This window comes from Rhizobium sp. UBA1881 (assembly GCF_002338015.1).
Classification (GTDB): Bacteria; Pseudomonadota; Alphaproteobacteria; order Rhizobiales; family Rhizobiaceae; genus Rhizobium.
On the sequence record NZ_DDHH01000167.1, the window covers coordinates 1 to 45,224 of the forward strand.

The 45,224-nt window shown below is 58.5% G+C and carries 41 protein-coding genes and 1 pseudogene; 21 read left to right on the top strand and 21 right to left on the bottom strand.

What is annotated here, in order from left to right:
* The coding region (locus tag B3605_RS20225; protein WP_414706997.1) for a PAS domain-containing protein at positions 1-974 on the bottom strand (974 nt) is incomplete at its 3' end.
* A gap of 428 nt (positions 975-1,402) precedes the next feature.
* Between B3605_RS20225 and B3605_RS20230 the strand changes: the two genes are divergently transcribed.
* From B3605_RS20230 to B3605_RS20255, 6 genes are all read left to right on the top strand, one after another.
* The gene (locus B3605_RS20230; protein ID WP_289730149.1) at positions 1,403-2,380 is read left to right on the top strand and encodes an alpha/beta fold hydrolase; all 978 of its coding nucleotides are present in this window, start codon (positions 1,403-1,405) and stop codon (positions 2,378-2,380) included.
* A gap of 98 nt (positions 2,381-2,478) precedes the next feature.
* Positions 2,479-3,102 (top strand): pyridoxamine 5'-phosphate oxidase family protein, encoded by a 624-nt coding sequence (locus B3605_RS20235; RefSeq protein WP_296435763.1) that lies wholly within the window; start codon positions 2,479-2,481, stop codon positions 3,100-3,102.
* 2 nt (positions 3,103-3,104) lie between these two features.
* The gene (locus B3605_RS20240) at positions 3,105-3,575 is read left to right on the top strand and encodes a nuclear transport factor 2 family protein (RefSeq protein ID WP_296435765.1); all 471 of its coding nucleotides are present in this window, start codon (positions 3,105-3,107) and stop codon (positions 3,573-3,575) included.
* Positions 3,576-3,587: 12 nt separating this feature from the next.
* Positions 3,588-4,439 (top strand): alpha/beta fold hydrolase, encoded by an 852-nt coding sequence (locus B3605_RS20245; RefSeq protein ID WP_296435767.1) that lies wholly within the window; start codon positions 3,588-3,590, stop codon positions 4,437-4,439.
* Positions 4,440-4,664: 225 nt separating this feature from the next.
* Positions 4,665-5,066 carry a GFA family protein gene (locus B3605_RS20250; protein ID WP_296435769.1) on the top strand — a complete coding sequence of 134 codons (402 nt, stop codon included), beginning with the start codon at positions 4,665-4,667 and terminating at the stop codon, positions 5,064-5,066.
* A gap of 263 nt (positions 5,067-5,329) precedes the next feature.
* Positions 5,330-5,716 (top strand): GNAT family N-acetyltransferase, encoded by a 387-nt coding sequence (locus B3605_RS20255; RefSeq protein WP_349677265.1) that lies wholly within the window; start codon positions 5,330-5,332, stop codon positions 5,714-5,716.
* A 203-nt stretch (positions 5,717-5,919) separates the two neighbouring features.
* Here the strand turns inward: B3605_RS20255 and B3605_RS20260 are convergent, their stop codons facing one another.
* From B3605_RS20260 to B3605_RS20295, 8 genes are all read right to left on the bottom strand, one after another.
* A complete protein-coding gene (locus B3605_RS20260; protein ID WP_112943139.1) occupies positions 5,920-6,666 on the bottom strand; it encodes an SDR family NAD(P)-dependent oxidoreductase in 747 nt (248 codons plus the stop codon).
* A gap of 17 nt (positions 6,667-6,683) precedes the next feature.
* On the bottom strand, positions 6,684-7,769 hold the full coding sequence (locus B3605_RS20265; protein ID WP_296435771.1) for a glycerol dehydrogenase: 1,086 nt from the start codon (positions 7,767-7,769) through the stop codon (positions 6,684-6,686).
* Positions 7,760-8,533, bottom strand: a complete 774-nt coding sequence (locus B3605_RS20270; RefSeq protein WP_113197057.1) for an SDR family NAD(P)-dependent oxidoreductase — start codon at positions 8,531-8,533, stop codon at positions 7,760-7,762. Before B3605_RS20270 ends, B3605_RS20265 begins: the two co-directional genes overlap by 10 nt.
* The gene (locus B3605_RS20275; protein WP_296435775.1) at positions 8,533-9,216 is read right to left on the bottom strand and encodes an HAD family hydrolase; all 684 of its coding nucleotides are present in this window, start codon (positions 9,214-9,216) and stop codon (positions 8,533-8,535) included. The genes B3605_RS20270 and B3605_RS20275 overlap by 1 nt, the downstream gene beginning before the upstream one ends.
* On the bottom strand, positions 9,213-10,715 hold the full coding sequence (locus tag B3605_RS20280) for a xylulokinase (RefSeq protein WP_296435777.1): 1,503 nt from the start codon (positions 10,713-10,715) through the stop codon (positions 9,213-9,215). Before B3605_RS20280 ends, B3605_RS20275 begins: the two co-directional genes overlap by 4 nt.
* Positions 10,716-10,742: 27 nt before the next feature.
* Positions 10,743-11,720: an ABC transporter permease gene (locus tag B3605_RS20285; protein ID WP_289730138.1), complete on the bottom strand. Its 978-nt coding sequence runs from the start codon at positions 11,718-11,720 to the stop codon at positions 10,743-10,745.
* A 13-nt stretch (positions 11,721-11,733) separates the two neighbouring features.
* A complete protein-coding gene (locus B3605_RS20290) occupies positions 11,734-13,248 on the bottom strand; it encodes a sugar ABC transporter ATP-binding protein (protein ID WP_289730137.1) in 1,515 nt (504 codons plus the stop codon).
* Between the two features lie 128 nt (positions 13,249-13,376).
* Positions 13,377-14,348 (bottom strand): substrate-binding domain-containing protein, encoded by a 972-nt coding sequence (locus tag B3605_RS20295; protein ID WP_037179307.1) that lies wholly within the window; start codon positions 14,346-14,348, stop codon positions 13,377-13,379.
* Between the two features lie 200 nt (positions 14,349-14,548).
* On the opposite strand from B3605_RS20295, the gene B3605_RS20300 reads away from it, so the two are divergent.
* From B3605_RS20300 to B3605_RS20325, 6 genes are all read left to right on the top strand, one after another.
* Complete coding sequence (locus tag B3605_RS20300) at positions 14,549-15,172, top strand: glucose-6-phosphate isomerase (RefSeq protein WP_113197053.1); 624 nt, start codon at positions 14,549-14,551, stop codon at positions 15,170-15,172.
* Between the two features lie 25 nt (positions 15,173-15,197).
* Positions 15,198-15,851, top strand: a complete 654-nt coding sequence (gene eda, locus B3605_RS20305; RefSeq protein ID WP_113197052.1) for a bifunctional 4-hydroxy-2-oxoglutarate aldolase/2-dehydro-3-deoxy-phosphogluconate aldolase — start codon at positions 15,198-15,200, stop codon at positions 15,849-15,851.
* Positions 15,848-16,801 carry a shikimate dehydrogenase family protein gene (locus B3605_RS20310; RefSeq protein ID WP_296435782.1) on the top strand — a complete coding sequence of 318 codons (954 nt, stop codon included), beginning with the start codon at positions 15,848-15,850 and terminating at the stop codon, positions 16,799-16,801. The genes eda and B3605_RS20310 overlap by 4 nt, the downstream gene beginning before the upstream one ends.
* Before the next feature lie 2 nt (positions 16,802-16,803).
* Positions 16,804-17,733 carry a phosphoglycerate dehydrogenase gene (locus tag B3605_RS20315; protein WP_113197050.1) on the top strand — a complete coding sequence of 310 codons (930 nt, stop codon included), beginning with the start codon at positions 16,804-16,806 and terminating at the stop codon, positions 17,731-17,733.
* 9 nt (positions 17,734-17,742) lie between these two features.
* Positions 17,743-18,606, top strand: coding sequence for an MBL fold metallo-hydrolase (locus B3605_RS20320; RefSeq protein WP_296435784.1), 864 nt, complete (start codon positions 17,743-17,745; stop codon positions 18,604-18,606).
* A gap of 87 nt (positions 18,607-18,693) precedes the next feature.
* Complete coding sequence (locus B3605_RS20325) at positions 18,694-19,572, top strand: SIS domain-containing protein (RefSeq protein ID WP_112943149.1); 879 nt, start codon at positions 18,694-18,696, stop codon at positions 19,570-19,572.
* Between the two features lie 10 nt (positions 19,573-19,582).
* Here B3605_RS20325 and B3605_RS20330 read toward each other — a convergent pair whose 3' ends face one another.
* A complete protein-coding gene (locus B3605_RS20330; RefSeq protein ID WP_112943150.1) occupies positions 19,583-20,986 on the bottom strand; it encodes an FAD-binding oxidoreductase in 1,404 nt (467 codons plus the stop codon).
* 286 nt (positions 20,987-21,272) lie between these two features.
* Between B3605_RS20330 and B3605_RS20335 the strand changes: the two genes are divergently transcribed.
* Positions 21,273-21,563, top strand: coding sequence for a hypothetical protein (locus B3605_RS20335; RefSeq protein WP_210297348.1), 291 nt, complete (start codon positions 21,273-21,275; stop codon positions 21,561-21,563).
* 244 nt (positions 21,564-21,807) lie between these two features.
* Here the strand turns inward: B3605_RS20335 and B3605_RS20340 are convergent, their stop codons facing one another.
* The 4 genes from B3605_RS20340 to B3605_RS20355 form a co-directional block, all read right to left on the bottom strand.
* On the bottom strand, positions 21,808-22,785 hold the full coding sequence (locus tag B3605_RS20340; RefSeq protein WP_296435788.1) for a magnesium transporter CorA family protein: 978 nt from the start codon (positions 22,783-22,785) through the stop codon (positions 21,808-21,810).
* A gap of 770 nt (positions 22,786-23,555) precedes the next feature.
* A complete protein-coding gene (locus B3605_RS20345) occupies positions 23,556-24,083 on the bottom strand; it encodes a flavin reductase family protein (protein WP_112943152.1) in 528 nt (175 codons plus the stop codon).
* On the bottom strand, positions 24,083-24,973 hold the full coding sequence (locus B3605_RS20350; RefSeq protein ID WP_112943153.1) for an aldo/keto reductase: 891 nt from the start codon (positions 24,971-24,973) through the stop codon (positions 24,083-24,085). The genes B3605_RS20345 and B3605_RS20350 overlap by 1 nt, the downstream gene beginning before the upstream one ends.
* A complete protein-coding gene (locus B3605_RS20355) occupies positions 24,973-26,130 on the bottom strand; it encodes an LLM class flavin-dependent oxidoreductase (protein WP_112943154.1) in 1,158 nt (385 codons plus the stop codon). The genes B3605_RS20350 and B3605_RS20355 overlap by 1 nt, the downstream gene beginning before the upstream one ends.
* Positions 26,131-26,232: 102 nt before the next feature.
* Between B3605_RS20355 and B3605_RS20360 the strand changes: the two genes are divergently transcribed.
* The 6 genes from B3605_RS20360 to B3605_RS20385 all read left to right on the top strand — a co-directional run bounded on the left by B3605_RS20360 (position 26,233) and on the right by B3605_RS20385 (position 33,540).
* Complete coding sequence (locus tag B3605_RS20360) at positions 26,233-26,937, top strand: GntR family transcriptional regulator (RefSeq protein WP_112943155.1); 705 nt, start codon at positions 26,233-26,235, stop codon at positions 26,935-26,937.
* A 216-nt stretch (positions 26,938-27,153) separates the two neighbouring features.
* The gene (locus tag B3605_RS20365) at positions 27,154-28,230 is read left to right on the top strand and encodes an ABC transporter ATP-binding protein (RefSeq protein ID WP_112973345.1); all 1,077 of its coding nucleotides are present in this window, start codon (positions 27,154-27,156) and stop codon (positions 28,228-28,230) included.
* Between the two features lie 56 nt (positions 28,231-28,286).
* Positions 28,287-29,522: an ABC transporter substrate-binding protein gene (locus tag B3605_RS20370; RefSeq protein WP_112943157.1), complete on the top strand. Its 1,236-nt coding sequence runs from the start codon at positions 28,287-28,289 to the stop codon at positions 29,520-29,522.
* A gap of 149 nt (positions 29,523-29,671) precedes the next feature.
* A complete protein-coding gene (locus B3605_RS20375) occupies positions 29,672-30,589 on the top strand; it encodes a carbohydrate ABC transporter permease (protein ID WP_113009612.1) in 918 nt (305 codons plus the stop codon).
* Between the two features lie 3 nt (positions 30,590-30,592).
* A complete protein-coding gene (locus B3605_RS20380) occupies positions 30,593-31,447 on the top strand; it encodes a carbohydrate ABC transporter permease (protein ID WP_112943159.1) in 855 nt (284 codons plus the stop codon).
* An 89-nt stretch (positions 31,448-31,536) separates the two neighbouring features.
* Complete coding sequence (locus B3605_RS20385; RefSeq protein ID WP_113009665.1) at positions 31,537-33,540, top strand: alpha-glucosidase; 2,004 nt, start codon at positions 31,537-31,539, stop codon at positions 33,538-33,540.
* A 7-nt stretch (positions 33,541-33,547) separates the two neighbouring features.
* Here the strand turns inward: B3605_RS20385 and B3605_RS20390 are convergent, their stop codons facing one another.
* Positions 33,548-34,435, bottom strand: a complete 888-nt coding sequence (locus tag B3605_RS20390) for a LysR substrate-binding domain-containing protein (protein WP_112943160.1) — start codon at positions 34,433-34,435, stop codon at positions 33,548-33,550.
* A 106-nt stretch (positions 34,436-34,541) separates the two neighbouring features.
* Here B3605_RS20390 and B3605_RS20395 point away from each other — a divergent pair, with 106 nt between their 5' ends.
* Together B3605_RS20395 and B3605_RS20400 are read left to right on the top strand one after the other, a co-directional pair.
* Positions 34,542-35,561: a YeiH family protein gene (locus tag B3605_RS20395; protein ID WP_112973347.1), complete on the top strand. Its 1,020-nt coding sequence runs from the start codon at positions 34,542-34,544 to the stop codon at positions 35,559-35,561.
* Positions 35,562-35,875: 314 nt separating this feature from the next.
* Positions 35,876-37,105 carry a sensor histidine kinase gene (locus B3605_RS20400; protein WP_113168572.1) on the top strand — a complete coding sequence of 410 codons (1,230 nt, stop codon included), beginning with the start codon at positions 35,876-35,878 and terminating at the stop codon, positions 37,103-37,105.
* 624 nt (positions 37,106-37,729) lie between these two features.
* On the opposite strand, the gene B3605_RS20405 is transcribed toward B3605_RS20400, so the two are convergent.
* The 6 genes and pseudogenes from B3605_RS20405 to B3605_RS20430 form a co-directional block, all read right to left on the bottom strand.
* Positions 37,730-39,577, bottom strand: a complete 1,848-nt coding sequence (locus B3605_RS20405) for a methyl-accepting chemotaxis protein (RefSeq protein ID WP_112943162.1) — start codon at positions 39,575-39,577, stop codon at positions 37,730-37,732.
* Between the two features lie 391 nt (positions 39,578-39,968).
* Complete coding sequence (locus tag B3605_RS20410; RefSeq protein WP_112943163.1) at positions 39,969-40,556, bottom strand: TetR/AcrR family transcriptional regulator; 588 nt, start codon at positions 40,554-40,556, stop codon at positions 39,969-39,971.
* A 413-nt stretch (positions 40,557-40,969) separates the two neighbouring features.
* Positions 40,970-42,589: a GMC family oxidoreductase gene (locus B3605_RS20415; protein ID WP_113009613.1), complete on the bottom strand. Its 1,620-nt coding sequence runs from the start codon at positions 42,587-42,589 to the stop codon at positions 40,970-40,972.
* Between the two features lie 2 nt (positions 42,590-42,591).
* On the bottom strand, positions 42,592-44,121 hold the full coding sequence (locus B3605_RS20420) for an FGGY-family carbohydrate kinase (protein WP_113009614.1): 1,530 nt from the start codon (positions 44,119-44,121) through the stop codon (positions 42,592-42,594).
* A 93-nt stretch (positions 44,122-44,214) separates the two neighbouring features.
* Positions 44,215-45,057 carry a class I fructose-bisphosphate aldolase gene (locus B3605_RS20425; RefSeq protein ID WP_112943166.1) on the bottom strand — a complete coding sequence of 281 codons (843 nt, stop codon included), beginning with the start codon at positions 45,055-45,057 and terminating at the stop codon, positions 44,215-44,217.
* Positions 45,030-45,224: pseudogene (locus tag B3605_RS20430) on the bottom strand (glycerol-3-phosphate dehydrogenase); the annotation flags it as partial. The pseudogene B3605_RS20430 and the gene B3605_RS20425, both read right to left, overlap by 28 nt.

Below are 45,224 nucleotides of genomic sequence, written 5' to 3' on the forward strand. Positions count from 1 at the left end.
CAACCGCGTTTCGATCGGAGGAACTCTTCCCAGGACGTCCGCATCAGCTCGACGTCGTCAGGATGGAACATTCGATAAAAGCCAAACCCGACGATCTCTTCGAAGGGCAACCCCACGAAATCGATGAGGTTCTGGTTCCAATATTCCAAGGCGCCATCGGGCGTGCAAGACCAGGCCATCGCTGGTATCGTATTAACAATGAGATTAAGCTTGCGCTCGCTTTCCCGCAGAGCCGCCTCGCCCTCTCGCAGTGCGTCTTCGGCGGTTTGGAGTTTGTCGATGTCGATGTTGACGCCGAACCAGCGCTCAGTTCCATTGGCGTCGATCAGCTTGCGACCCGAAAAGTAAAACCACCGGTATTTTCCGTCCGCCCCGCGAATACGCCCCTTTAGGACCGTGTGGTCAGAATGAGCGAGATCTCGTTTCCAGATGTCGACCATGCCTGGAACATCGTCGGGGTGGTAGAGATCGAGAAAGCCCCAGCCGAGAACCTTCTCCGCCGGGAGACCGGCATAGTCCAACCAACTCTGATTGACGAAGTCGGCACTACCGTCAGGACGCGCTGACCAGACGAGTACTGGCAGCGAGTTGATGATCCGGCGGAGATTTTCCTCGCTTGCGGCAAGTGCTGTCTTTGTCGTTTGCAGGGCATCTTCTGCCTGCTTGCGGTCCTCGATATCCAGAACCACGCCATACCATCTCTCGACATCGCCTTCGGCATCGAGACGGGGCTTTTGTCGAAGCGTGCACCAGCGATATTGGCCATCCTTACGTCGGATCCTGCCGACAACTTCTCGCGCGCGGCGAGACGCCATGATTACGTGCCACTCCGAAGCAAGACGCGCGGTGTCGTCGGGATGGAAGATCTGATAAAAGCCGACACCCGATATTGCCTCGAGCGGCGCACCGATAAATTCCAGAAAGTGCTGGTTGGCGAAATCCAGCATACCGTCCGACGTCGCGGACCAAACCATCGCGGGTATCAGATCGATAATGGGTTCGGCTTGCGATTTTCTATCCACAACATGCTCCGCGGAGTTTTTCGACACCAAACTGCCAATGCCTAAATTGAAATTCTTACGGGTTTTCTGTGAGTTACGTAAGAACTAATCGATATACGAAGGTCTATGGCGACCATGCCATGGTCTAGTTGCATCGGACGTAGATCGCAATTGAGAGTGATCCCAATCCCGCATAATCGTTGGCTATCGCAGCTTTGACGAAGCCCGATCGAGTGAGGGGCTACATCGTTTGAGCCGCACCGAATCCGCATCAAACGTTCGGCGTCCGCGGTTGCCAACGCCGTGGGTGCGTTTGTCGCAATGGCGGCAGTCCCGCTGGTATGAGCAAGCGGTCCGTTTGAATGAAACTTTCGTTCCATCTTTATTACTGGGAGACTATCATGCGTAGCTTGGTTTTATGTCTGATGCTTGCGACTGCCACAATGACGACCGCGGCAGCAGCAGCAGATGCCGTTCCCGCAACAATTTCGGCAGACGTTCGCAAGGCCCCGTTTCCGGTCCATTACAGAACCGCGACTATCGAAGGTATCGACATTTTCTACCGCGAGGCCGGCCCCGCCAACGCTCCCGTCGTGCTGCTTCTGCACGGCTTTCCAACGTCTTCACACATGTTCCGCAACTTGATACCGCTGCTTGCAGATCGCTACCATGTCATCGCGCCGGACTATCCCGGTTACGGCCAAAGCGCTGCTCCCGATCATGACAAATTCGCATACACGTTTGCCGGTGCCGCCAACGTCGTCGACAAGCTGATGGATCACTTGGCGGTCAAAAGCTACGCGATGTATGTCATGGATTATGGTGCGCCAGTTGGTTACCGCCTGGCGCTGAAACACCCAGAACGCGTCAGCGGACTAATCATCCAGAACGGCAACGCCTATGACGAAGGGTTGAAGGCATTTTGGGATCCGATCAAGACCTACTGGTCCGATGGTTCGTCCAAGAGCCGCGAGGCACTCAATGGCCTCGTCACGCTGGAAACGACGAAGTTCCAATACACCGACGGCATGGAAGACGTTTCGCGCATAAGTCCTGACAATTGGGTTCACGATCAAGCGTTGCTGGATCGGCCGGGCAACCGCGACATTCAGCTCGATATGCTGTACGACTACCGCACGAACCTGCCGCTTTATCCCGACTTTCAGAACTTCTTCCGCGAGCGTAGGCCACCCACGCTGATCATCTGGGGCAAGAACGATTACATCTTCCCCGAGGCGGGGGCTCATCCCTATCTCAGGGACCTTCCGGACGCCGAGGTTCATATCCTGAATTCGGGCCATTTCCTACTCGAGGAGAAGCTGGACGTTGCGGCTCCGCTTATAAACGACTTCCTGGATCGCAATATTGCAAGCAAGTGAGCGATGAGATGCTGGTTAAAGGTGCGGCCAAGGCTCTGGTGAGCTAAGGTCGCACTGTCGCTGCAGTTAAGTGGGTAACCGAAATACGGAGATCATCTATGCCGTATCATTTCCTGGACGTTGCCATCACTGCGAATGTGCGGCAGGCGCAGGCCGAAATGGGGGCGGATCAAATCTGGCTGGGCGATCACCACCGCCAATCCGACAGTTTCACCGAAAGTGAGCTTGCCTTCATCGCGTCACGCGACAGTTTCTACATGGCCTCCGTCTCCGAAACGGGGTGGCCTTACGTGCAGCATCGCGGTGGCCCACCGGGCTTCCTCAAGGTGATCGACAAAAAGACGCTGGCATTCGCGGACTACAGGGGCAACCGCCAATATATCAGCACCGGAAACTTCACGGCGAACGACCGAGCCTGCCTCTTCCTGGTGGATTACCCACGGCGGGCACGTCTCAAGATTTACATGCATGTCGAGAAACTGACACTCGACGTTAATACCGCGCTGACCAGCCTCGTTACCGACGCCGGATACCGAGCCAAGGCGGAACGGATTTTCAAGCTCCGGCTGGAGGCCTTCGATTGGAACTGTCCTCAACATATAACCCCGCGATACACCGAGCGTGAGATCGAGCACGCCGTCACACCGCTGCGTGAGCGCCTGGCCCAACTGGAAGCCGAGAATCTGGCGTTGCGAACTCGCCTCGAAGCGATTGGAGAATAGACATGGAAACCACAAGACCGCCCCTTCCCCCTTTTTCTCTGGCATCGGCAACGGAAAAAGTCCGGTTAGCCGAAAATGGCTGGAACAGTCGCATCCCGGAAAAGGTGGCACTCGCCTACACTCCCGATAGCGAATGGCGCAATCGGTCAGAGTTCGTGAACGGGCGCGATGCTATTGTCGGTTTTCTCACCCGTAAATGGCAGCGCGAGATCGAGTATCGCCTCATCAAGGAGCTTTGGGCCTTCACCGAAAATCGTATCGCGGTTCGCTTCGCTTACGAATGGCACGACGACAGCGGCAACTGGTTCCGCTCATACGGGAACGAGAACTGGGAATTCGAGGCCAACGGCTTGATGCAAAGGCGTTTCGCGTCCATCAACGACGTTCCGATACGCCAACAGGACCGCCAGTTTCACTGGCCGCAAGGCCCTCGTCCGGACGACCATCCCGGTCTCAGCGATTTTGGTTTCTAGGGCGGACTGGAGATGAACCATCCGACCTATCACCGTGTTGACGTCGACGACATCAGCGTCTTCTATCGAAAGGCGGGAGACCCGACGAAGCCGACCCTGCTGCTGCTTCACGGCTTCCCGTCTTCGAGCCACATGTTTCGCGATCTGATCCCTATGCTTGCCGACCGGTTTCATTTGATCGCGCCCGACATACCCGGCTTTGGGCAATCCGAGTCACCGTCTCGATCTAAGTTCTCCTATACATTCGACAATCTTGCCAAAGTCATCGCAAGCTTCATCGAGATCCTGGGCATTGAACGGTTCGCTCTTTACGCCTTTGACATTGGCGCACCGATCGGGTTCCGGGTCGCAATGGGGCACCCAGAGCGTGTGACGGCGATCATTTCTCAGAATGGCAATGCTTATGAAGACGCTTTGGGAGAAGTCTGGGAGCCGATCAGGCGTTACTGGGTCGACCCGACGAAGCCCAACCGAGAAGCGCTACGCGAGATCATGAAACCGGCGGCCATTCGCTGGCAATACGAGCACGGCGTTTCGCGTTTGCCGCTCATTTCACCGGACGGCTATTCGCTGGACGCATTCTACATGGCGCGCCCTGATGCCGAGGAAATCCAGCTCGACATTGCGCTCGATTACGCGAGCAACGTGGCCATGTACCCTGCCTTCCAGGCCTATTTTCGCGAACATCAGCCACGGCTCCTGGCGATCTGGGGTGACAGGGATCCATTCTTTCTGGCGGTAGGTGCCGAAGCGTTCCGACGGGATCTGCCAAATGCCGAGGTTCGTCTACTCGATGCTGGCCACTTCGCAGTGGAGACGCACACCTCAGAAATCGCCAATTCGATTGTTGCCTTCCTGAGGTAAAGGGACCGTGTGACGCCCCGTCTTTGCCGCGCGAGCCCGGCGCCGCTCGTTTGTTGCCGATTGATCGTTTGCCCAATGAATTGCTATGACGTCTCAGTTTCAATCCGACCGCGAGCGGACCGGTAAGACGCTCACGTCTCGCTCATTTTGCCAGGTCATAGCAATTGCGGTGGAGGGTTCAATCCGGCAACATAGCGCGTCGACGGCACAAGAGGAGCTCATTTCATGATGATCGGCTCATGTCATTGCGGAAAGGCGCAATGGAGGCTGGAGGGTGATCCGGGATCCATAACTTCATGCAATTGCACAATGTGTCGCCGGTACGGCACGCTTTGGGCCTATGACTACGAAGATTACCGAGTTGCGGTCACCGGACCGACCGCCTCCTACACGCGCTCGGGAAGGGACAAGTCGCCGCTTGAGATCCTGTTCTGCCCTACCTGCGCCTGCGTACTCGCTTGGCGTGGCCTGGTGCTGGAGCCGGATGGGCGACGGCGGATGGCGGTCAATGTCAGGCTCGCGGCACCCGAGGCGGTAGCAGACCTAGCGATCGATCATTTCGACGGATTGGTGACGTTTACCGATCTGCCATCGAAGGGGCGATGCGTGCGCGATCTCTGGTTCTAAAGTGTTTCGCCATTCGACGGAAAATGAGATTGTCAGCATCGAAGCCGCCAAACGGATCGTATTTCAGCCGTCGAACTCGTTCCAGTGCCACTGACATGTCTTGCGGCCCGGCCGATCCGCAACAAGACAGGCCCCGATATGAAAGGGATTGCGCCTTGGCAGACAATCACTCCTTCCGCAGACCGACACCTAGCGACGCGGCCAGATGCTTCGAGATTTAGACATCAGCCTACGAAGGCGACAAGGCGGCCACCCTCGAAAGGATCGAAAATCGGATCACTCAGTTCCCGGAGGGCTTCCTGATACTCGAGGCAGAGGGAAAGATCGTAGGATTTATCAACAGCGGCTGCGCATACGAGGTCGTCATGTCCGATGAGGCGTTTAAGGAACTCGTCGGGCACGATCCGGCTGCACCCAACGCTGTCATCATGTCGGTCGTGGTCGCCCCTGCTGAACAGGGAAAGGGCTATTCGAAGCTTCTGATGCAACGATTCATTGACGAGATGAGAGCGGCACGAAAAGAGACGATCCATCTCATGTGCAAGGATCGGCGCGTGCCCCTCTACGAGAAGATGGGTTACAGATATGTCCGGCCGTCAGAATCGGACCACGGCGGCATCGCCTGGCATGAGATGGTAATGGATCTCTGAAAGAGTCGGGCTAGCACTCTGCTGGATCTCCGGCTGGGCCGACGATGCCGGAGGTGTCGCATCCCCCTCGAACGGCACGACAGCCCAGCTTATCGAGGAATTGAACCGCCGACTTCGGCAGATCGTCGGAAAGCCCGTAGATGTCGCAGCGCCGGGTCCGGGAATTGGCACTGTCAGTCGACCCTAATCAGCAGGCTATGTCTTTACCCGACACTGTAACCACCGTCGACCGGCAGCGTGACGCCAGTCACGAACGCGGCGGCTGGCGAACACAAAAACAGGATCGGGCCAACGAGGTCCTCGGTCGTTCCCCAGCGCTTCAGTGCCGATCGCTCGGCGATTTTCGCTTCGCTATCCGGCTGCGACCAGAGCGGCTTCGTCATCTCCGTGCGGTGATAGCCCGGCGCAACCGCGTTCACACGGACGCCGTCGCGACCATACTTATGCGCCATGGCGCGTGTCAACCCGACGATGCCCGTCTTACTTGCTGTATAGGCAGGGACGCTTTCATCGGCCAGATAGCTCAGCATCGACGCGAAATTGACAATGCTTCCCCCATTCTTCCTGAGCAACGGAAAGGCAGCGCGGGAGAGACGCATAGCGCTGCTCAGATTGACGTCCATGACATCGAGAAAGACATCCTCGTCCCACTCACTGTCTGGGCGCGCGATGCCCTGGCAATTGACCAGCACATCAAGCGTCGGCAGATCGGCAAAATATCGATCGACTGCGGCGCCGTCCCGCACATCAAGTTTTGAGAACGTGATCGTACCGGATGAGCTCGATCGGGCATCGTCAAGCCGGCGTTCGGAGCTGCCTGTGGCGAGCACGCGGGCTCCCTCCCCGGCGAAGCCTTGCGCAACGGCCAGACCGATGCCGCTCGTGCCGCCCGAGACCACCACCGTCTTACCATCAAGGAAGTTCGGCGCGAACGCCTCGTTTTTACCCATAGTTCTTACTCCATCGATTAGATCAACGCCGCCAGCGCTTCGATCACCATTCCTTCGGTGACCGGCATCGGCTCGTTGTGGATGATTTCGCCGGCGCGGCAGGCACGTCGCGCGACAATTTCCAGCTTCTCCCGCGAAGCCTCGGCAATCCCGATATCCGTCAGCCGCGTCGGAAGCCGCACCGATCGGCAAAAGTCGCGAACCCGCGTGAATTCGTCATGCCGGCCCTGGATCTTCAACCCGGCCAGCACGCCGATGGCCACCTTTTCGCCGTGCAGGTGATGATGCACATCTTCCAGCTCACAGAGGCCGTGATGTATCGCGTGCGCAGCGGCCACGCCGCCGGATTCAAAGCCTATCCCCGACAGGAGAATGTTGGCCTCCACGACCCGCTCGATTGCCGGTCCCGCCGTCTTCGCATCGCATTCCGTGAGCGCCGCTGCGCCGAACTCCAGGATTGTTTCCCGGCAAAACCGCGCAACCTCGAATGCAAGCGGCAGGCCGGGCATTTTCATGCAGTTCAACGCACCGCTTTGTCGGCACGCATCCGCCTCGTACCATGTTGCCAGCGCATCACCGATCCCGGCCGACAGGAAGCGCGCGGGCGCGGCAGCGATCAGGGCCGTATCGACAAGAACCAGGTCGGGATTGGCGGGCAAGAAGCTGTCATACGCGACCGTGCCGTCCTCGTTGTAGACGACCGCGAGCGCGCTGCACGGCGCATCCGAAGCGGCTATCGTCGGCACCACGATCACTGGCAATCCGAGATCGCGGGCAGCCGCCTTTGCCGTATCGAGCGCCTTGCCGCCACCGATACCGATGACGACATCGGCTGCGGCCGTCCTGGCACGAACGACGAGGCTGGCGATTTCAGCTTCCGAGCACTCTCCTCCGTGACGCACGACCTCGACATCGGAGTGACCATCGAACGCGTCCGACACGGATTTTTCGAGCATGCCGAAAATGCCACGGTCGAGCAGGGCCACGGCACGCTTGCCATACCCTTGCGCTTCCTGCCCTAGCAGCCCGATCGCGCCCGTTGCCTGAATATAGCGGCCGGGGAAGCGTGCGCCGCGCGGCTTGATGTCAGCCGTCACCAGCATACGTAGCCTCCATCGGCGAGCACGATCGAGCCGGTCATCAGGCTGGATGCGTCGCTGGCGAGGAACAGGATGACGGAAGCGACCTCGTCGGTGCGGCCAAGCCTGTTCATCGGGGTGCCGCCGACCCAGTGCCTGTACATCTCGGCGTCCTCGTAAACGTACTTGTTCATCTCCGTGTCGATATAGGTGGGCGCCACCGAATTGACGCGAACGCCGCGCGCGCCCCATTCGGCGGCGAGCGACTTCGTCAGATGGTGAACGGCTGCCTTGGAGGCGTTGTAGTTCGCCTGCTCCTGCGGGCGATTTACAACGAAGCCGGACATCGAGCCGACATTGACGATGGTGCCGGAGCCGCGATCGAGCATCGACTTGCCGAACGCCCTGCAGCACCAGAAAACGCCGTTCAGATTGACGTCGATCACCTTGTTCCAGACATCGTCTGCCATGGTTTCGGCCGGATGATTGCTGATGGCGATGCCGGCATTGTTGACGAGGATGTCGACCCGGCCATGGCGGGCGACGATCTCGTCATGGGCCGCCTGCACGGCTTTGACATCGGTAACGTCGAGCACGACGCTGTCGACGCCGTACCCCTTGGCGGCAAGCGTCGCCGTTGCTTCCTTGAGCAAGGCATCGTTCATGTCCGTCAGCACGACTTTCGCTCCAGCTTCCGCCAGCGCCTCGACGGCGGCGTAGCCGATCCCGCGCGCGGCGCCGGTGACGACGGCAATCTTGTCGGTGAGCTTGAACTTATCGAGATACATTAGTCGCATCCTTGAAGGGTCGTTTGCAAAGGAAAGGAAGAAAGTAGGCCGGTGAGCGTTGAAGCCAGATCGTTGGGATCGGCCAGGATCGCCGACGGCGGAAAGACGAGGTCGGTCCTATGTGGCTCGGGCCATCCGATGACGGTCATTCCCGCAGCAAGACCAGCAACGGCGCCGGGAGTGCTGTCCTCGACCACGATGCAGTTTTCGGGACTGACGCCAAGCAGATGCGCCGCCCTGAGATAGGGTTCGGGATCCGGCTTTCCACGCACGACGTCATTTCGGCTGACGGTCACAAGTCCGGGCTGCTGCAGGGATGCAGCTCGCAGATTGGCATCAACCAGCATGCGGTCCGAATTCGAGACAATGGCGAAACGGGTGCCCGTTTCTGCGAGCAATCTCAAAACGGCATCGACCCCACGGCGGCGCTCTAGTCTGGCAGCGCCGGCCAGATAGCATCGATACTTGCCTTCGACATAATCATCGAAGGATGGCTTGAAACCGATCGCCTCTCGCAGCAGTGCGTGGCAATCGGCGCCGCTCATGCCGGTCATGCGATCAGCGAGCGCGTCCGGCACGTGGTATCCCATCTGGAGCAGTGCCTGTTTCATGGCATCGAAATGCAGCCCCTCGCTATCAACGAGGGTGCCGTCCATGTCGAAAAGTACGGCTCTTTCTGTCATTGCGGCAGCCCGTCGAGATCGTTGTAGAGGGCCTGGCTGTGCGCATAGAGCTTCTCGAAGAAGGCCTGCATCGGCCGATAGGTTTCAGCCCAGCGCGGATCAGGCTCGATTTCCTGCGCGTAGGAGACAAAGGCCCCGGCTGCATCCTCCACGCCTGAAAACTGCCCGGTTGCCGCCGCCGCCATGATCGCGCAGCCGACCAGGCCGCATTCCGGTTCGGAGGGAACCAGGATCGGAATACCGTAGACGCTGGCCTTGATCTTCATCCAAAGCTCGGTTTTCGCCCCGCCACCCGACGCAATGACCCGCTCGAGTGGCGCACCGGAAATGCGATCGAGAATATTGATATGGCGCTTGGTGGCGAATGCGACGCCTTCGAGCACCGCGCGGTGCATATGCGCAAGACCATGCGCGGCACCGATCCCGAAGAATTGCGCGCGCGCATTGCGATGCTCGCCAAGCCGCTCACCGGTGAGGTACGGCATGAAGAACAGCTTATCGGATCCGGCAGGTGCCTCGGCAGCCTTTGCGACAATGTCCTCATAGGACGATTTCTTCTCGTCGAACGCCCGTCTTGCCCAGCGCATGGCGTCGCCGCCGGACTCCAGAAGCATGAAGGCGCCCCAGTTTCCTTCGACAGTCCCGACGTTGCAGATTGACGGATCAAGAAGCGGTTTGGCGGCGATCGCGGTGATGATTGCTGAGGTTCCCATCACCTCCGAACCTACGCCCGGCCGGCATACGCCGGATCCCAAAAGGGCCACCGGATAGTCGGCCCCGCCGACCAGCACCGGCGTGCCCTGGCGCAGCCCGGTCTCGATCGCAGCGTTCTCGCTGACGGTGCCCAAAATCTCCGTTGGATTGCGAAGCGGCGCCAGTTTACCGGCATCGAGCCCGAGCAGCGCGATCATCTTGCGCGACCAGTCGCCGCTACGGGGATCCATCAGAAAGCTTGCCCCGCCGTCGTTGCGATCCATGGCGATCTGGCCGGTCAGGCGCAGATTGACGTAATCTTTTGGCATCAGCACGGCGGAAGCTTTGCTGTAGGCAGATGCGTCGTGGTCGCGCAGCCATTGCAGCTTGAAGCCAGGCCAGGCGGGCGTCGGCGGGTTGGCGCAATCGGAAAGATAATCGTTCGGCGCATGCGCGGCCTCGAAGGCCGTCACATAGTCGACGGTCCGCTTGTCGTTCCAGAGCGGCGCGGTCTCGCGCACCAACTCCCCATCGTCGTCGACAAGCACCGTGCCGTGCATCTGGCCGCAGGCTGCAACGGCAACCACGCGAGAGCGCGCATCGGCAACCTGTCCCAGGACCTCCCGGACCGTAGCGACGACGCCCGCCCACCAATCCGCCGGACGCTGCTCAGCCCAGCCGAATTGCGGAACGATCTGCTCGTGCTCGCGGCTGCAGACCGCAAGAATTTTGCCCTTGGTGTCGACGAGGGCGGCACGAACGCTGCCGGTGCCGACGTCGATGGCAAGGAAGAGATCATTTAGCATGCTACTTACCCCTGCAGGAGGCGGACACTACTTGCGAAACCAGTTGGAGGCATATTGCAGGAGCATCGCACCGATGATGATGCAACCCATGAAGACCTGCTGGTGATAGCCGGGCACGCGGGCAAGGTTCATCATATTGGCGATAATGCCAAGCACAAGCACGCCGATGAAGGTGTTCATGACGCCACCGCGGCCGCCCATCAGGCTGGCGCCGCCGATCACGACGGCAGCGATCGCGTCGAGCTCCGAACCGACACCGATATTGGCCGAGCCGATGCCGGTGCGGCTTGTCGAAACGATACCGGCCGCGGCCGCGAGCACACCGGAGATCACATAGACAGCGGTGGTGTAATAGGCGACCGGAATACCGGACAGTCGCACGGCTTCTACATTCGAGCCGATCGCCTTTACCAGGCGTCCGAAGCGCGTGAAGGTCAGGACGATGCCGGCGATGACGAAGACGATCGCCATCAGCACGACGGGGTAGGGAATGGTGGCGATCGAGCCGGAGCCAAACGTCGTGATCCAGATCCCTGCGTCGCCCATCTGAATGGGCTGTCCGGCGGAGACGATCAAGGAGAGACCACGCGCGACCGTCATCATCGCAAGCGTCGTCACGAAGGGCGGCAATTTGAGGAAGGCGACGAGGACGCCGGAGGCAAGGCCGCAGGCTGCGCCGGCGATCAAGGCGGTCGCGACCGCTCCGCCGGTGCCGTAGTCCTGGATGACGATCGCCGAAAGCACGCTGCCGAGCGCTGCCACCGAACCGACCGAGAGATCGATACCCCGGGTCAGGATGACGAAGAGCATGCCGATTGCCATCAGGCTGGTGCCTGCGCTTTGCCGGAGAACGTTGATGATGTTGCGCTGGGTCAGAAAGACATCCGACATCGAGGTCGCCACGATCAGCAGGGCGATCAGGATGGCCAGCGTGCCGTAGCGGTGCAGGATGTTGGAAATGTTCAGCGAAGGCGAACGGTGAGCGGTTTCGGTGAGTTCGGTCACGGCTTTAACCCAATCAGTTGCTGGTCGCGATGGCTTCGGCCTGTGAGACGGTATTGACCATCGCCAGCTTCAGCAGTTTCTCTTCGGTGTAGTCTTGCGGGTCGAGCGACCCCGTCAGTTCTCCCTCACGCATCACGAGAATGCGGTCGCACAGCCCGAAGAGCTCGATGTGTTCGGACGAGATGACGAGCACCGCCCTGCCCTCGGCCGCAAGCGACTTGATGAGCGAGTAGATCTCGGTCTTTGCGCCGACATCGACGCCGCGGGTCGGCTCGTCGAAGATCAGAAGGTCGCCATCGGCGTGAAACCACTTGGCGAGCACGACCTTCTGCTGATTGCCGCCGGAAAGGCTCGATGCGGGATCGTTGAGACTGCCGGCCTTGATACGCAGGCGCGCCGCCAGCTTTTCGACGGTCGCGCCTTCTGCCGCCCGCCGCACGAAACCGAACGCATTGACCAGCGGCCCGAGCTTCGACATCGTCGCGTTGACGCGGATCGGAAAATCGAGAACGAGCCCCTGCTCCTTCCGGCTTTCGGGAACAAGCCCTATCCCTGCCTTAACGGCAGCGCGAGGGTTGTTCACGCGCACTTCCTTGCCATGCAGAAAGATCTTGCCCGAACGGGCCTTCTCGGCGCCGAAGATGAGGCGCACCAGCTCGGTGCGACCGGCTCCAACTAGTCCGCCAAGCCCGACGATCTCGCCTGCCTTGACAGAGAGCGACGCGCCTCGAATGCGCGCACCATCCGACAGCTCCTCGATCCGCAGCACTTCTGCGCCGATCGGCCGTTCGAGATCGTCTCCGAAAAGAGCCTTCAGCGATCGGCCGACCATCATGCGGATGACGTCGTCGATCGCAACGTCCTGTCGCTCCACGGTCTGGACGGACGCACCATCCTTCATGACCGTGATACGGTCGGCGATGCGAAACACCTCGTCGAGGCGATGAGAGATGTAGATGATGCCGACGCCGCGTGCTCGTAGTGTCCGGATGATGCCGAGCAGGCGCTCGGCATCCTGCACGGATAAAACCGCCGTCGGCTCGTCGAACACCATCACGCTGGCATTCTTGGAGAGCGCCTTGGCTATTTCGACGACCTGCTGATGAGCAACGGACAGATCGGACACGGTCGCGGACGGCGAGATCGAAAAGCCCAGGCTGGAGATAAGCTCCGCGGCGCGCCGGTTGAGGTCCCGCCAGGAGATGACCGAGGGTATCTCGGCCAGAAAGATATTCTCCGCCACGGTGAGGTCCGTCGCCAGCGCCATTTCCTGGTGAATAATGGCGATGCCCTTATCGAGCGCATCCATCGGCCCCTTGAACCGCTGCTCGTGGCCGCGGACCTTCACGCTTCCAGATTCAGGGATGTATTCACCACCCAGAACGCGCATCAGCGTCGATTTGCCGGCGCCGTTCTCGCCGAGCAGGGCGTGAACCTCGCCGCTGCGCAGAGCGAAATCCACACCTTGAAGGGCGCGTACCCCGCCGAAGGATTTCCGGATGCCGGTCAGCTCAACAACAGTTTCCATAGCGTCACATTCTGCTTGTCACGACCAAGCCGCGCTCTGCGGCGGCACCGGCGCGAGCCGGCTTCCGAGGTCATTGAATGGGTGGCCGGCGGGGACGAAACCGCGCCGGCCACAGGGAGGATCGGGTCTTAGAATACCGCGTCCTTCTTCAGGTACTTGTCGACGTTGTCCTTGGTGATCGCGGTCGGCGTCGTGTAGGTGATCTTGGAGATATCGCCGGGCAGCTTGCCATCGAGCGCCTTCTTGGCGAGATCGACGGCCGTGGCGGCAACGAGCGCCGGATCATTGAGACCGGTTGCGCCATACTTGCCATCCTTGATCGCCTGCAACGCCTCCTTCTGGCCATCTGCGGCCGCCAGGAACAGGACGTCGCCCGACTTGTTCGCCTGCTCAAGCGCCTTTTGCGCGCCGAGCACCATGGAGTCGTTTTCGCCGAGCACGACGTTGACGTCAGGGTTCGCGGTCAGAAGGTCTTCCATCGCCTTCAGGCCACCTTCGTTGGTCCAGGCGCCCCAACCCTGGCCGACCACCGTGAAGTTGGCACGACCTTCGTTGCGCAGCTGGCCTTCGGTCAGACCTGCCAGCACGCCCAGGCGGCGCTCCTGGCCGACTTCATTGCCCTTGTCACCGGAGATCAACGCGATCTTGAGCTCCTTGCCCTTGGTCGCATCGGCGAGCCACTGGCCGACCAGAAGGCCGTTCTGCGAGTTCGAGGACTGGACCAGGGTTACGAAATTGGCCTGGGCGTCGATCGTCGAGTCGATCACGAAGACCTTGACGCCCGCTGCGGTGGCCGCGTTGACGGCCGGAACAAGGCCCTTGCTGTCGCGCGGATTAATGATCAGCGCGCCGATGCCCTGCGCGACCATGTCTTCGACGTCGGCGACCTGCTTGTTGAGATCGTTCTGGCCATCGACGGAGATGACTTCGCAGCCGAGCTCTTCGGCATGCTTCTTCGCCGAGACTTCCTGTGCGGCGAAATACGGCGCGTCCAGCGTCTTCATCGAGATGCCGATCTTGCAATCGGCCGCCTGCGCGGTCGCCATGGCAAGTACCGATGCAGCTGCGCAGAGCGCAAGCGTCATTACAGTCTTTTTCATTTTCGTTTCTCCTCCGGGTGAGCGCTTTCAAGCGCAAGCCATCTCCTGGCTGAAATGTAGCGTAGTTACATGAATTTTTCCCGTCAACATATTTTTTGTTCAATTTCTACGTTTTTGCAGCGCAATATAGCCTAAAAATTTCGCTTGCACGTGTTTTCATATCTATTTATGTAATTCTACTACCGAACGGAGGATGAATTATGATGCGGGAACCAGTCTCAAGCGTCGTCGACACGATTGGCGGCGGAATGAGCGGAAAGACGGGGCGATACGAGAAGCGCCTGAGCGATCTCAACGGGCTCTACGCCGACGAAGCCGCATTCGAGGCGGCGCTCGAAAAGCTCGGCGATGTCGTCGTCTACGACGTGGAGGATTTTCGTCCGGGAACACACAGTGGCGACCTCATCTACGGTGTCACGCGAATGAGCCCCGGCCGGATCGCTGCCGAGTTCTTCCTGACGCGCGGACATATCCACGCCAAGGCGGATCGGCCCGAGATATATTATGGCCAGAAGGGTCTGGGACTGATGCAGCTCGAATCGCCGGCAGGCGAGACGCGCATCGTCGAGATTGGGCCGCAGACGATCTGCTATGTGCCCCCCTTCTGGATCCACCGCTCCATCAACATCGGCAACGAGGATCTGGTGATGGTTTTCGCCTACCCCTCCGACAGCGGCCAGGATTACGGAATCATTGAATCCTCCCGCGGCATGCGCCACCGCGTCGTAAGCAACGGAGCCGAAGGTTGGAAACTCATCGAGAACCCGGCCTATCAACCGCGCAGCGAGGACACGGTTCGCGCGCTGATGAAGTCCTACACCTGATCGCCAAGAGCTTGCGGAGAATGCCATGACACATCCTATCGACCTTATCGCCGGTCTCGGCGTCGTTCCCGTTATCGCAATCGAGCGCGCCTCGGATGCGGTGGCGCTCGCCGATGCGCTGCTCGAGGGCGGATTGCCGGTGGCCGAGATTACCTTTAGAACCGATGCCGCCGCAGATGTACTTGCAGCCATGCGCGACGCGCGCCCCGAACTGTGCATCGGCGCAGGCACCATCCTCGACCGGACCAATCTGAAGAAGGCAATCGCATCCGGTGCGCGTTTCGGCTTGGCGCCGGGATTCGATCCCGACATCGTCGATGCCGCCAAGACTGAAAACCTGCCTTTCTGCCCGGGGATCATGACGCCATCCGATCTGACGCTTGCGGCCGCGCGTGACGTGCGGCTGGCGAAGTTTTTCCCGGCCGGCGTAGCGGGCGGTCCGAAGGCGCTGGCGGGCATTTCCGCCCCCTTCGCCCATCTCGGTATCCGCTTCATCCCGACGGGCGGCGTGACCGAGGCAACGATCGGAGAGTGGCTTGCGCTTCGCCAGGTGATCGCGGTGGGTGGCACCTGGATTGCCAAGACCGAAGATATTCGCGAGGGCCGCTTCAAGGATATCGCGAAAAACGCCGCAGCTGCCGTCAAGGTCGCAAAGGAAGCTCTGGAGAAGCGCGCGTGAGCACTTACGAACCCGCAACCAGCCCGACACTCTATTTCATCGGCGTGACGACCGGCAAAAGCTCGATCATGAAGGTCTTTCCCGCCTGGGGAAATTTTCTCGGATTAAAGGACGCCGAAATCAAGGGCATCGATTTCAAGCTGCACGACGATCCCGCAGCCTATCGCAAGGCGGTCGAGTTCATCCGTGATGACCCGATGTCCATGGGCGCGCTTGTCACCACCCACAAGATCGACCTCTTCCACGCCTGCAGGGACATGTTCGACGTGATCGATCCGCATGCGCTGTTGATGGACGAGACCAGCTGCATCTCAAAACGGGACGGAAAGCTGATCTGCCACGCCAAGGATCCGATTTCGTCGGGCCTGTCGATCGACGGCTTCCTCGGCGAAACCTACTTCGCAGACAACAACGCCGATCTGTTTTCAATGGGAGCCGGCGGATCGACGATCGCGCTGACCTGGCACCTGATGCGAAAGAGCCGCGGCAGAAACGTGCCGTCGCGCATCATCGTGACCAATCGCAGCCAGCATCGCCTTGACGAGATCAAGCGTATCCACGAGCAGGTCGACTTCGACGTACCGGTCGAGTACCTCCTGGCAGAACGTCCTGAAGACAACGACAAGGTTCTGGCCACATTGAAGCCCGGCTCCCTCGTCATCAATGCTACCGGCCTCGGCAAGGACGCACCGGGTTCGCCCTTGACGGATGCCGCCGTCTTCCCCGAACGCGCAGTTATCTGGGATCTCAATTATCGTGGCGAGCTCGTCTTTCTCGACCAGGCTCGTCGTCAGCAGACGGAACGGTCGCTGCGCATCGAGGACGGCTGGACCTATTTCATCCACGGCTGGACGCAGGTCATCGCCGAGGTCTTCGACGTCTCGATCCCAACATCGGGTCCTTCGTTCGATCGCATATCCGAGATCGCCATTCAGGCCGCGGGGAGATGAGCATGAACCAACGTATTCTCGTCACACCGCGTTCGTTGACGCAGGAACCGCATCCCGACGTCGAGCGGATGCGAGAGCAAGGCTTTGAAATCGTCTATTCTACGGCAGGCGCAATGCCGAACGAGCAGGAATTGATCGATCTGGTACCCGGCTGCGTTGGCTGGCTCGCCGGCGTCGAGCCGGTTACCCCAAAGATCATTGAGGCGGCCGCGTCCTTGAAGGTCATCAGCCGCAACGGCGTGGGTGTCGACAACCTCCCGATCGACATGCTCAAGGAGCGTGGCGTCAAGGTGATGATCGCAGAGGGCGCCAATTCCATGGGGGTTGCTGAGCTCACGATCGGTCTGATTTTCAGCGCCCTGCGTTCCATTCCGCATTCGGATGCCGGCATCAAGGCCGGTGGCTGGCCAAGGTTGCGGGGCGCTGAAATCCATGGCCGCACCGTCGGCATCATCGGCTGTGGCGCGATTGGACGGGAGGTCGCACGCATGGTAATCGCTCTTGGCGCGCGCGTTGTCGCGTTTGATCCGGCCCGGCCAAATCTCGATCTTCCGTCGAGCGCATTTTCGTATGCCGAGGTCGACGACATCGTCGACGAAGCTGATATCTTAAGTCTGCATTGCCCCCTTCCCCGAGATGGCTCAACGTTTCTGGACCGCAACCGCATCTTCTCGGCGAAGAAGGGGCAGGTTATCGTTAACACGGCCCGCGCCAAACTGGTGGACGAAGATGCCTTGATTGAGGCGCTCGATCTCGGACATATCGGCTCTTATGCCACTGACGTCTTCGAACAGGAGCCGCCGGTTTCGTTGACGCTTGCCACGCACGGACGCGTGATCGCGACGAGCCACATCGGCGGCTTCACCGCGGAAAGCGTTGACCGCGCCACGCGGATAGCGGCCGACAACCTGCTTTCCGTGCTGTCAGCCTGAGTTCGACCGATGCGCGTCAAGCTGACAGAAATGCCAACGGGAGAACCGTTGGCTGAGCGATTGAGCCGGCCGCCGAGCGAGAAAACGGAGATATACTGGCTCGGTCAGGCCGGCTTCGTCATCGACATCGTGGGGATGCGGTTGGTCGTCGACCCCTATCTTTCCGACAGCCTGGCTGTGAAATATCGAAACACACCGCGCCCACATGTGCGCTTGATGCAGCCTCCTGTGCTCGCGGACGAGATCCTCCACGTCGATCTCGTGCTTTGCACGCATGCCCACACCGACCACATGGATCCCGGCACCTTGCCGTTGCTGCTTGAGGCCAATCCTCGCTCCAAGCTTGTCGCACCCCGCGCGGTGGCCACCCAGGCCATGGAGCGCTCGGGCGTGCATGAAGACCGCCTCATTCTCACTTGTGCCGGCGGACCCATATCGCTGCCTATGAATGTCGAAATCATTCCGACGCGCGCCGCCCATGAGACGCTGGAGATGGACGAGGACGGCAACCACCGATTTCTCGGTTATGCCATCCGGGGCGATGGTACGTGCATCTGGCACTCCGGCGACTGCATTCCCTTCATCGGACTTGAGGAGGAAGTGCGACGACTGCGACCAGATGTTGCTCTCCTACCAGTCAATGGCAAACGCCCCGAGCTTTCGCAAAACGGCGTACCCGGGAACTTTTCGCTTCACGAAGCAATCGCCGTTGCCCTGCATGTGGGCGCTAACGACCTTATTGCGCACCACTACGGGCTCTTCGATTTCAATACTGAGCAGCCTGAGAAAATTGACGCCGCGGTCACCGCAACCACCGGTCTCAACCTGCATCGCGCCAAGACAAACACACTATACACGATGCAAAATCGCTAACCGCGCAAGCGCATACACCGAACACCTTGCTCTTAAACCACTAAACTTCTAGTTTTCGCAGTCGAAAATGCAGGAAAGGCAATCCGGATGGATAGCGACATCAGAAGCAGCAACGGCCGAAACATCATAGAAGTCATCCGGACGATGCGACCCGAACTGCGTAAGTCTGATCGCAAAGTTGCCGACGTTGTGCTCGACGATCCGCGCCGGATCATGAACGCGACCGTAGGCGAAACGGCGACGCTTGCCGAGGTCAGCCAGCCGACGGTCCTTCGCTTTGCGACAGCAGTCGGTTGCAACGGCTTTCAGGACCTCAAGATACGCCTCGCGCAAAGCCTTGCCTTTGGCACGCCGGCAACCCATTCGGTCCTTCTCGACACTGACGAGCCGGAGGTGATCGCCGAGAAAATCTTCGACTACACCATGACGAGCCTCGATTGGGCTCGCTCGAAACTCGACAAGATCGCGCTTCACAAGGCCATCGACATACTGGCCGCTGCCCGTTCAATCGTATTCTTCGGCTTCGGAGCATCGGGCATCGTGGCGCGCGACGCCCAGCAGAAGTTCCCGCTTTTCGGCGTACCTTGTGGCGCCGAACTCGATTCCCACCAGCAACTGATGGTCGCTTCGATGATGAAAGAGGGTGATGTCGCCTTCGTCATCTCGAATACCGGCACCACCCGATCGATCATCGAGATCGCGCGTATCGCGCGTGAGAACGGCGCCATCGTCATCTGCCTGACCGGTTCGGAATCGCCTTTGACGCATTATTCGGACGTCTCGCTAATCGTGGAAACACTCGAGAACACCAATACGTACACACCAACTATATCTCGCATCGCTGCACTTGTCGTCATCGACATCCTGTCGACCAGCGTTGCCATGCGCCGGCCAGAAGGCGAGCGGGCCCGCATCAACCAGATGAAGCGTCAGCTGAGCGACATGCGCAAGATGCAGCCGATCTGAGGCAGTCCGATCAGAAGAGAACGCCTGGGTTCATTTGCCAATCCGGATCGATCGCCGACTTTAGGGCGGCAAGCAGTTGCACTTGCGTCGGTGCCAATCCGAGGCGGAAGTCATCCATTTTTTCACGCCCTATGCCATGCTCGGCGCTAATGCTTCCCTGGTAACGGAAAAGAACGCTATTGATGATTGCCTTGGCCTGCTTGATGATCGTGTCACGTTCGCCCTCAGGAGTTCCTGTTGGCGGCAAGACATTCAGGTGCACATTCCCGTCTCCAACATGTCCATAGGATATTGCCAGGCAAGCCGGTAGAGCGCTTGCGAGCTCGGCTTCCGCCTCGGCCACGAAGGATGCGAGGTGGGAGAGTGAAACCGAAACGTCTGTGCGTAGGTGTCGGCCACGCTTGACCTGTCCCTCGACCATGCCCTCGCGAAAGCTCCACAGGGTCTTTGCCTGTGTCTCGGAGGCGGCGATCACACCATCAAGAATAAGACCCTTTTCCAATCCAAGTTCGAGGAACCGCTGCATCAGATCCGCCATGTGGAGTAGCCCGGAACCTCCGAGCTCCATTAAGACATAGGCCTGGTACTGAGCGGAAAGCGGCATAACCAGGTCAGGCATCGCTTCCTGCGCAAGGGTAAACGCTTCTGGCGGCATGAACTCGAACGCAGACATCAGGTCGCAACATTCCCGCCGCGCCAAACGAAAAAGCGCGACCGCCTCATCAAGAGATGCCACGGCGAGAAGCGCAGTCTCACGCTGCGTCGGAAGGGGCGTCAATTTCAGCGAAGCCGCCGTAATGACACCGAGCGTGCCCTCAGAACCGATGAACAATTGCTTCAGATCGATCCCGCGGTTGTCCTTGCGCAGTGTTGAAAGGCCATTCCAGATCTCACCACTTGGCAGGACAACTTCAAGGCCAAGCACCAGATCGCGCATCATACCGTAGCGTAAGACATTGATGCCACCCGCATTCGTACTGATATTGCCACCAATCTGGCAGCTACCCTGCGCACCTAGCGCAAGTGGGAAGAACATGCCGTTCTCTGCAGCGCACTCCTTCGCCGTAGACAGGATGCAGCCGGCCTCGACTGTCATCGAAAAGTCGTCGGGAGCAATGGAGCGGATCCTGTTTAACCGCTCAAGGCTTATAACGATATGCTGCAATGACGATTGTGGCAGCGCTCCGTGCACAAGCCCTGTGTTGCCGCCCTGCGGCACGATAGCGAGCCCGAGATCGCGGCATGCCCGTACCGCGCTAGCGACGTCGGCTGTCGACCGGGGCCTGATGACGGCAAGGGCTGCGCCAGTTGCATCGCAGTGCCAGTCTCGCAGGTAGCGATCCATGTCTGCTGCGTCAGTGAGGATAAGGTCGTCGCCGAGTATCGCCGACAAGCGCTGGAGTATCTGGGTCATGAGGAGCCGTCCTGCCTGAAGAACGCCTGTCTTATCAATCTTCCTTAGAACGACCAATAGTAAGGTAGTGCTATAGAAGCTTTATGCAAAATCGAAAGCTGAACGACCTGGCCGAAAGCCAGCTGCATGATAACGGCTTGGTCTTTAACGAATTGGCACTCGCGACCAGCACACTATGAGTTCGGCGAAGGCATCGGGTTCTGCGAACCCTGCTTAATGCCAGCGAGGATGAGATCGACACCGGTAAGGAACATCCTGCGGCGATAGCTCACGGGAAATAGCCCTCGTGAACGGGAAGGACGCGGCGTCGAGGCGCGACCATCCTTCCGCCATGCCATCAGGAGAGGGCGCCAATCTTGCAATGTTCGATGGCGCCGAGCTAGGCAAAGCCATCGCCGGAAATTCAGGCGATATAGAAGCAGCCCTTCACAAATACGAGACAGAGCTTTTCTTGCGAAGCCCGACAGCAGCGGCCCTGGTGCAGCTGATGTTTAGTGAAAACATGCCGTATAGCCTTGTTGACGCCTTCGCGCAGGACAAACTAGGAAGGCTTGATGCAGCGAACGAGCGTATTTAGCATAACTATTGGGAGACTGGGGGCATGCGCGGCGAGCTTTTGAGGAGACCTCCGGTCGACCTCATCAACGTGCCACCTGCACGGACCTATCGGAACGTTCCGCCGTCGAAGGCAATGACTCGCGCGACGACCGACGACCCACGGTACATGACGTTGCGTCTGCCAAAGGGACTGGCACCACTGTGACTTCGAAGCAAGCGACATATGGTACAGTTGGACACCTGCATCAAATGGGCTTGGGAGCTCAAAACCAGCCTCTTTTCCAGAACCAGATCAGTGGAACGACCCCACTTGCTATGATCACCACCCAAGCCAACGGGTAGCCGAATGTCCAGCTCAGTTCCGGCATAAACTTGAAGTTCATTCCCCAGATCCCAGCCAATAGAGTTGGCGGCACACCAACCACCGAGGCGATGGTAAGGACTTTGAAAATATCGTTCTGCTCGATCGTGATGAACCCGAGAACAGCGTCCAGAAGAAATTGCGCCTTGTCAGAAAGATGGCTTTCATAGTCGCTGAGCGAGGAAATGTCCTTGGAAACGGCATGAAGCTGATCGTGGAAACCATCCGGAAGCTGATCGCGGCACATGTCCAACGTAAAAGTGGCCATCCTCCCGATACCCAATAGTACATCGCGTGCTTTCGAGGACCGATCCGCCAAGCTGCCGAGTTTGGAAAGGGCGTGTCTTAGCGTGAAATCCGAGGTGCGGGAAGATGCCGACCCCCTCAAATTACCGCGGAACACCGCCCTGGAGACTTCGTCGACCGCAGCGGCAAGATGTTCCAGGACGTCGGCTCCGCGGTCCACTGCCGCTTCCATCAATGCGACAAACACGGCCATTCCGGTATTCAGTGTTTTGTCATGCTTGAGGCGCTCGGCCACGATGTCAAATGTTGGCAGGGCCTCGAAGCGAACAGTAACGAGAACTTGAGGGGCGACAATGAATCCGGCCGGTGTCATATCAGCGTGCTCGATCGTTGCTTTTCCAATCACGGGCGAGCTCAGATAGATTGAATTCCCCTCCCTAGCCAACCTACTCGACAATTCGATTTCGCTGAGGTCGTCTCGCGATGGCACGCGAACGCCACAGTTTTCTTCCGTCCAGGTGACTTCCTCATTTGTGGGGTTCAGCAAGTCGACCCATATCACGCTTTCAGGCATACCCTCGGCAGTCGTGCCGATCTGTGCCGTCTTGCCGCCGTGAGAAATTAGTTTCAGCACATTCCGCTCCGCACGGCCTCAATCATCAGTGTCACCTTGAGCGAGAAGCGCTAACAGGTAGAGCCTGCAGATGAAGAATGCCGACTGCTCGCCGCAGCAGGGAGCCGCTTCGTCTGCCAATTAAGAAGTCTTCGCGCGTACGCCGAAAGAGCGTAGATTAATGCTGAGGAATGTACAATCTCGAACAAGACGGATCCCATGGTAGCAGGAAGCAAATCATCAAATGTGAGTGGACTGCAGAAGCGTCGCCGCAAATTCAATCCTAAACGTGGCCCCAAGCCACGGGTGCTCGCCGAGGCCAACCGGACTGTTATGTGGATAGCCTCACTCGTACTGATCGCTTTTCTCGTAAGCATAGTGATTCAGGTCGTGTGGTAGACGCCATCACCGCGCACGTCGAGAAACAAGCGGAGAGGAACAAGCCAAACCGGTCGATCGCGCGGGCACCCGAACTGCGGTTGACATCCCGCTCTCTCCATCGCACCTACGCTTGGCGTTGGACGAGTTGCGTCGAAGAAAATCCGGGACGGCCGACCGAAATGGAGGCTGTATGGCTCGGATCGTATTGATCACATCAGGCGTTTGCCACACGTTCGGGCGTTTCTCATGGAGAAGCCGAAAGGCTTCACTCTGGTCGCTGCTCCTCTGCCCCCCAGAATAATTCTAGGCTGGGTGCTACAAGAATTCGGACCGTCGCAAGGCAACTCCAGCTGAAAGTGGCAGTCCCCTTCGCGCTTCCCTGCAGGGCATACAAAATATCGTTGGAGGTACTAACTGTGGCTCTCAAACCGGCCAAATCCTCCACGTGCAAAGCAAAGAGGGTCGCCGTCCCTTAGTCCGACACGCAATACCCGGCCAATCACCAACGAATGATCGCCAGCATCGTAGACGGATTGCTGTTCGCATTCGAACCGGGCAAGCGTACCTGGGATGATGGGAGCACCTTCGACATTGCGCTCCCACCCGAGATCAGCAAAGCCCTGGCCACCGCGGGTAAAACGGCTGCTAAGGGCTGTCTGCTCTGCGCTCAGCACGTGAATTGTAAAATGTCCTGCGGAAGTAAAGAGTGCGTGGCGGGATGAACTCTTGGCTGGTGACCAGAGCACTAGCGGTGGGTCGAGTGAGACGGATGCGAAGCTGTTCACCGTCATGCCAATTGGACCGGCATCGGTTTGAGCCGTCACCACGGTTACACCCGTTGGGAAAGCGCCGAGCGCGTTGCGATAGCTACGCGTGGTTTCTGCATCAGGTATGAACACATGCTCTTCGAATGATCTTGCAGTTCCGGCAATTGTCATCACGGCACCTCATGTCCAATGGCAAGTGAATAGAGCTCGAACCAGGTCTGGCGATCGATTGAGACTTTGTTCGCGTCAGAGATGGCGGCGATCCGTTGCAGGTTGTTGGTCCCCAACACCGGTATGATTGCAGCCGGATGCGCCAACAGCCAGGCGACCGCAACAGCAGCAACGTCGACATCCTGTTCGCCCGCGATCTTGGCAAGTGCGGTGGCGAGCACTCCACCCCGGGTCAAGAGAGAGCCGCCACCCAGCGGCGACCAGGCCATGATAGGCCGCTTGCGTTCCTGCAAAAAAGCGAGATCGCCGTTTGTGAAAGCATCCGTGGCAGAGAGGCTGAGTTCGATCTGGTTGGTCGAAAGCGGCGTGCTCATAGCCGATTGCAGCAGCGCGAAATCCCAGGGGCGGAAGTTGGAGACGCCGACCGCTTTCACCTTGCCCGACTTCACAAGAGCATCAAGGGCCCCGCCGGTTTCGCATGCATCCATGAATGGGTCTGGGCGATGAATGAGGAGAAGATCGATCCGGTCTGTCGCCATGTCTCGCAGCGATGCCTCGACCGAGGCGTTGATATGGCCGGCGCTCGTATCGTAGTGCTTGACGCGTGAGGCCGCATGCCGACCAGCGGGCGCCACAATGCCGCATTTGGTAACGATCTCCAGCTTGTCCCGCAGGCCGTTGGCGGCCCGAAGCGCGCGCCCAAGAATAGCTTCAGCGGTGTAGCCGCCGTAAATGTCGGCCTGATCAATAGTGGTTATACCCTGCTCGAGGCACGCCTCGATCTTTGCCTGTACATGCGCCGGCGAGGTGTCCGCGTCGTCGCCAATGCGCCACATTCCATAGACGAGCCGGCTCAGCGATACGTCTGCGTTGAGTTCGATGCGTTCCATTAGTGGCGCTTTCCATTTCCAAGGGGAGTGGCTGGGGTCTCGGCAGGAACCCTGCCTCGTACTTCCGGCAGAGAGCAGGTCTTCATCTGCGGCAGGACCTTCGTGCCGAAATGCTCGGCCTCATCAAGATGCGGGTAGCCGGAGAGGATGAAGGCACGGATACCCATCTTCTGGTAGCTTTCGAGTGCGGTCAGGACCTGATCGGTGGATCCAACCAGAGCCGCGCCGCAGCCCGATCGCGCGCGGCCGACGCCGGTCCAGATATTCGGCTCTACATAACCGAACTTGTCGGCAAGTTCGCGTGCCCTCGCCTGGTGCGAGACACCGAGTGAGATGCTATCATGAGCGCGGTTTCGGATCAGTTGACCATACTCGTCATCGAGCTTTGACACCAGATGCTCGGCATATTCGCGGGCTTCCACTTCCGTGTCACGCACGATCATGTGAATGCGCAGGCCATAATCGAGCGTGCGGCCATGGGCTTCTGCACGGGCATGCACGGCACGCATGCGCTCGGCAAGCTGTTCCTTGACCTCGGGCCACATCAGATAGACGTCACACTGGGCACCGCACAATTCCAGGGCGTCGGGAGAATACCCACCGAAGTAAAGCAGCGGACCGCCGTTCTGTTGATATGGTCTCGCCGGTTCGGTGGAGACGCCCTTGAACTGGTAAACCTCTCCATCGTGGTCGATCGTTTCGCGCGTCCACGCCTGGCGCAGGATTTCAACAACCTCGTGGCTACGGCGGTAGCGGTAAGCGCTGTCGGCGACCTCGCCAGGAAAATCGGAGCTGATGACGTTCAGCGTCAGACGACCCTTGAGCATATGGTCCAGCGTAGCGACAGTTCTGGCCAGCATGATCGGTTGCATTTCGCCACAGCGGATCGCAGCGAGGAAGTTTATCTTCTGCGTGATCGGTGCGCAGCCAGCAACGAAGCTGAGTGTATCCTGACCAACCTGGTAGGATGAGGGGCATAAGATGTTGCGGAAGCCGAGCGCTTCGGTCTTCTGCACGATTGACGAGCAGTGCGCCCAGCTCGAGCGCAGATTGTCGTCCGGAACGCCAAGATAGGCGTAGTCATCGGAGCACAACGCAGAAAACCATGATACTTCGGCGGCATCGAGATCGCCTGATGTTATCGGTACAACGGTCATAAAATTCCTCCTCACCTGCCGAATGGGACTTGAATATCATCAGGTTTTTAGTAAATCAATGGTGTATCAATTTTTTGTCTCGTGCCCAAGGATGGCCTGCAAATGAAGAACGCCCGCGGTAGCCTGCCTATGTATCTCCAGATCGCCGAGCTTCTGGTTCGCGATATCGCGGCAGGACGATTGATCGATGGCGAGAAGCTTGCGCCCGAGCGCGAGATGGCTGCCAACCTTGGCATCGCTGTCGGAACGCTGCGCAAAACTCTTGCGGAACTGCAAAGCCGCGGCCTTCTTGAGCGCGTACAAGGCTCGGGCAACTACATTAGAGCGATCAGCGATCCTAAAAGCGTTTACGCCATGTTCCGGCTCGAGCTTGTCGATGGTGGTGGGCTTCCAACCGCGGAAGTTCTGGACGTATGCCGACTGGAAAAGCCAGGGTATCTGCCCACCTTCGGGGCTTCCAGAGAGGGCCATCGGATCCGACGCTTGCGCCGGCTGTCCGGTAAGGTCGTGGCGGTGGAAGAGATATGGCTCGACGGATCCTATGTGGAAACGGTCACCGCGGAAGACTTGTCAGAGTCTCTCTACCTTTATTACAGGACGAGGCTCGGACTCTGGATCGCGCGCGCTGAGGATCAGGTCGGGTTGAGTCTCGTTCCGGATTGGGCCCCTGAGGCGTTTGGGCAAAGGCCGGGTAGTCCGGTGCCTCATGTCGTCCGCTCAAGTCAGGCGCAGGACGGCGTCACGGCCGAGCTGTCGCATACGTGGTATGATCATGCGCTAGCACGTTACGTTAGCCGGCTGCGATAAGGTCGAGCAACACCATCTCAGCAGGGCGCTTGTGAAAAACTGACGAAAGCCAATTTTCACCTGAATCGTCAGTTGTGTTATATTTCAATATGTTAGCGTGTATTTTAACCGACATAAATAAAATTGATACACTATTGATTTCCTTATCGCGGTCGGTATGATCGCTACCAAGAGGAGACCTTGGTTTGATTTCGATCAAGGTTTGAGGAGGAGCGCATGGCGTCTGTAAGTCTGAAGAAGCTTGACAAAAGTTATGGTGCGCTGCGCATCGTCAAGGGTATCGATCTGGAGATCGCAGACGGTGAGTTTGTCGTCTTCGTTGGTCCTTCCGGCTGCGGAAAGTCGACGACACTGCGTATGGTGGCCGGTCTGGAAACTATCTCCGGCGGAGAAATCCGTATCGGAGATCGGGTCGTCAACGCGCTCCCGCCGCGCGAACGCGACATTGCGATGGTCTTCCAGGATTATGCGCTTTATCCGCATAAGACCGTGCGTGAGAACATGGGCTTCAGCCTGAAGGTCCGCGGCACGAACATTGCTGATTCCAACCGGCGCATCAACGACGCCGCAGAGATCCTAGGCATTTCTCATCTGCTTGATCGCCGGCCGGGGCAATTGTCCGGCGGTCAGCGTCAGCGTGTCGCCATGGGCCGCGCGATCGTGCGCCGACCGCAGGTGTTCTTATTCGACGAGCCGCTCTCGAACCTTGACGCCAAACTTCGCGGGCAGGTGCGCACCGAGATCAAGCGCCTGCATCAGCAGATCGGCACGACGATTATCTATGTCACCCATGACCAGGTCGAGGCGATGACGCTGGCCGACCGTATCGTCATCCTCCGCGGCGGCGATATCGAACAGGTCGGCACGCCCGACGAGGTGTATAACAAGCCCAATAGCGTATTCGTTGGCGGCTTCGTCGGTTCTCCGGCCATGAATTTCTCAAACGCCAGGATCAAGGGCGATCGGCTCTTCTTCGCCGACGGCAATTCGCTGCCATGCGCTGCAATCCGTTCAGGTCAGGCTGCGCTAAGCGAGGGCCGGGAAGTGATCGTTGGCATACGACCGGAGCATTTCACGCCGATCGCCGCATCCGAGGTACAGTTGGCCGTAAAGGTCCAGGTCGTTGAGCCACTCGGCTCCGACACGCTGGTGCATTTCCAGTTGGGAGGCGACGTTTTGACCGCACGCATGCCGCCTGATGTGCGCACGCATGCCGGCGAAGAGATCAGGATCGGCATCGACCCCTCAAAAGTTCATCTGTTTGACGCCGCAACGCAGCGCGCGATCGCCTGAAGCTCTTTGCGCGGCGGAGGCTTGAGGTCCGCGCTAACGATCACTGGGAGGAAAAAATGATCAGCAGGCCATTTATCGGCTTGGCGCTTTGCGCCAGCATTCTGGGCTCGACCGTTCCGGCTTTCGCCAATACGGAACTGAAAATCTTCGTGTCTAGCCAGCACCATCCTGACGTATGGCGCAAGGTTTTCGACCAGTACGAGGCAAAGACACCGGGTGTGAAGGTCACGATCGAGGCTGGCGGCAATACGTCGGAGGCTCAGGCGCAATACCTGAACACCGTCATGTCGGCCAAGGACACCAATCTCGATGTTCTGATGCTTGATGTCATCAGACCGGCTCAATATGCCAAGGCAGGTTGGACCAGCGACTTCTCCGACAAAGATATGTCAAAGTTCCTGCCGACCTACACGGAAGCAAATACAGTCGACAGCAAGGTTGTCGCTGTCCCGGCATTCGCCGATGCGATGTTCCTCTACTATCGCAAGGATCTTCTCGACAAATATGGCATCCAGCCACCCAAGACGTGGGATGAGTTGACTGCTGCGGTCAAGAAGATCACCCAGGGTGAAGGGCGCCCGGACCTCCAGGGGCTCTCTTTCCAGGGCAAGGCGATCGAGGGTGCGGTCTGCACCTTCCTGTTGCCTTACTGGAGCCAGGGCAAGACACTCGTCGAGAACGGCAAGCTGACATTCGATCACGATGCTGCGGTCAAGTCTCTGGCGCTGTGGAAGAGCTTCGTTGACGACGGTGTCGCCAAGAAAAACATTTCCGAGGTGGCAACAGATGACACTCGCAAGGAGTTCCAGGCTGGCAACGTCGTGTTTGCGATCAACTGGTCCTATGGCTGGTCCAGCTTCCAGGGCAAGGATTCGGCCGTCGTCGGCAAGGTCGATGTTGCAACGCTTCCGTCAGTGACAGGCGGCGAGCAGACAAGCTGCCTGGGCGGATGGGAGTTCGGCGTGTCTGCCTACTCGACGCACCAGGAGGAAGCAAAGAAGCTTGTCGAGTTCCTGTCGAGCCCGGACGTCTCGAAGTTCATGGCGGTTAACGGTGCGCTGCTTCCGACCTATGCTGATCTCTACAAGGACGCCGACGTAACCAAGGCAGCGCCGTGGTTCGCCAGCGCTCTGCCGGTGGTCGAAACAGCCAAGGCCCGCCCTGTTACCCCTCGCTACAACGAGGTCAGCGAGACAATCCGCACTACCATCAATGCGGTGCTGGCAGGCGTCAGTACACCGGAGGAAGGGGCCTCTCAAATCGAGGCGCGTTTGAAGCGGATCCTGCGATAGGCCGCCATTTCGCACCATAGCGCAGATCTGCAATGCCTCTTGTTCGAGCGTTGCAGGTCGCGCCAACCGCCCTCTCTAGAGAAAGGGACATGACATGGACATGGACATGGACACGAACAGCAGGAGCGCTCGCCGTGAGTATATCAATCATGCCGCTCACTGACGCAGAAGAAGAGCGACTGCCGCGGTGGAGCAAATGGCTCGACCTAAGCGACCGCGCGCTGGCCGTTCTTTTGTTGGCGCCCGCCGCCATCCTGCTGTCGCTGATCATCGTCTATCCTGTCGGCCGTCTGGTCTACACCAGCTTCTTCAACCTGTCGCTAACCTCCGGCTTGCCGGCGGAGTTCGTCGGCATCGACAATTACCGTGCGATGATCGACGACCCGGTATTTTGGCAGACGCTTTGGAATACGGTGCTGATCACCATCATCACGGTCCCGGGCGCCCTGCTCGTCGGCCTCGGCCTTGCGCTTCTCGCCAACCTGCCCTTTGCCATGCAATGGCCGGTACGGTTGTCGCTGCTCATCCCCTGGGCGCTGCCGCTTTCCTTTGCCGGCCTTATTTTTGCATGGTTTTTCCACTCCGAGTATGGTGTCGTCAACGACGTTCTCACCCGTCTCGGTTTCGGCAGCATCATCTGGTTCAACTCTCCTAATTGGGCCTTTGCCGCCATCTGCCTGACGATCGTTTGGAAGACGTCCTCCTTCATGGCGCTGATGATCCTCGCAGGCCTTCAGACCATCCCGCGGTCTCTTTATGAAGCGGCTGATGTCGACGGTGCAGGACGTGTCCGGCAGTTCTTCGAGATCACGCTACCGCTGCTCAAACCTTCGATCGTCGTTGCACTTATTTTCCGTACCATCACGGCGCTGCAGACGTTCGACATACCATTCATGATGACGGGTGGCGGTCCTGGCACCTCGACCGCGACGCTTGCGATGTACATCCACCAGAACACTGTATCGTTCCTCGACCTCGGTTACGGATCAGCACTCGCAGTCGTCATGTTCGCACTGTCGATGGCCGTCACCGCCGTTTATCTCCGCATTATCAGGACGAAGGAATAGGTCATGAGCGCCGTAATCGTTCCCAGCCCCGCGTCATTCCTGACCGGAAAGCCGCTGCGCTTCATCGCCGCCGCCGTCCTCCTCGTCAACGGTCTTTTTCCGGCGCTGTGGATCCTGTTCACATCGTTGAAGACGGAAAGCGAGCTGACGCTGAAGCCCATTACCTGGCTCCCACATCACGCCACGCTTGCCAACTATATGCAGGCGTTCTCCGATCAGCCGCTGCATCTTTTTCTATTCAACAGCTTCATGGTCGCCCTGCTCTCAACACTGCTCACCTTATTCGTCTCGGTTCTTGCAGCATACGCTTTGGCGCGCCTTAACTTGCGCTTTCGCGGACTGATCCTGGCGCTGATCGTCGCTGTCTCCACTTTTCCGCTGGTGACGCTCCTCGTACCCCTGTTCGAGATCATGCGCTCGCTCAATCTCCTTAACACGTGGGTTGCACTGGTCCTGCCCTATACAGTGCTGTCTCTGCCGATCTGCACGCTGATGCTGATCTCGTTCTTCGAGGGTATCCCGCGCGATCTAGAGAATGCTGCGATGATCGATGGCTGCACGCGTCTCGGCGCCCTTTTCAAAGTCGTCGTCCCACTTTGCGCACCGGGGGTCTTCACGGCAGGTATCCTGGCCTTCGTCAACGCCTGGGATGAATTCCTGCTGGCATTATCCTTCAACTCCAACCCGTCGCTACGCACCCTCCCAGTCGGCATCCAACTCTATCAGGGCGAGTTCGCCTTTCCCTGGCCTGTGATATCGTCTGCGCTTGTCGTTGGCATTGTTCCGGTAGCAATCCTGATTGTCATCTTCCAGGAGCGTGTCGTGTCGGGACTGACCTCGGGGGGCATCAAGGGATGAGGCCCGCCACAGCAATGCAGCAGGATAATATGTTTGCCGACCTAACGCTCGAACGCCCGGCGACGAATGAACTGAGATGCGAGGACAAGATGAGCGAGCGCGTGACACTCGAAGCGACAGCTTCGGGTTTCATCATCTCGCTCGGCGGGCGCGTCATTCTCAACCATACGAGCAGCGCACCTGCAATTTTCGTTGGAATCGGCGAAGAGCGAATGGACATGTATCGTGGCAACTTCGAGATCGAAGACTACGTGATCGAGCGCAGCAGATTGGCGCATGCCGAGATCGATGGCCGCAGGATCGCGTTGTCAGAACGCACTGGCCAGCCGCCACGTCTTGTCCTAACCGTCACTGATGGCGCCATCGAGATCCAGGCACTCGATCCGCTGATCAACCGCTTCTGGATGCGGATCGCCGCCGACCATGGCGAACATGTGTGGGGCGGCGGCGAGCAGATGTCTTATTTCGACATGCGCGGCAGGCGCTTTCCACTCTGGACGTCTGAACCGGGCGTCGGCCGCGACAAAACCAGCGAGATTACCTTCAAATCCAACATCAAGGATCGTGCTGGCGGCGACTACTTCAACACCAACTACCCGCAGCCGACCTACGTGTCGTCAGCACGCTACGCGCTGCACGTAGAGACAACCGCCTATTCGGTCTTCGACTTTCGCCACAAGAGCTTTCACGAGATCGAGGCCTGGGCCATTCCCGAGCGGATCGAGCTCTTTGCCGCGTCCAGCTTTGTCGAGATTGTGGGCCAGCTTTCCAAGCGCTTCGGTCGCCAACCGCGGTTACCCGAGTGGGTGTATAAGGGTGCAATCATCGGCCTGAAAGATGGCGTCAACTCATTTGCCCGGCTGCAAGCGATGCGCGACGCGGGCGTACAGGTCTCAGGTCTCTGGTGCGAGGACTGGGTCGGACTTAGACAGACTTCGTTTGGGGCGCGACTGTTTTGGGACTGGCAAGCAAACGAGGACCGTTATCCGGGCCTGCGGCAGAAGATCGCCGAGTTGAATGACGCCGGGATCCGCTTTCTGGGCTATGTAAATCCCTATCTATGCGTTGATGGGCCGCTCTTCCCGGAGGCTGAACGTGCAGGCTATTTTGCCCGGACCGCGGACGGCGCAACGGCCCTGGTTGATTTCGGCGAGTTCGATTGCGGTGTGGTCGATTTTACAAATCCGGACGCTGCCGAATGGTTCGCCGAGGAAGTCATCGGAAAGAAAATGCTTGATTTCGGCCTATCCGGCTGGATGGCCGACTTCGGCGAATACCTGCCAATCGATGTCAACTTGGACAACGGTATCGACGCTAAGCTGATGCACAATGCGTGGCCAACCCTTTGGGCTGAGGTCAACGCCAACGCCGTGGCCTCGCGTGGCATGTCGGGCGAGGCACTGTTCTTCATGCGAGCGGGCTTCACTGGGGTCCAAGCGCATTGCCCACTGCTGTGGGGCGGTGACCAATCGGTCGACTTCTCGCGTCACGATGGTCTTGTCACCGTTATCTCGGCAGCACTATCGTCAGGGCTACTCGGCAATGCCTATCATCACTCCGATATCGGCGGCTACACCAGCTTGTTCGGAAACGTCCGCACGCCCGAACTGCTGATGCGTTGGGCAGAAATGTCGGTGTTCACGCCGGTCATGCGCACGCATGAAGGAAACCGGCCCCGCGACAACGTCCAGATCGATCAGGATCCAAAAGTGCTGGCGCATTTTGCGCGCATGACGCGCCTTTACGTGCATTTGGCACCCTACCTTCGCACCCTATCGGCGGCGGCTGAGGAAACTGGAGTGCCGGTTCAGCGACCGCTTTTCCTGCATCATGAGGATGACCGCAACACCTATGCGATCCAGGATAGCTATCTGTATGGAAAAGAGTTGCTTGTCGCGCCTGTATGGCAGGCCGAGCAGCGCGAACGGACGCTCTACCTGCCGAGCGGCGTGGATTGGATCCATGTGTGGAGTGGCCAAGCGTATTCCGGTGGACAAGAAATCAACATAGTCGCTCCTGTCGGTGCGCCGCCGGTCTTTTATCGCGCTGACGCATCATTTGCCGCGACCTTTGCGACGCTGGCTGAGCTATAGGCAGAAACTAGGTTCGCTTGACCCGGCACATTTCAATCAGTGTCGAAGCAGCTTTGCTGCTGTGCCGTTCCTTGTGTTTCAGAAGTCGGAACTCCCGGACCGGTCGGCAAAAGTCGACCTCGATCAGCTTGCCGGCCTCTATATGCTGTTGAGCGGCGAGACGGGAGACGGCAGCCGCGCACACGCTGTCATCAAGGGCGGCTAAGATTGCCTCATTGGATGGTAACACCATCGCGACCGCTAAATCCTCGACCTTTATACCCAACTCAACCAGCGCGTCTTCGAAAACGGAACGTGTGCCCGAGCCGACTTCGCGCATTACCCATGGTGTCGCGACAAGCTCTTCGCTAGCAAGTTCGCTAGCGCGCGCCCAGGGATGAGATGCGCTGACGACCACCACAAGCTCGTCTTGCGCGACGACGGAAGCGGCGAGCGCCGGCTCGTCGATGTCACCTTCCACGAAGCCAACATCAGCCTCGCCGGAAATGACAGCATCGGCGACCGTACGCGTATTGCCAATTGTCAGAGTAAGGTCGATGCCCGGGTGCAACGCATGGAATCTCATGAGGCGGGAAGGGAGCCAATAACTGGCAATCGTCTGGCTGGCGAACACACTCAACGTTCCGCGCCGCATTCCGCCCAGTTCGCTAAGCACAAGCTCGGCTGCGCGGGCTCTTGAAAGCAACGACTTCGCTTCACCGAGGAAGATTCGCCCAGATTCCGTCAGCTCAATGCGGCGGCCGACGCGGTGAAAAAGCTCTACGCCATAGTGGTGCTCAAGGTTCTTGATCGCCGTGCTGACGGCGGATGGTGTGAGGTTGACTGAGGCCGCTGCCTTGGTCAGATGTTCACGCTCTGCCACCGCGACGAAAATTGCAAGCTGTTCAAAGGTCATGGGAAATCATTCTATTTTTTCGAATGAAATGTAGAAGAATATTCGATGGAAGTCGACGCGATTAGCTGAAAAATCTGACAGCAATCATTAGAATTCCAGGTGCCCGATGACCCTCCAAAATTACTACAAACACAGTCGCCAGATCGTTCCCGGCTTGCTTGTCTGCACCGCGGTCGCTGCCGCTGCCTATCTGTTCGAGCGCTTGGAACATGCCGTGTTCGGCGTTGGGCTTCTTGAAGCACTTGTCTTTGCGATCGTGATTGGGATCATCACGCGAACGGCCTTACCCGGCAAAACATCTTGGCAGCCGGGCATCAGTTTCAGCTCCAAGACATTGCTCGAGATCGCCATCGTCCTCCTGGGGGCCTCCTTGAGTTTGGGGACGTTGCGAAGCGCAGGTGCGACGCTGGTCGTCTGCGTCGTGGCAATTGTTGTCATTTCGATCTGCGCCAGCTTCCTCGTTGCCCGCTTCTGCGGATTGTCGAGCCGACTTTCTATGTTGATTGCTTGTGGTAACTCGATCTGCGGCAATTCCGCGATTGTCGCTGTTGCCCCGGTCATCGAAGCGGATTCCGATGAAGTTGCGGCTGCGCTTGCCTTTACCGCGGTTCTAGGCGTCGCCTCGGTCCTCATCCTTCCGCTAGTGTATTTCTATGCGGGCATGTCGGTGACGCAATATGGCGCATTGGCCGGCCTGACGGTCTACGCCGTACCGCAAGTCCTTGCAGCGGCGGCACCTGCGGGCCTTATAGCCGTTCAGACAGGAACGTTGATCAAGCTGCTGCGCGTCTTGATGTTGGGTCCAGTCATCTTCGTCCTTGGAATTCTTCAAAAGGACCGCAGTGACTGTACCCATGCGCAACGCGGTCTCGTTCCGTGGTTCATCATAGGCTTCATCATTGTGGTGATCGCTCGTTCGGTGGGGCTAATTCCAGCGACAATCATTCCGTTCTTGCTTACCTTGTCGAGCGTTCTGACAGTCCTTGCAATGGCAGCGTTGGGACTGTCGGTAAATATTCGAACCGTCGCCAGTGCAGGCGGACGCGTCATTCTTGCGGCATCTGCGTCGCTGCTGCTTCTGACAGCTATGAGTTACTGCGGTGTCGTTACCGTCCTCGCACGTTAGCTGTAGGCTGAAAATCTCATTGGTGCGGTACTTGATCTGAACCAAGAGCTTTTTCTCGCGGGAGCTTCGGTGCTTTGCGCAAGATTTTCCATCTGTATGGTCTCGCCGATAGGGGCACCCGTGTGCCTGCAATGATAACAGTTCTTGCGAGCCGTCCGCGCTGCAACGCACTGGCCAGGCTTCAATCTCGATATTTTTGACAGTTCGGTCGGAACTGAAGTTCCAATACAACGTTAAAGCGCGCGATCCCTGATCGTGAGCCACTCCCCAGTGGAGGAAAATGTGCGCGGAACTCATTGCTAATCAGGACTCTAATGACCAACCTTCGCATCGTCACCAGTCATAAGCACTCCAAAGAGCCCCTGGGTGACACGTCCGACATCGAGCTGCTGCACGCCATTAGCGTTGATTTGATCGCGGAGCAGGACAGCCTGGCGCTTTACGGCAAAATTGTCGATGCAGCCATCTCCATCACCCGCTCTCAGTTCGGAACCATGCAGGTACTGCGCAGAAACGAAGATGGTGCCGGCAGTGGCCTCCATCTTCTTACCTCGCGAGGACTGTCGCCGGAAAGCGTGGCATTTTGGGAATGGGTACCGTCAACCGCCCTAAGCAGCTGTACCCAGGCTTTGAAGTTGGGCCGACGTGCGATTATCGAAGACTTTGAGACTTGGCCAGAGATTGTAGGGACGTCGGATTTGCTGGCTTTTCGAAGAGCCGGCATTCGATCTGCGCAGACCACGCCACTCGTTTCGCGAGACGGGACGCTGTTGGGCATGATCTCGACCCACTGGAGCGATTCACACCAGCCCTCGGAACGCGACCTCCGTCTGCTGGACATCCTGGCACGCCAGGCTGCCGATCTGCTTGAGCGAACAATGGCCGAAGAAGCGTTGCGTGAGCGCGAAAGGGCGCTTGAGACGAGTGTCGCGAAGCTCCGTGAAATGCAGGTGCTGCAGAAGCTTCTTTCCGACGAGCTCGGCCATCGCGCCAAGAACTTGTTCGCGATGGTCACGGCCATTACCTCCCACACTTTACGGGATTTAAGCGATCAGGCACAGGTGCAAACCCTGCAACAGCGATTGACGGCTCTCAGTTCCGCAAACGACATTCTTCTCCAATCGAACTGGAAAGCCGCGCTCTTAGGCGATGTAGCGTTGGCAGCTGTGAGGAGCGCCGGTGTGGCGGGCCGCATCCACATTGAGGGTCCTGATGTCGAGATCGGTTCAAAGGCTGCGCTGAACGTTGCTCTTTTACTGCACGAGCTGACCACAAACGCGCTCAAGCACGGGTCGCTGTCGGTCGGTGGCGGAAGCGTAGACCTCACTTGGCGCCTGGAGGGGAAGTACGAGCATGAGGTCTTGCGCCTAACCTGGCGAGAAACCAGAGGTCCGGCGGTTGTCAAACCAGAACGCCGGGGCTTCGGGTCAAGATTGATTAGTGCCGGGCTGGGTGGATCAGGTGACGTGATTGTCGCGTATAATCACACCGGATTGATGTGTGAGACCAGCGCTCGGCTTATCGAGCTTCGGAGTGCAGAGTAGTCGCAAGCCAAATGGGCCGCGACACTTGTCCAGATGTAGTTGCACTGACCCGCACTTCTTTGTGTTGCGATGATCACTTTTAACGATGCCGGCGACGGCAGTCTGCAGGTTGAGCGCCGAGGCTCACGACGCCATGACGCCATGACGCGTGTCGATGTCATCACACTTTCACGCCTGGAAGCGGGCTGCCCTCACCTTCATCAACAAGCCGACCTCAGCGTGACAGATTTGAACAGATCAGGCAGCGTTATCGTTGAAGAGAAACACGCCTGCTGGAAGAATCAATGCTGAGGATCGGGCAGCCAGCAACGGTCAAGGAATTCGCAGTCGCGTTGGTTGGCCCTTATGTTTTAATCCGGATTTTCCGGCTCCTCGAGGCCCCATTTCTCCGCCAACCCGGCAAAAATTAGATTTTTCGGGATGCTCGATAATCGACCGGGCGTAGTGTTTGACCCACGCTAGGCCACCCAAGCCTCGGGTTGGCAAGCATCGACCGATGTGTATCGCTAGAAGTCCGCATGCATCTTCCGGAGATCCATCCGACGGCTCCGGCCGCAACACATAGCCGCCACAAGCGTTTAGCACCGCCCAGCATCAGCCGGGCGGTGCTGCTATAGAGAAAAGTCAGCCTGCGCGCCGATACTCGAACTCAACAGCATTGCCGTTTGACATTGCTTTAGGAGCCCGATCATTCAGATGGAATTGGGAAATAAGCTCTCGCAAGCGACCTGCCTCGTTTGCCAACGTCGATCCTGCAGCATTGGTCTGCTCGACCATCGCAGCGTTTTGCTGCGTCACCTGATCCATTTGATTGACCGCGCTGTTCACTTCGCTCAGGCCCGTCGATTGCTCACGCGCCGATGTCGCGATCGCCTCCATATGCCGGTTGATCGTAACGATGTGCTGTTCGATGGTCTTAAGGGCCTCTCCGGTGTCGCGCACGAGCTTGACGCCGCTCTCAACTTCAGAGGTCGAATTGCTGATCAGATCCTTGATCTCCTTTGCCGCAGTGGCCGATCTTTGAGCAAGCTCGCGAACTTCTTGCGCAACAACAGCAAAGCCCCTGCCCGCTTCCCCAGCCCGGGCAGCTTCAACGCCTGCGTTAAGCGCAAGAAGGTTGGTCTGGAAAGCAATCTCGTCGATGACACCGATAATGTTTGAGATCTTCGTCGACGAAGTTTCGATACGCTGCATGGCGTTTACGGCGTCCGCAACTACTCTGCCCGAGTGCGCCGCGCTACGATTGGCTTCAATCGAAATCGTGCGCGCTTCATCGGCACGCTTGCTGGAGTTTGAAACATTGACCGTGATCTGATCCAACGCGGCCGCTGTCTCTTCAAGTGAGGCTGCTTGCTGTTCGGTACGACGAGACAGATCTTCAGCGCTTTGGCTGATCTCGCGGGAACCGGTATCGATCGATGTCGTAGAGTGCGCGACCGTTCGAAGCGTGTTGCGCAACTGCGCGACAGCACCGTTCAAATCATGTCTTAACGCCTCGAAATCCGGAGCGAACGGATCTGTGAGCTCAAAGGCGAGATCTCCGGCAGCCAAGCGCCTAAGGCCTGCTGCCAGACCCGCGGTTGCCTCATTAAGGCGCGCCTGTGCTGCTGCTTCAGCCTCAGCAGCCAAACGCACACGGTCGCTTTCAGCTTGCGCTCGAGCGGCTTCGGCCTCCGCTTCCAAACGGCGATTTGCAACCGCGGCCTGTCGAAACACTTCAACGGCAGAGGCCATTGCACCGATCTCGTCCGCGCGACCCGAGAAAGGAATCGCCGATTGCGTGTCGCCGCCAGCTAGTGCCGTCATCGACGTTGTAATGGTTTGAACCGGCTTTGCGATGCCGACCAATGCAAAGTACGCCGATCCGGCAACAATCGCCGCTGTGGCAGCCAAAACACTGTAGACCACGAACAGGGTGTTGTCATAAGCGACATCCCCTTCAAGAACGGCTGCGTCACCTTCTTTCTGATTGAAGACGATAAGTTCGTCGGACTTTGCCGAAATCTGAACTGCTAGCGGCGACATGACATTCATGAATAGCTCACGCGCGTCGGATTGCTTACCGGCGACCGTAAGATCAATCATCTGATGGCCCAGACCAACATACTGCTTTGCAAGAGGTACAAGCGCCGAATAGCTTGCTCGCTCGGCATCCGACGAAATCAGCGGCTCATACGTCTGTAGCGCCGCATCCAGTTCCACTTCTTTCTGCTGAACTGCATCCTTGCCAGAAGCAATCTGCTGCGGCGTCTCGGAAAGCAAAAGATCCTCGAAACCGCCGCGCATCTGAAGACGGGCCAGCTGGATGTTCTTGGCAGCCTCGATACTTGGAGCGATGTTGGACGAATAGTTGTCCATCGACGTGTTAAGCACGTTGATACCGTCGATCGCGACGAAGGACGTTACTCCAAAGAGAACAGCAAGCAGGGCAAAGATGCCAATGAGGACAGATTTTATGGTGGGGCGTTTCATGACTGTGCTTTCGCAGATTGCGTATCATTAAAAGGAGCAAAGTCATTTTGCTTGCCGGGACCCAGCGCGGCTCATTTCGCGCTTTGCTTTTCCGTACGGCCTACCGATCCCTGGAGCAGCAAGAGGCACCTCAACACATTGATTTTTAATTAAATCCGCTCACTTCCTGGGGCGTTCCATCTTTATGCAACCAATAGCCAGGAAAGCGGGAATGACGGTTACTCCCCTGATTGCATCTTCCATCCCTTAACACCCGCCCGATAACATTTCGCGCTCTACGTACGGCGGCCCTCTTGCGCGCTCGACAAATGACGAACGGCATCGCGGCTCCCACAAAACCCTTCCGGCAACATGCAGTGCTACTTTGGGCGAAACCCAGCCCGGCCATTTATCAGACAGCAGTGCTCGAGAGGCGGTCCAATGTCGGCCCAAGAACAGTCGAGAACACGGCCGGCTGTCGATAGGCGCGCGCAGATAGCATCGCCCCGTGAACGCAGGCCATGAAGGCCTCAGCCTCGGCATCTGGCGCGCTCGTAAGCCTCAAGGTTCCGTCTTGCGCGCCCCGCTCCATCACAGATGTCAGCCACATCGACAGGAACCGGAAGAACGCGGTGACTTCGGTGGCGACTTCGTGAGGCAGTGAGGGCAATTCGCTTGCAAGCAACGCGCAAACGCAAAAAGGCCTACTTGCGTCCTCTATGCATTCGGCCCAGTGATCCGCGTAGACCTTCAAGATCTGGCGTGGCTCCGGGACGTTCAGTTCCAGCGCCGCAACGCCTGCCTGTGCATCCTCGCGATAGCGTGACACCAGCGTTCGCACCAGGTCGGCCTTGGTTGGAAAATGGTGAAAGATGCTTGCCTTGCGAATGCCGACAACCTCAGCGATGTCGGCAAAGCTAAAGCCATTATAGCCACCGCTCAAGATTAGGCTGCTCGCGGCAGCTAGGATTTTGTCAGACGTCGTCGAAAGCTTGCTCATGTCAATCTGACTACCTTCCGGTAGCGAGGATTGTCAATCGTTAGCAGCCGCTAGGTTATTTGCTCCGTCGCCCGATCTCGTTACCGGTCTACTGTTCACTTTTCCAGCGGGCCAGCAACCCAAAACGCAGGCAGTCCATATCTAGCTGGCACTTGCCCTCAGGCCGGACGCAGCCCTCCTCATCTTGCTCAAGATGCGTATTGCCGCAACCGACCTCCTGAGGCCGCGGCGATTCTCAGGTGATGAAAACTGCCTTGCGGGACTAGCCGAGCCACCGAACAGAAAGTGGCAATTGCAAACATCCTCGCCCACATGCAACTCTAAAACCTCGCTCGTGCACCCATCAAGTTGTCACGAATCAGCATGCGCCGATCGGGCGCCGTCGAAGTCCGATGCGCGAAAGCTCCGATCAATTAGCGTGTCTTCAATGCCATGTCCGCTGCCTTCTCGGCAATCATGATTACGGGCGAATTGGTGTTGCCGGACACAATCGTCGGCATGATTGAGGCGTCAACAACGCGGATCTTCTCAAGCCCGTGCACGCGCAATTCGGTATTAACGACCGACATAGGATCAACTCCCATTCTGCACGTTCCGACGGGATGAAAGATTGTCGTGGCTATGTCACCGGCGCGCGCAATAAGTTCGTCATCGTTTTGAAATTCTTTGCCCGGCAAAACCTCCTGCGGCCTAAACCGGGATATGGCCTGCGTTGCCATCAGGCGGCGCGCATGGCGGATAGAATTGGCCGCGAGCAACCGGTCGCCCAAAGTTGACAAGTAGTTTGGACGTATTTCGGGGGCGGTTGAGAAGTCCCTTGTCGTCACATGCACGGTTCCGCGGCTTTCCGGCCGGAGGTTACAGACAGAGACAGTAACCGCAGGGAATTGATGCAGAGGTTCGCCGAGCCGATCGGTGCTAAGCGGCTGGACGTGATACTCTAGATCGGCGGTAGCAACGGACGGGTCACTTTTGGCAAAAATCCCAAGCTGGCTCGGAGCCATTGAGAGCGGACCGGAACGGCTGATCGCATATTGCAAGCCCATCCCGGCTCGATGAAACAGGTTGTGGTAAAGCTGGTTCAGCGTCCTTGCGCCCTCGACCCTGAACACCGTCCGGATCTGCAAGTGGTCTTGCAGGTTTTCGCCTACACCGTGAAGTTCATGATGGACGGGGATACCCAGGCTCGATAGGAGCTTAGGCCGCCCGACGCCCGAGAGCTCCAGGATCTTTGGCGAGTTGATCGCACCGGCAGATAGTATCACCTCGCGCGATGCGCGCGCGATACAGGAGCGACCGTTGAAGCGAAAGCAAACGCCTTTTGCCGTCTTGCCATCGAAGTGCAGGCGCTGGGTCTCAGCACCCGTCAACACGCGCAGGTTTTTCCTCTTCATTGCCGGGCGCAGGAACGCCTTTGTCGTATTCCAGCGCAGACCACCTTTCTGGTTGACCTCGAAGTAGCCGGAACCCTCGTTGTCGCCGTCGTTAAAGTCGTCGGTCTTGCGGATTCCGAGTTCTTCCGCCGCATCGCGAAATGCATCCAGGATAGGCCAGGACAGACGCTGGCGTTCGACGCGCCATTCCCCTCCAGCTCCATGCACCGCCGATCGGCCGCGATAATTGTCTTCCGATGTCAGGAAATAGGGCAAAACGTCGTCCCAGCCCCAGCCCGTGTTGCCCGCCTGTCGCCAACCGTCGTAGTCAGCCGCCTGTCCTCGCATATAGATCATGCCGTTGATCGATGAGCACCCGCCGAGCACCTTGCCGCGCGGATAATTCAGGACGCGGCCATTGAGGCCTTTCTCAGCGGCCGTCTTCATCATCCAGTCGGTGCGCGGATTACCCATGCAATAGAGATACCCGATAGGCACATGGATCCAGTGATAGCGATCCGTTCCACCCGCCTCGAGCAGTAGCACCCGGTTTTTCGGATCAGCGGAGAGGCGGTTTGCCAGCACGCAGCCGGCCGACCCGGCACCGACAACAATGAAATCGTAGCTGCCTTCATCAATTGGCGTCTCGTTCATGGGCATGGTCACGCTGCAACTCCTGTCGCAAGGCCCTGTGCCTCCGAAAGCCGTCGCCACAGCGGTGCCATCGCCTTTGCAATATCCTCGTAGAGCCGATATCGGCGATCGTAATGGGCCGACAGCGCACTGTCTGGCTGATAGTGCCGATCCGTGCGAACCATGGCGGCGGCACCTTCGGTAAAGTCGGCAAACAAGCCGACACCTGTCCCGGCCGCGATTGCTGCCCCTAACGCGCCCGTTTCTCGCGACACTGCGACGGTGACTGGCACACCGAGAATATCCGCGAAAATCTGCGGCCATAGTTGGCTGCGCGAACCGCCGCCGGATAACACGGCCTCCTCAAACGTTGCACCTGCCTTGCGGATCGTCTCAACATGCTGGCGATGACCGAAGGCGACGCCTTCCAGGAGCCCCCGGATCAGATGCCCCTTTGTATGCCAACCGGCCATGCCGTAAAAGCCGGCCCTCGCATGGCCATCCTGCTGTGCGCCATAGAGATATGGGTGATAGAGCGGATCATCGGTCGCCGGCGTGACCGCGGCTGCAAGCGTACAGGCCGCATCGAAGGGCGAAACACCTTCCTCATGCTCTCCTTCGAAGAACTCTCGCACCAGCCATTCGAGATTGGCGGCCGACGTAGCACTGTTTTCCATCGCCATGTAGCGGCCGCGATCAAAGGTCGAGGACATGAAGACGGGGGCCTTGAGATCGGGGCCGTCGATGATCACCTGGTTGATGCTCCAGGTTCCAGCGATGATCGAGGCGCTGCCGGTGCGCGACACGCCCGAGCCAAGCGCCGACGCCACGACATCGAACAGACCGCCGATTACCGGCGTGCCTGCCGCAAGGCCGGTCTCTGCTGCGACCTTCTCCGTCACATGTCCGGCGATGTCGGCGCTCTCAATCAGAGGCGGCAGCATGTGCATGCTGTCCGCGAGGCCGTAGGCCGCCATCAGTGTACTGTCATAGCGGCGCGCCGCAAGATCGAGCAGGCCGGCGCCGGACATGTCCGACACCTCGCTGACGCGGCTGCCGGTTAGCCGATTGACAACGAAATCCTTCGACAAGAACACCGTGCCTATTCGCTGGAACAGCTCCGGCCGATGGCGCTTCAGCCACACAAGCAGTGTTGGCGTCTGGGAGGGCCAAGGACGCTGGCGGGCGATCGGGACTGCGCGGTCGCCAACCCCTTCCGCCACCCATTCCTCGACGAGCCCGGTCGCGCGCGTATCGAGCGACTGGATCCCGAGAAGCGGCTGCCCCTCGCGGTCAAGCGCATAGAGACCGTTACCGTGGCCAGCGCAACCGATCGCCGCGATGTCCTTGGCGTCAATCCCCGCCTTATCAAGGCAGATGCGGATTACCCGTTTCGCATTTTCCCAGAGCTCGCCGAGATCCCGCTCAACATGGCCCGGGCACGGCATGCGACTATGCCCCTCCTGCCCGGCACAGGCGACCTCTCTGCCCTCAAGATCGAAAATCACGGCCTTGATGACGGTATTTCCAGCGTCCAGCCCCAGTAAATAGTTTCCCATTCCGAACCCCTCCCAAGGTTCTGACAGTTATGCGCAATTTTGGACCAAAGCCGAGCGCCAACCTTTCTCTGTCAGAAAAGCAGACGCTTGCGGCTATCCCCGCTGGTAAAGTGCGAAGGCTTCCTCGCCGCTCGCATCCTCGTGAATGATCGCCATCAGACCGCGCACGACCGCAATTGGATTGGCGTGCTGATAGATGTTACGCCCATAGACCATGCCCATTGCGCCCTGCCGCATCAAGGCCGCGGACTTGGCAAATACTGCTCCAAGGTCTTCCTTTCCACCACCTCGGACAAGCACCGGGCAGCGTGCAGCCTCCACCACGCGGTGGAAATCATCAGCGTTCGTCGTCGGATCAGCCTTGACGATGTCGGCCCCCATCTCCCGAGCAAGGCGGGTTAGCGTAACGATCTTGTCGGCATCGCCATCGACCATGTAGCCACCACGCTCCGTCACAGGCTGCATGACCAGCGGCTCGATCATCAGAGGCATGCCGTATTTTTCGCAATCCGCGCGCACGCGAGAAATGTTCTGGACGCATTGGCGAAAGAGATCAGGCTCATCAGGCAGCATGAAGAGGTTTACCACGACGCAGGCGGCATCCATCTGCAGCGCGCCAACCAGTGGTTCGGCCTCGTTCTGCAGTACCGCCCACATGTCACGGTGGCGAATGCGGTTATAAGGGTTGCCCATGTCGAGACGCATCACGAGCGCAGGCTTGTCCTTACCCGGCAGGTCCTGCAGCAGGTCGGCCTGTCCGTAATTCATCTGGATCGCATCGGGCTTCGCATCGACCAGTGCCTTCACAACAACAGGCATTGTCTCCAGGCCGTCAAGGAAGGATGGCTCGTTGCAGACGCCATGATCGATCGCGACATCCAGGCAGCGGCCGTTGCCGAACAGCCGGTTCATCCGGACTTTGCGGTTGTCTCGCATTCTTCACTCCTTTGTTTGTCCCTTGCGGAAAGGGTTTCTTTGCAAACGCCGTGGCGTTCATGCATCAGGGTCAAAAAACGGGTGCGCTCCTCGGCGGCACGCTGAGGCGCCCATCCCTTCTCGGCGGCGAGAATGTCGAGAACGGCATCCGCATCTGCCTTGATAAG

What these genes read in the sequence shown, in the direction of transcription:
- B3605_RS20420 (WP_113009614.1), bottom strand. Translation starts at nt 44,121, where the DNA reads ATGGGAAACTATTTACTGGGGCTGGACGCTGGAAATACCGTCATCAAG.
- B3605_RS20230 (WP_289730149.1), top strand. Translation starts at nt 1,403, where the DNA reads ATGCGTAGCTTGGTTTTATGTCTGATGCTTGCGACTGCCACAATGACG.
- B3605_RS20390 (WP_112943160.1), bottom strand. Translation starts at nt 34,435, where the DNA reads ATGACCTTTGAACAGCTTGCAATTTTCGTCGCGGTGGCAGAGCGTGAA.
- B3605_RS20250 (WP_296435769.1), top strand. Translation starts at nt 4,665, where the DNA reads ATGATGATCGGCTCATGTCATTGCGGAAAGGCGCAATGGAGGCTGGAG.
- B3605_RS20350 (WP_112943153.1), bottom strand. Translation starts at nt 24,973, where the DNA reads ATGGAACGCATCGAACTCAACGCAGACGTATCGCTGAGCCGGCTCGTC.
- B3605_RS20410 (WP_112943163.1), bottom strand. Translation starts at nt 40,556, where the DNA reads ATGAGCAAGCTTTCGACGACGTCTGACAAAATCCTAGCTGCCGCGAGC.
- B3605_RS20300 (WP_113197053.1), top strand. Translation starts at nt 14,549, where the DNA reads ATGATGCGGGAACCAGTCTCAAGCGTCGTCGACACGATTGGCGGCGGA.
- B3605_RS20425 (WP_112943166.1), bottom strand. Translation starts at nt 45,057, where the DNA reads ATGCGAGACAACCGCAAAGTCCGGATGAACCGGCTGTTCGGCAACGGC.
- B3605_RS20360 (WP_112943155.1), top strand. Translation starts at nt 26,233, where the DNA reads ATGAAGAACGCCCGCGGTAGCCTGCCTATGTATCTCCAGATCGCCGAG.
- B3605_RS20365 (WP_112973345.1), top strand. Translation starts at nt 27,154, where the DNA reads ATGGCGTCTGTAAGTCTGAAGAAGCTTGACAAAAGTTATGGTGCGCTG.
- B3605_RS20295 (WP_037179307.1), bottom strand. Translation starts at nt 14,348, where the DNA reads ATGAAAAAGACTGTAATGACGCTTGCGCTCTGCGCAGCTGCATCGGTA.
- B3605_RS20235 (WP_296435763.1), top strand. Translation starts at nt 2,479, where the DNA reads ATGCCGTATCATTTCCTGGACGTTGCCATCACTGCGAATGTGCGGCAG.
- B3605_RS20415 (WP_113009613.1), bottom strand. Translation starts at nt 42,589, where the DNA reads ATGCCCATGAACGAGACGCCAATTGATGAAGGCAGCTACGATTTCATT.
- B3605_RS20370 (WP_112943157.1), top strand. Translation starts at nt 28,287, where the DNA reads ATGATCAGCAGGCCATTTATCGGCTTGGCGCTTTGCGCCAGCATTCTG.
- B3605_RS20325 (WP_112943149.1), top strand. Translation starts at nt 18,694, where the DNA reads ATGGATAGCGACATCAGAAGCAGCAACGGCCGAAACATCATAGAAGTC.
- B3605_RS20320 (WP_296435784.1), top strand. Translation starts at nt 17,743, where the DNA reads ATGCGCGTCAAGCTGACAGAAATGCCAACGGGAGAACCGTTGGCTGAG.
- B3605_RS20375 (WP_113009612.1), top strand. Translation starts at nt 29,672, where the DNA reads ATGCCGCTCACTGACGCAGAAGAAGAGCGACTGCCGCGGTGGAGCAAA.
- B3605_RS20345 (WP_112943152.1), bottom strand. Translation starts at nt 24,083, where the DNA reads ATGACAATTGCCGGAACTGCAAGATCATTCGAAGAGCATGTGTTCATA.
- B3605_RS20380 (WP_112943159.1), top strand. Translation starts at nt 30,593, where the DNA reads ATGAGCGCCGTAATCGTTCCCAGCCCCGCGTCATTCCTGACCGGAAAG.
- B3605_RS20290 (WP_289730137.1), bottom strand. Translation starts at nt 13,248, where the DNA reads ATGGAAACTGTTGTTGAGCTGACCGGCATCCGGAAATCCTTCGGCGGG.
- B3605_RS20395 (WP_112973347.1), top strand. Translation starts at nt 34,542, where the DNA reads ATGACCCTCCAAAATTACTACAAACACAGTCGCCAGATCGTTCCCGGC.
- B3605_RS20270 (WP_113197057.1), bottom strand. Translation starts at nt 8,533, where the DNA reads ATGTATCTCGATAAGTTCAAGCTCACCGACAAGATTGCCGTCGTCACC.
- B3605_RS20385 (WP_113009665.1), top strand. Translation starts at nt 31,537, where the DNA reads ATGAGCGAGCGCGTGACACTCGAAGCGACAGCTTCGGGTTTCATCATC.
- B3605_RS20245 (WP_296435767.1), top strand. Translation starts at nt 3,588, where the DNA reads ATGAACCATCCGACCTATCACCGTGTTGACGTCGACGACATCAGCGTC.
- eda (WP_113197052.1), top strand. Translation starts at nt 15,198, where the DNA reads ATGACACATCCTATCGACCTTATCGCCGGTCTCGGCGTCGTTCCCGTT.
- B3605_RS20240 (WP_296435765.1), top strand. Translation starts at nt 3,105, where the DNA reads ATGGAAACCACAAGACCGCCCCTTCCCCCTTTTTCTCTGGCATCGGCA.
- B3605_RS20265 (WP_296435771.1), bottom strand. Translation starts at nt 7,769, where the DNA reads ATGCTGGTGACGGCTGACATCAAGCCGCGCGGCGCACGCTTCCCCGGC.
- B3605_RS20405 (WP_112943162.1), bottom strand. Translation starts at nt 39,577, where the DNA reads ATGAAACGCCCCACCATAAAATCTGTCCTCATTGGCATCTTTGCCCTG.
- B3605_RS20315 (WP_113197050.1), top strand. Translation starts at nt 16,804, where the DNA reads ATGAACCAACGTATTCTCGTCACACCGCGTTCGTTGACGCAGGAACCG.
- B3605_RS20280 (WP_296435777.1), bottom strand. Translation starts at nt 10,715, where the DNA reads ATGCTAAATGATCTCTTCCTTGCCATCGACGTCGGCACCGGCAGCGTT.
- B3605_RS20355 (WP_112943154.1), bottom strand. Translation starts at nt 26,130, where the DNA reads ATGACCGTTGTACCGATAACATCAGGCGATCTCGATGCCGCCGAAGTA.
- B3605_RS20275 (WP_296435775.1), bottom strand. Translation starts at nt 9,216, where the DNA reads ATGACAGAAAGAGCCGTACTTTTCGACATGGACGGCACCCTCGTTGAT.
- B3605_RS20330 (WP_112943150.1), bottom strand. Translation starts at nt 20,986, where the DNA reads ATGACCCAGATACTCCAGCGCTTGTCGGCGATACTCGGCGACGACCTT.
- B3605_RS20400 (WP_113168572.1), top strand. Translation starts at nt 35,876, where the DNA reads ATGACCAACCTTCGCATCGTCACCAGTCATAAGCACTCCAAAGAGCCC.
- B3605_RS20260 (WP_112943139.1), bottom strand. Translation starts at nt 6,666, where the DNA reads ATGGGTAAAAACGAGGCGTTCGCGCCGAACTTCCTTGATGGTAAGACG.